General features: G+C 59.7%; 57 protein-coding genes (1 of these 57 running past the window's edge). 27 read left to right on the top strand and 30 right to left on the bottom strand.

The window, feature by feature from the left end; all coding sequences use genetic code 11:
* The first annotated feature begins 250 nt into the window (after positions 1 to 250).
* Positions 251 to 373: a hypothetical protein gene (locus FSY45_RS28120; protein WP_255443151.1), complete on the top strand. Its 123-nt coding sequence runs from the start codon at positions 251 to 253 to the stop codon at positions 371 to 373.
* A 107-nt stretch (positions 374 to 480) separates the two neighbouring features.
* A complete protein-coding gene (locus FSY45_RS00005; RefSeq protein WP_148747869.1) occupies positions 481 to 837 on the top strand; it encodes a hypothetical protein in 357 nt (118 codons plus the stop codon).
* A 577-nt stretch (positions 838 to 1,414) separates the two neighbouring features.
* Here FSY45_RS00005 and FSY45_RS00010 read toward each other — a convergent pair.
* The 11 genes from FSY45_RS00010 to FSY45_RS00055 form a co-directional block, all read right to left on the bottom strand.
* The gene (locus FSY45_RS00010) at positions 1,415 to 1,870 is read right to left on the bottom strand and encodes a hypothetical protein (RefSeq protein ID WP_148747870.1); all 456 of its coding nucleotides are present in this window, start codon (positions 1,868 to 1,870) and stop codon (positions 1,415 to 1,417) included.
* A gap of 56 nt (positions 1,871 to 1,926) precedes the next feature.
* Complete coding sequence (locus FSY45_RS00015) at positions 1,927 to 2,235, bottom strand: hypothetical protein (RefSeq protein WP_148747871.1); 309 nt, start codon at positions 2,233 to 2,235, stop codon at positions 1,927 to 1,929.
* 97 nt (positions 2,236 to 2,332) lie between these two features.
* On the bottom strand, positions 2,333 to 3,205 hold the full coding sequence (locus FSY45_RS00020; RefSeq protein WP_148747872.1) for a zonular occludens toxin domain-containing protein: 873 nt from the start codon (positions 3,203 to 3,205) through the stop codon (positions 2,333 to 2,335).
* Between the two features lie 3 nt (positions 3,206 to 3,208).
* Positions 3,209 to 3,541 (bottom strand): DUF5455 family protein, encoded by a 333-nt coding sequence (locus tag FSY45_RS00025; RefSeq protein WP_148747873.1) that lies wholly within the window; start codon positions 3,539 to 3,541, stop codon positions 3,209 to 3,211.
* A complete protein-coding gene (locus FSY45_RS00030) occupies positions 3,541 to 4,995 on the bottom strand; it encodes a hypothetical protein (RefSeq protein WP_148747874.1) in 1,455 nt (484 codons plus the stop codon). Before FSY45_RS00030 ends, FSY45_RS00025 begins: the two co-directional genes overlap by 1 nt.
* 68 nt (positions 4,996 to 5,063) lie before the next feature.
* On the bottom strand, positions 5,064 to 5,300 hold the full coding sequence (locus tag FSY45_RS00035; protein WP_148747875.1) for a hypothetical protein: 237 nt from the start codon (positions 5,298 to 5,300) through the stop codon (positions 5,064 to 5,066).
* 333 nt (positions 5,301 to 5,633) lie between these two features.
* On the bottom strand, positions 5,634 to 6,704 hold the full coding sequence (locus FSY45_RS00040) for a hypothetical protein (RefSeq protein ID WP_255443152.1): 1,071 nt from the start codon (positions 6,702 to 6,704) through the stop codon (positions 5,634 to 5,636).
* The gene (locus tag FSY45_RS00045; RefSeq protein WP_148747876.1) at positions 6,701 to 6,961 is read right to left on the bottom strand and encodes a hypothetical protein; all 261 of its coding nucleotides are present in this window, start codon (positions 6,959 to 6,961) and stop codon (positions 6,701 to 6,703) included. Before FSY45_RS00045 ends, FSY45_RS00040 begins: the two co-directional genes overlap by 4 nt.
* Positions 6,961 to 7,095, bottom strand: a complete 135-nt coding sequence (locus FSY45_RS28125) for a hypothetical protein (RefSeq protein ID WP_255443153.1) — start codon at positions 7,093 to 7,095, stop codon at positions 6,961 to 6,963. Before FSY45_RS28125 ends, FSY45_RS00045 begins: the two co-directional genes overlap by 1 nt.
* Complete coding sequence (locus tag FSY45_RS00050; protein ID WP_057092279.1) at positions 7,095 to 7,289, bottom strand: hypothetical protein; 195 nt, start codon at positions 7,287 to 7,289, stop codon at positions 7,095 to 7,097. Before FSY45_RS00050 ends, FSY45_RS28125 begins: the two co-directional genes overlap by 1 nt.
* Before the next feature lie 11 nt (positions 7,290 to 7,300).
* Entirely contained in the window at positions 7,301 to 7,609 is a 309-nt protein-coding gene (locus FSY45_RS00055) for a single-stranded DNA-binding protein (RefSeq protein ID WP_148747877.1), read from the bottom strand.
* Between the two features lie 126 nt (positions 7,610 to 7,735).
* Here FSY45_RS00055 and FSY45_RS00060 point away from each other — a divergent pair, with 126 nt between their 5' ends.
* Complete coding sequence (locus tag FSY45_RS00060) at positions 7,736 to 8,098, top strand: hypothetical protein (RefSeq protein ID WP_187427510.1); 363 nt, start codon at positions 7,736 to 7,738, stop codon at positions 8,096 to 8,098.
* A 1,304-nt stretch (positions 8,099 to 9,402) separates the two neighbouring features.
* On the opposite strand, the gene FSY45_RS00070 is transcribed toward FSY45_RS00060, so the two are convergent.
* On the bottom strand, positions 9,403 to 10,458 hold the full coding sequence (locus FSY45_RS00070) for a GNAT family N-acetyltransferase (RefSeq protein WP_255443154.1): 1,056 nt from the start codon (positions 10,456 to 10,458) through the stop codon (positions 9,403 to 9,405).
* 320 nt (positions 10,459 to 10,778) lie between these two features.
* Here FSY45_RS00070 and FSY45_RS00080 point away from each other — a divergent pair, with 320 nt between their 5' ends.
* Positions 10,779 to 11,276 (top strand): fimbrial protein, encoded by a 498-nt coding sequence (locus FSY45_RS00080; protein WP_187427511.1) that lies wholly within the window; start codon positions 10,779 to 10,781, stop codon positions 11,274 to 11,276.
* A gap of 467 nt (positions 11,277 to 11,743) precedes the next feature.
* On the opposite strand, the gene FSY45_RS00085 is transcribed toward FSY45_RS00080, so the two are convergent.
* A complete protein-coding gene (locus FSY45_RS00085) occupies positions 11,744 to 12,205 on the bottom strand; it encodes a hypothetical protein (protein WP_148747879.1) in 462 nt (153 codons plus the stop codon).
* 589 nt (positions 12,206 to 12,794) lie between these two features.
* Between FSY45_RS00085 and gloA the strand changes: the two genes are divergently transcribed.
* Together gloA and FSY45_RS00095 are read left to right on the top strand one after the other, a co-directional pair.
* Positions 12,795 to 13,211 (top strand): lactoylglutathione lyase, encoded by a 417-nt coding sequence (gene gloA / locus FSY45_RS00090; protein WP_046462496.1) that lies wholly within the window; start codon positions 12,795 to 12,797, stop codon positions 13,209 to 13,211.
* 145 nt (positions 13,212 to 13,356) lie between these two features.
* Positions 13,357 to 13,884 carry a nuclear transport factor 2 family protein gene (locus FSY45_RS00095; protein ID WP_046462423.1) on the top strand — a complete coding sequence of 176 codons (528 nt, stop codon included), beginning with the start codon at positions 13,357 to 13,359 and terminating at the stop codon, positions 13,882 to 13,884.
* Between the two features lie 78 nt (positions 13,885 to 13,962).
* On the opposite strand, the gene FSY45_RS00100 is transcribed toward FSY45_RS00095, so the two are convergent.
* Entirely contained in the window at positions 13,963 to 14,487 is a 525-nt protein-coding gene (locus FSY45_RS00100; RefSeq protein ID WP_046462424.1) for an OmpA family protein, read from the bottom strand.
* 300 nt (positions 14,488 to 14,787) lie between these two features.
* On the opposite strand from FSY45_RS00100, the gene FSY45_RS00105 reads away from it, so the two are divergent.
* Together FSY45_RS00105 and FSY45_RS00110 are read left to right on the top strand one after the other, a co-directional pair.
* Positions 14,788 to 15,417 carry a gamma-glutamylcyclotransferase gene (locus tag FSY45_RS00105; protein ID WP_046462425.1) on the top strand — a complete coding sequence of 210 codons (630 nt, stop codon included), beginning with the start codon at positions 14,788 to 14,790 and terminating at the stop codon, positions 15,415 to 15,417.
* Between the two features lie 102 nt (positions 15,418 to 15,519).
* Positions 15,520 to 16,131 carry a superoxide dismutase family protein gene (locus FSY45_RS00110; protein WP_003070831.1) on the top strand — a complete coding sequence of 204 codons (612 nt, stop codon included), beginning with the start codon at positions 15,520 to 15,522 and terminating at the stop codon, positions 16,129 to 16,131.
* 142 nt (positions 16,132 to 16,273) lie between these two features.
* Here the strand turns inward: FSY45_RS00110 and FSY45_RS00115 are convergent, their stop codons facing one another.
* On the bottom strand, positions 16,274 to 16,906 hold the full coding sequence (locus FSY45_RS00115) for an NTP transferase domain-containing protein (protein ID WP_046462497.1): 633 nt from the start codon (positions 16,904 to 16,906) through the stop codon (positions 16,274 to 16,276).
* A gap of 34 nt (positions 16,907 to 16,940) precedes the next feature.
* Between FSY45_RS00115 and pdxH the strand changes: the two genes are divergently transcribed.
* Positions 16,941 to 17,588 (top strand): pyridoxamine 5'-phosphate oxidase, encoded by a 648-nt coding sequence (gene pdxH / locus FSY45_RS00120; protein ID WP_046462426.1) that lies wholly within the window; start codon positions 16,941 to 16,943, stop codon positions 17,586 to 17,588.
* Between the two features lie 143 nt (positions 17,589 to 17,731).
* Complete coding sequence (locus FSY45_RS00125; RefSeq protein WP_148747880.1) at positions 17,732 to 18,811, top strand: site-specific integrase; 1,080 nt, start codon at positions 17,732 to 17,734, stop codon at positions 18,809 to 18,811.
* 62 nt (positions 18,812 to 18,873) lie between these two features.
* Here FSY45_RS00125 and FSY45_RS00130 read toward each other — a convergent pair whose 3' ends face one another.
* From FSY45_RS00130 to msrA, 3 genes are all read right to left on the bottom strand, one after another.
* The gene (locus tag FSY45_RS00130; protein WP_046462428.1) at positions 18,874 to 21,015 is read right to left on the bottom strand and encodes a TonB-dependent receptor domain-containing protein; all 2,142 of its coding nucleotides are present in this window, start codon (positions 21,013 to 21,015) and stop codon (positions 18,874 to 18,876) included.
* Positions 21,016 to 21,174: 159 nt separating this feature from the next.
* On the bottom strand, positions 21,175 to 21,600 hold the full coding sequence (locus FSY45_RS00135; protein ID WP_046462429.1) for a hypothetical protein: 426 nt from the start codon (positions 21,598 to 21,600) through the stop codon (positions 21,175 to 21,177).
* A gap of 172 nt (positions 21,601 to 21,772) precedes the next feature.
* Complete coding sequence (gene msrA, locus FSY45_RS00140; protein ID WP_046462430.1) at positions 21,773 to 22,309, bottom strand: peptide-methionine (S)-S-oxide reductase MsrA; 537 nt, start codon at positions 22,307 to 22,309, stop codon at positions 21,773 to 21,775.
* A 188-nt stretch (positions 22,310 to 22,497) separates the two neighbouring features.
* Here msrA and FSY45_RS00145 point away from each other — a divergent pair, with 188 nt between their 5' ends.
* From FSY45_RS00145 to FSY45_RS00165, 5 genes are all read left to right on the top strand, one after another.
* The gene (locus tag FSY45_RS00145; protein WP_046462431.1) at positions 22,498 to 23,748 is read left to right on the top strand and encodes an efflux RND transporter periplasmic adaptor subunit; all 1,251 of its coding nucleotides are present in this window, start codon (positions 22,498 to 22,500) and stop codon (positions 23,746 to 23,748) included.
* Positions 23,749 to 27,003: an efflux RND transporter permease subunit gene (locus tag FSY45_RS00150; RefSeq protein WP_148747881.1), complete on the top strand. Its 3,255-nt coding sequence runs from the start codon at positions 23,749 to 23,751 to the stop codon at positions 27,001 to 27,003.
* Between the two features lie 22 nt (positions 27,004 to 27,025).
* Positions 27,026 to 27,736 carry a protein-L-isoaspartate O-methyltransferase gene (locus tag FSY45_RS00155; RefSeq protein ID WP_004340917.1) on the top strand — a complete coding sequence of 237 codons (711 nt, stop codon included), beginning with the start codon at positions 27,026 to 27,028 and terminating at the stop codon, positions 27,734 to 27,736.
* A 117-nt stretch (positions 27,737 to 27,853) separates the two neighbouring features.
* Positions 27,854 to 28,201: a rhodanese-like domain-containing protein gene (locus FSY45_RS00160; RefSeq protein WP_003079187.1), complete on the top strand. Its 348-nt coding sequence runs from the start codon at positions 27,854 to 27,856 to the stop codon at positions 28,199 to 28,201.
* Between the two features lie 82 nt (positions 28,202 to 28,283).
* Positions 28,284 to 29,750, top strand: coding sequence for a TolC family outer membrane protein (locus tag FSY45_RS00165; protein WP_004340912.1), 1,467 nt, complete (start codon positions 28,284 to 28,286; stop codon positions 29,748 to 29,750).
* A gap of 80 nt (positions 29,751 to 29,830) precedes the next feature.
* Here the strand turns inward: FSY45_RS00165 and FSY45_RS00170 are convergent, their stop codons facing one another.
* The 4 genes from FSY45_RS00170 to FSY45_RS00185 all read right to left on the bottom strand — a co-directional run bounded on the left by FSY45_RS00170 (position 29,831) and on the right by FSY45_RS00185 (position 35,645).
* Positions 29,831 to 31,135, bottom strand: coding sequence for a 3-deoxy-D-manno-octulosonic acid transferase (locus FSY45_RS00170; RefSeq protein ID WP_148747882.1), 1,305 nt, complete (start codon positions 31,133 to 31,135; stop codon positions 29,831 to 29,833).
* An 18-nt stretch (positions 31,136 to 31,153) separates the two neighbouring features.
* Positions 31,154 to 32,542 (bottom strand): phosphomannomutase/phosphoglucomutase, encoded by a 1,389-nt coding sequence (locus FSY45_RS00175; protein WP_148747883.1) that lies wholly within the window; start codon positions 32,540 to 32,542, stop codon positions 31,154 to 31,156.
* Between the two features lie 244 nt (positions 32,543 to 32,786).
* Positions 32,787 to 34,679 carry a propionate--CoA ligase gene (locus FSY45_RS00180; RefSeq protein WP_004340905.1) on the bottom strand — a complete coding sequence of 631 codons (1,893 nt, stop codon included), beginning with the start codon at positions 34,677 to 34,679 and terminating at the stop codon, positions 32,787 to 32,789.
* Positions 34,680 to 35,042: 363 nt separating this feature from the next.
* Positions 35,043 to 35,645 (bottom strand): isochorismatase family protein, encoded by a 603-nt coding sequence (locus FSY45_RS00185; RefSeq protein ID WP_004340903.1) that lies wholly within the window; start codon positions 35,643 to 35,645, stop codon positions 35,043 to 35,045.
* A gap of 374 nt (positions 35,646 to 36,019) precedes the next feature.
* Here FSY45_RS00185 and FSY45_RS00190 point away from each other — a divergent pair, with 374 nt between their 5' ends.
* From FSY45_RS00190 to FSY45_RS00215, 6 genes are all read left to right on the top strand, one after another.
* Positions 36,020 to 36,646 (top strand): C40 family peptidase, encoded by a 627-nt coding sequence (locus FSY45_RS00190; protein ID WP_034349623.1) that lies wholly within the window; start codon positions 36,020 to 36,022, stop codon positions 36,644 to 36,646.
* Between the two features lie 197 nt (positions 36,647 to 36,843).
* Entirely contained in the window at positions 36,844 to 37,095 is a 252-nt protein-coding gene (locus FSY45_RS00195; RefSeq protein WP_003079200.1) for a GlsB/YeaQ/YmgE family stress response membrane protein, read from the top strand.
* Positions 37,096 to 37,374: 279 nt separating this feature from the next.
* Complete coding sequence (locus FSY45_RS28475; RefSeq protein WP_004340899.1) at positions 37,375 to 37,767, top strand: hypothetical protein; 393 nt, start codon at positions 37,375 to 37,377, stop codon at positions 37,765 to 37,767.
* A gap of 30 nt (positions 37,768 to 37,797) precedes the next feature.
* Entirely contained in the window at positions 37,798 to 38,286 is a 489-nt protein-coding gene (locus tag FSY45_RS00205) for an EVE domain-containing protein (RefSeq protein ID WP_046462433.1), read from the top strand.
* Positions 38,287 to 38,575: 289 nt separating this feature from the next.
* Positions 38,576 to 39,988 (top strand): APC family permease, encoded by a 1,413-nt coding sequence (locus FSY45_RS00210; protein ID WP_046462434.1) that lies wholly within the window; start codon positions 38,576 to 38,578, stop codon positions 39,986 to 39,988.
* A gap of 115 nt (positions 39,989 to 40,103) precedes the next feature.
* The gene (locus tag FSY45_RS00215) at positions 40,104 to 41,174 is read left to right on the top strand and encodes an aromatic acid exporter family protein (protein WP_004340894.1); all 1,071 of its coding nucleotides are present in this window, start codon (positions 40,104 to 40,106) and stop codon (positions 41,172 to 41,174) included.
* 48 nt (positions 41,175 to 41,222) lie between these two features.
* Here the strand turns inward: FSY45_RS00215 and FSY45_RS00220 are convergent, their stop codons facing one another.
* The gene (locus FSY45_RS00220; RefSeq protein WP_046462498.1) at positions 41,223 to 42,977 is read right to left on the bottom strand and encodes an amidohydrolase; all 1,755 of its coding nucleotides are present in this window, start codon (positions 42,975 to 42,977) and stop codon (positions 41,223 to 41,225) included.
* A 166-nt stretch (positions 42,978 to 43,143) separates the two neighbouring features.
* Positions 43,144 to 44,364 (bottom strand): CynX/NimT family MFS transporter, encoded by a 1,221-nt coding sequence (locus FSY45_RS00225; RefSeq protein ID WP_046462499.1) that lies wholly within the window; start codon positions 44,362 to 44,364, stop codon positions 43,144 to 43,146.
* Positions 44,365 to 44,541: 177 nt separating this feature from the next.
* On the opposite strand from FSY45_RS00225, the gene FSY45_RS00230 reads away from it, so the two are divergent.
* Complete coding sequence (locus tag FSY45_RS00230) at positions 44,542 to 45,249, top strand: hypothetical protein (RefSeq protein ID WP_046462435.1); 708 nt, start codon at positions 44,542 to 44,544, stop codon at positions 45,247 to 45,249.
* Positions 45,250 to 45,282: 33 nt separating this feature from the next.
* Here the strand turns inward: FSY45_RS00230 and FSY45_RS00235 are convergent, their stop codons facing one another.
* Positions 45,283 to 46,137 (bottom strand): aldo/keto reductase, encoded by an 855-nt coding sequence (locus FSY45_RS00235; protein WP_004340887.1) that lies wholly within the window; start codon positions 46,135 to 46,137, stop codon positions 45,283 to 45,285.
* Between the two features lie 200 nt (positions 46,138 to 46,337).
* On the opposite strand from FSY45_RS00235, the gene FSY45_RS00240 reads away from it, so the two are divergent.
* The 3 genes from FSY45_RS00240 to FSY45_RS00250 all read left to right on the top strand — a co-directional run bounded on the left by FSY45_RS00240 (position 46,338) and on the right by FSY45_RS00250 (position 48,406).
* Positions 46,338 to 47,189, top strand: coding sequence for a DUF2167 domain-containing protein (locus FSY45_RS00240; protein WP_004340885.1), 852 nt, complete (start codon positions 46,338 to 46,340; stop codon positions 47,187 to 47,189).
* A gap of 88 nt (positions 47,190 to 47,277) precedes the next feature.
* Complete coding sequence (locus FSY45_RS00245; RefSeq protein ID WP_004340882.1) at positions 47,278 to 48,030, top strand: hypothetical protein; 753 nt, start codon at positions 47,278 to 47,280, stop codon at positions 48,028 to 48,030.
* Between the two features lie 61 nt (positions 48,031 to 48,091).
* On the top strand, positions 48,092 to 48,406 hold the full coding sequence (locus FSY45_RS00250; RefSeq protein WP_004340880.1) for a DUF2322 family protein: 315 nt from the start codon (positions 48,092 to 48,094) through the stop codon (positions 48,404 to 48,406).
* 6 nt (positions 48,407 to 48,412) lie between these two features.
* On the opposite strand, the gene FSY45_RS00255 is transcribed toward FSY45_RS00250, so the two are convergent.
* Positions 48,413 to 49,459, bottom strand: a complete 1,047-nt coding sequence (locus FSY45_RS00255; protein ID WP_231879649.1) for a GGDEF domain-containing protein — start codon at positions 49,457 to 49,459, stop codon at positions 48,413 to 48,415.
* On the opposite strand from FSY45_RS00255, the gene FSY45_RS28130 reads away from it, so the two are divergent.
* Positions 49,439 to 49,663 carry a hypothetical protein gene (locus FSY45_RS28130; RefSeq protein WP_231879648.1) on the top strand — a complete coding sequence of 75 codons (225 nt, stop codon included), beginning with the start codon at positions 49,439 to 49,441 and terminating at the stop codon, positions 49,661 to 49,663. The two genes, FSY45_RS00255 and FSY45_RS28130, sit on opposite strands and share 21 nt — an antisense overlap.
* A gap of 151 nt (positions 49,664 to 49,814) precedes the next feature.
* Here FSY45_RS28130 and FSY45_RS00260 read toward each other — a convergent pair whose 3' ends face one another.
* From FSY45_RS00260 to FSY45_RS00275, 4 genes are all read right to left on the bottom strand, one after another.
* Positions 49,815 to 50,969, bottom strand: a complete 1,155-nt coding sequence (locus FSY45_RS00260; protein WP_004340876.1) for a YbdK family carboxylate-amine ligase — start codon at positions 50,967 to 50,969, stop codon at positions 49,815 to 49,817.
* A complete protein-coding gene (locus tag FSY45_RS00265; protein ID WP_046462436.1) occupies positions 50,959 to 52,242 on the bottom strand; it encodes a cation:proton antiporter in 1,284 nt (427 codons plus the stop codon). The genes FSY45_RS00260 and FSY45_RS00265 overlap by 11 nt, the downstream gene beginning before the upstream one ends.
* Positions 52,243 to 52,642: 400 nt before the next feature.
* Entirely contained in the window at positions 52,643 to 53,818 is a 1,176-nt protein-coding gene (locus FSY45_RS00270; protein WP_046462437.1) for a M20 aminoacylase family protein, read from the bottom strand.
* A gap of 15 nt (positions 53,819 to 53,833) precedes the next feature.
* Positions 53,834 to 55,177, bottom strand: coding sequence for a DUF3100 domain-containing protein (locus FSY45_RS00275; protein WP_004340870.1), 1,344 nt, complete (start codon positions 55,175 to 55,177; stop codon positions 53,834 to 53,836).
* A 177-nt stretch (positions 55,178 to 55,354) separates the two neighbouring features.
* On the opposite strand from FSY45_RS00275, the gene FSY45_RS00280 reads away from it, so the two are divergent.
* Positions 55,355 to 55,823, top strand: partial view of a LysR family transcriptional regulator gene (locus FSY45_RS00280; protein WP_004340866.1) — the 5' end (the start) only. It continues 470 nt past the right edge of the window; only the first 469 of its 939 coding nucleotides appear in the window; it begins with the start codon at positions 55,355 to 55,357; its stop codon lies beyond the right edge, outside the window.

A 55,823-nucleotide genomic window follows, 5' to 3' on the forward strand; every position in this document is an offset into this window, starting at 1 on the left:
GCGGCGCTTCTGCGGCCCCAGCACCTCTACGTTCGTTAGATTTTTAGGACTAGGCATAAATACAGTCACAAGACTACCTCTTAGGTTAAGAGGGTTTACCTGTCCTCAGATCAATGGGGCCGCTCCAGGCAGTGCGACAGCCCAACATCCTGGCCGCTATAACGCGCCAACCGCTTCATACGAGTGAGCAAGTGCAGCAGTCTGTACGTTGAGATGTCGCGTCCCAGCTATGTACAGTCCTGGCTGACACATGCAGAAACTGCTCGCAAGCAGGCAGATCCATGCCGAGGCTTCGGTACATGGTGCGGAAGTTTTGAGCAAGCTGGGCGCGGGTATCACGGTCATGACGCTGCAGTTCGAACTTCCTTTTTGATAGATACGATGTATATTATGTTTAATAGCTTGGCCGTCAGGCTCAGGGCCAAGCTGCTTAAACGTAGATCGCTCCAGTTTGTATAACGATCGCTCGAACGTCATGTGATGTTTCGTGCACCATCTCAAGCCAACCTCCCCCATCTCCACACGCTGCTAAACGACATCCATGGCGATATCGACCAGATAGCCCGTCACATCGGAGTCAGCGCCTCAACGCTTCGCAAGTACCGTGCCCAAGGGCAAGCGCCACGCTCCGTGATGCTTGCCCTTTTTTGGGAGTCCACATGGGGCCGCATGACAGCAGACGCCGTAGCCTTCAATCACGCCGCAGCACACGCAGCACTGGCTGAAAGCTTGAAGCGTCAAAACAAGCGCCTCATAGAGCAAATCGAGCTGCTAGAGGCCGAGCTAGCCCAAACCATTGGCCATGCGGCCAATGCGCCGATATTCCGCGTTGGCTAAAGAGTCTCCGGCAGGAGCGCTTACGCGCAACAGCCTTGTTTATCAGGCGAGTGATCCACCCACATCTGTCCTCTAAGTGCACGCCTTCCGTCTATGCGCTTCGCCTTGCGTGTGCTGCGGCAGCCGGCACCGGCCATTGAAACGGCATTACCTCATGGCGTTTACCGGCGCGCTGGCTTTGGCAATGCATCTTGACGTCCGGACTGTCGCGCGACAACGGGCGAACTTCGAACGGCAGGCCCCAAATGAGGCATGCGCAGGCAAGAAACTGCGCGCTAAACAAGGACAGGACTTTTAGGCGGAAATGAGTAACGGGGCAAACACGCTCCAAGCTCAAAATCTGCCCGAGTGCCTTGCACTCGGACAGATTTCAAGCTCTACGCTAACTGCACGATCAACCAATGGACGATGACACTGGATGGACAGGCTCAGAACTGGTCAGAGAACTACGTTCTCCAACCACTTCCGACCCCGACCATGGTGGTCAATCCTGTGGAAGCGATGGCAAGGGATGGACAGGCTCAAAACCGGTCAGAGAACTACGTTCTCCAACCGATTCCGATCCAGCCCATACTGCCTAGTCCTGGTACTGCTCAAGAAAGCGTTTTTTGGCAGCCATAAAAGCATTGGCGCAGGTCATGGTTGACGAGTCAGCCTTACATGCCGCGGAAGGCTGGTAATAACGCTCCCATGCCAACTGGCGACGCGCATCGCGCTCGGCTTCCTGCTGCTGGGCGATCTCTCGCTGCCGCGCCTGCTCGGCAACACGGTCTTTTTCAATCTGCGCTGCAGCTACACGCCGCTGGGCATCGTCCCTACTACGCTGGATGGACTGGTTTGTCTCAGACCAAACGCGCTGAGTGTCTTTGCTCAATGCTGTATTGAACTCACCAAGCGCGCGATTCATTTCCCATGCCATGTATTTCGTGTAAACGACTGCTGCAAGCAGGCTACCGATGAACACGCCCAAGGCGATTTTGACAACATCAGCGAAGAAATTGCTCTCTGACTGTTCTGCCATGTATCTGGCCATATTTACTTCCTCCCCTCAGAGAGTTTAGCCAGTACCGGCGACGGCGCAAAAAACGATCAATGCTCAATCAGCCACTGTATCGGCAGCTTTTTGAATGGCTCGTTATCTGGCACAGGATGCTTCACGCGAACCGGCGTGACCAGTGCTGAAATGTCGCCGCCTTCAAACGTCATCACGGTGCGCGGTGCGAATTTCGATTCGCAGAAGTCTTTTTCAGCTTCAACAGGCCGGCCGGAATGGCTGTAGCAGGTACAGGCCTTGGCAGTCTTTGTGCAGCCTGCCACCCTACTCGGCCCGGCTGCATTGGCGAGCATGGCCATGCTCACGACGGACATGGCCAGAGCAAGTTTCAGTGCTTTTCCCATGGCTTATCCATCTCTCCGCCGCCCTCGTCCCATAGCTTGCCAGCCACCACGAGGCAGACGCATACGCCTATCAACCACGAAAGGATTGGCCACCACATCACGCACCCCCTTGCACATAGCGCCGCGCAAGTGACCAGGCTTCATCTGGCGGCAGTTTTGAACACAAAGCGACGGCAGGCAGGCGCGGCTTAGGTGCTGGCTTTTCATGCTGCTTACCGAACAGGCGCTGAAACAGGGTTTTCCGGGCCTGTGGCACTTCAAAACGCCCCTTGAGATGCCATGCACTGAGGAAGCTGTACGGGCCGCCGTATACCTCAGTCTTAAAGCGCTCATCTGCCGGATTGCGCACCCAGTCACGGAAGATCTGCAGGGTGTCATAGCCCTGATACAGGTAGTCCGCCTTGAACCATTCCCGGTCGATATTTACGCCTGGCACGTCGGTCAAGCTAATGTTCCCAATATGGAACTTTGGCAGACGGCCACGCTTGCCCAAGAATGTGCCAACAACCGGAATCTTGATCTTGTCCGCGCGGATCATGCGCACCTGATATTCGGCCAATCCGACGCGCACCTGCTTGTCGATCATGTCGATGTTCTGCACTACCAAATAGACGTCCCAGCCCTTCTTACGAGCATGAATGAGCCAGTCAAGCAGAGCCGCGCGCTCAGGCGAATTGAAGCCGCGCGAGTTGAGCCAGCTACCGAGCTCGTCCAGCACCAGAACGCCGTTGCGTTCCTCGTTGAAACGGTCATCAGGATTACCCGAGCCGATATCGTCCAAGTCCTGCGCCGTTGGCTTGTCCGGCACCCGGATGGCCGAAACCTTGCTCTGGGCCGGCAGCAGATGCTCCAAGAACAGATCGAAGTTTGTCGCGACCCGACGCCCGTCGCGTAGCGCCTCGTCCATCTTGAGCATGCAGTACAGGCCCTTGCCTGTGCCCAACTTGCCTTGCACCACATAGACAGGCATGGCTTACCCCGCCTTAGCAAAGAGGTGGATTAGATCGCGTTGCCATGTGTAGGCAGTTGCAGCACTCCAAACCACAAAATAGGTACTCAAGCAGCCTGGAGCCACAGGAGGAATGACGATCTGCATGGCCTCCATGAACATGCCTGTCATGGTGCCGTCGAGCTGCGAAATCAGAGGGCCAACGATGCCCCGCATAAAAACGAACAGCGCCACAGTGAGTCCCGTCATTGCAGTGACCGTCGCTGCGCCAAAAGCGACTTTGCGCCCGAAGTATTGAGCGAACCAGTTAACCAGTCCGACCAGAAGATTTGAAAGTAACCCACCGATTAATGGCATTAGTCCACCTTAGCCCCCATGACGCTGGCAACACGAGCAAACGTCATCCAAATGGTTGCGAGAATCCACAAGAAATTCATAACCGGCACTACATAAGGCTCAATCGCGCAGATATTAATTTCTAACCTAAATGTCTCTGTGAGTATTTTCATTTCACCGAGATTCCACGGGGAACAGGTCTTATGCGTTAACCATTGAAACCCGCCATTAGTTCCCATCGACGTATCTTTGTCGCCAGTGTTTTTAATTCCGGACAAGGTATCCATGCGCTGCTGATGATCCTGAGCCTGCTTATCCAATGCCGAATCGAATTTACCTTCGCCATCAGGCGTTCCTGTCTCGTCGATCTTGCATGGTGGCTGACCTTTACCTCCGCAGCGGCCACCCTTTTCATCACCATCTCCATCTCCATCGCCCCCGCTGCCATTACCACCGCCACCCGATGAAACACCTGTTTCTTGCCCGGAATATGCAGGCTTACCATTTTTCGCGCACTTGTCCTTATTCTCAGCTTTGGCGCACCAAGCCCTATCGACTTCTGTTGTTGAGCTACTTGTCGTAGTGCTCTGACCTGTCGCTTTATCAGTTACTTTTACCGTATCAGTTGTAGTGCACTTTCCTTCGGCGCATTCGGTCTTTGTTGTCGTCTCAGTACGAGTCTTGGCATCCTCAGTGAACTTTGTTGTTGGTGCAAAGTTGACACCGTTATAGCCATAGCTTGGAATACATCGAGTCTGACCACCGACCTCACCCTGATAGCCGTTAGGGCATGTAGGGTCTTGCTTCTTCGGTAGCTCTGGCGGCTTCTCAGGATCAGGAGGTGCTCCGCTTCCATCAATTCCAGGGACACAAGGCTGAAAATTGCTACCGATCATTCTTGGTTGCAGCGTACCCCTTGAATGCCACTTTCCATCATCAGTTTTCCAGCTAATCTCCTGTTCAAAACTCATTGCGCAAGCAAGACCGGGCCTTACAGAATCACCTTGCGGCTGGCAATAAAGACCATCGGCAATATAGCCATCCAATGTAACCGGAGTCCGGTTAATTGCCCCACTGTTAAACAAGGCAATACCGCATGCAGCCTCTGCCGTCAATTCTTTACAAGAATTTCCACTCTCCGAATATCCATCTTTACATGTGCAGTCTGAGCCGTTATTCACAGAGTTTGCAGGGCAGACAAGGCCACCTGACGGAAAAACATTCATAGATGCATAAGGATTTCCATTGCTGTCAGTTAATCGACAATATCCACCACGAGAATTTCCATCATATTTTGAACCCGGCTGATTTCCATTTGCCTTAATAGCCTGCTGACACAGTTCAGCCGGATCAGTGCCCGTGTACCAGTAAAAATCAATTGTGAAATTTTGCTGCAATGGAAGCACGGCATAGGCATTTATCGATATCAATATAGACGCGATAAATATGGATAAATGTCTGATGATTTTTATCATGTTGGCTTGATGCAATTTGCGGCACCCTGCCGCCCCCGCTACGCAGGGGCAGCAGAGCACCGCAACGCTTAACCTGCGCGACCCAGCTTCTTTACGAAACGAGCACCCACCACCCAACCCACACCGAGCAGGGCCAGCGAGACAAGAGCAGCGCCACCTGCCAAGATGATCAGACTGATATCAGTCTTGGCCTGGCCGATGGCAGCAACGGGGTCAGCCGGGTCAGCAGCCATTGCCAAAGCCGGGCCAGCAGACAGAGCCAGAACCATTGCGCGTGCACGCAGAGTCTTCAGTTTTTCCTTCATAGAACACCTCACAAACGCCGGTAGTGCGACCGGCAAACGCTTAGGCACCATTGCCCAATTGGTTGATGAACTTGACGACGTAGCCCACCTTGTAGCCAGCGAAATAGGCGAAGACGAGCAGGCCTAGATATGCAGAAATCAGCACTAGCCGACCCTCCCCTGTCTGTAGCCAATCACGAATGCAAAGAAGGCTGTGGCAGCGACGAAAAGCTCTATAAGGTTTTGGCTGTCCATCAGCGGAACCTCCCACTCATTGCCTGCACCCAGTCAGGCTCTGGCGCCAGAGCAGCGCAACCAGTCACGACAACGCAAAGTGCAAGCCACAGCAACAAATCACGCATGAATCACCCCCGGCCTGTCCGATAGCCAGCTAAATGGGCCACCGGTGTTTTCAATGCTTCTGGGCGTTGTTCGCACGCGCACAAATCGCGTAAAACCGCCGCCCGTTGGCACGAACTCAGACCGTAGGAGTTCGCCTGTCTCAGCATTGAGATAGCCGCCTCCCGGCGCAGGTCTGAACTTGTCTTTGATCGAAGCATTGCCCTGCACATATGCAGGCCAAAGAACCCAGCGACGGCAACCGCGGCCAACTTCATCAAGCCCACCAACACCACTGATCCGAGCGCCATGCGGAAACTTCCCTTCTGATGTGCCTTTGCTGGCGTACTTCATGAGGTACGCAACGGGATGCGTTGCGCGTACCCGGTTAGACATGCCATGCGTCCACATGGGCGCTTGAAATGCGCCCTTCTTTTTCCAGGCGCTATCTGGCTTTGGAGGGGTCAGGCCGTTGTCCAGCCAGACGCACACGTGGTAATGGATGACGCCGCGCTTTTGCAGCTCAGCGACCCAGACATAGCGAACCTTCTTGCAGCCGGTGCGGCTGTAGTGCCACTTGCGCAGGCCGTCGAGATAGCGGCTGATGTGCTCTGCTCTCCAGTCGCGGTTTGTGCCACGATAGGTCAGCGTGAGCATCCAGACGCGCTGATTTTTCTTGCCCAGGTTATGCAGGGCTTTAGCCGAGATACCCACGCTCTTTTGCATGCGGGTGATGCGGGCCTTTTGGTGGTCAATTTCGATGGTGTTTTCAGCCACGAAATCAACTACCGAAAGACCAGAAATTCCACTCTTGCAAGTTGTTGATAGTGAGACAAGCCCGCGCGCTTCGCGCGCTGCCTGCGCCTCGCCCAGCAACGCGGCCATGCGTGCATGCTGGACACGCGCATTGGCCTCAGAACGGGCCACGTAGCGCGCACGAGCAGCCTTCATGCGTGGACTGACATGCTGATTGCCAATCGTTGCCCAAGGCCTATCCCGATCCGGATCAAAACGGAATTCAGACTGCGGCATTGCCACAATCTTTTTCAGATGATCTTTGAAGCCTTGACCGAATTCGGGCTTCATACACGCACCCCCACACCGATCAGGTACGCCGCATGACGACGCAAAGCCCAGTGCGCTTGGTAGCACTGCTGGTCGTAGTCGGGGGGGAGCTTTTTCCACGCTGGAGGAGCGTCCAGCTCCTCAGCACGCAAGCGCAGATAGTCGAGGTACTGCGCCCCATTGCTGGGGGCAAACTTGAGCCGGTCAGGCACTGGTGCCAAACGGCCAATATCCAGCGTCATGCCGGATCCGGGAGCGGCCTGAATGAGCGTGATCATCAGAAGCCCTCCCCCAACGCTTCCAGACGAGCCACCAGCACGCTGATGGTCTCCTCACGAGCACGCATGACACGCTGGTCTTGCGAAGGCGGCAGAGCCAGGAGCGCCTTGAGGTTTGATGCGAGCAGAGACATCAGAAGCCCTCCCCGCCAATTTCATGGTCACCGGCCCAGTACGAAACCTGGCTGTAGGTAACACCGTCATCAATGTGCAAAGTGACCGTCACGCGGTCTGCTTTGCCGCCTGCTGGCTGATGCTCATTCCATGCAAAAAGGAGCGCCAGAAGCGCCCCCTGTGCCATGGCTTCGCGTACTGCGGTTTCGACCATGGTGCGACCCCTTACGCAGCGGATTGCGGCTTTGGAGTCAGCTTGACGAGCTTTGGCTGCAAAGCCAGATCGCCATTGCGCGAGACGTAGAACGACTCGGGTGCGAGGGTGTAATCGCCCTCGGGATAGAACAGAGCTGCGCCCTGCTCGTTCTTTTCGAGAATGATTTCCGTCTTCTCGGGGTATGGGCTGGGCTTTCCGGAACGGTCATAGGTGTGAATCCAGACGGTCTGGAAGTTGAGGTCGTAATCCTTGCCAGAGACTTTTGCCTTGCCGCGCTGATTGCGGACCTCGGTCGACTTCACCGAAATTTTGATCATTTGTTGCTCCAAGTAATGACTGCAACATGCAGTCACGGAGCGAACGATAACCATGACTGCACATTGCAGTCAACGTTATTTGCATAATGACTGCACTTTGTAGTCAACAAAGCAACAGGAGCACACATGCAGACAACGCTTGATTTATTGGAAAAGGCACTGGCGCAGCAACCAGCGCCTTACTGGACTGAGCGTTTGAACCTTGCAAGAACCACCCTGGCCACCGCAAAAGTGCGAGCGCACCTAAGCCCTGCGATTGCCGGCGCACTAGCCGAGGAAATGGGCGAGGACCCGCAAAAATGGATGGTGATTGCAGCTCTGGAAGGCGAGCGAGATAGCGCGTGCAAATCGCGCATGGTGCGCAAGTTTCTAACCGGCGCTGCCCTCGCCGGAACGCTGATGGGCGCTAGTGGTGCTGCTACTGCTGCCGTAGCAAACATGACTCATGCCGCCGACGGTTTGTATATTATGTTAAATCTCAAATGCTAGGCTAGTTCCAGCGGTACGCCCTTTCACTGCTTGCCTATCAAGGCTCTGCATGCCGAAACCTAGGTAATGTTTAGAGCACCTTACCCTGCACATTTGCCGCATCTGCAATACATCCTGGATGATCTGCGCTACAGCGATGCACAGCTCGCAAGGCTCCTAGACCTCAAGCATGCGGCAGGCCACTACGCCAGAGCTGAATCTCTAGAGCGCACTAACGACAGGCTTGTCAAGCGAGGCATAAAACCGCGTCTGCAAACGTTCCAATTTTCCAGATTGGCTAGCAACCGATACGAAATTGGCGGTCTCGGGCTTCTTTACGAGCTGCTCTAATGTCATCGAGCCTCTTCATACCGCATGCATTGACGCGGCATTCAGCATCTAGCGCTCGAATGTGCTGCTCAATCATTTGGCATTCGCTTGGAGTCGAAGAAACAGACCTGGAAGCCACGGGAACGACTTGCTCAGCAGCTATGGCGTGGGCTTTATCTCTTTGCTGTCTGGCGATTGCCACCTGCTCTTCCCAAGATACATGGGCAGGAACACGTGCAATCCGATCCATAAAACGACCGTTTGCTGAGCAGGGCACGCTCTCCCATGTGAGCCGATCTTGAAAGTCTTTGCAGAGGTAGATTTCCTTTGTCTCCGACCTGTCTACTGGCCGACTGCTCTGTTGCGCTATCTGTTGACCGCCCTCGCAGGGTGCATTGCTATAAGTATTTCCGCATCGATAAATCTGGCCCGTAGATTCCGAACGTGCCTTCTCAGGCGCCAAGACTCTTGGCGCAACGACTGCTGGTTCCGGTGACTGAATAGCAGTTCGTTGAGGAGCAGCTGCAGGAGGCCCCTTTAAAAATCGCAGAATGTCAGACTGATATCTGTATACAAGTGCGGCAACTAGAAGCACCACAATCGTGAGAATGAGCTTTCCAAGAAAGCTCATTTCGCTCTGCCCGCTCGTGAATGGATTGTCACGAGGGTCTCTTCTCGCATTTAGGTTCTCGTCGTAGCGCTCTCTCCAGTAATCCCTATCCTGTATGCCCATACCCCCTCCTCTCAGGCGCGATCATAGGACAGAGCGCCTACAGGGGGTGTCTTTCGATACACGGAGCAAAGGCCTGATATTGCGATCGCCGGTCTTAATGGAGCATCATTCCGATACGAGATGTCCAGTCTGCTGGTACCGACCACTGGCAGCAATCGACCGGTTGAATCCACAACCCATGGCTGTCTTTCATAAGGTGTAGCAAACGGTCAGTAGCTTTCCAGCAGCCAAACGACCTGTACTCGTTCTTCTTCAATGAGACCTAGTCAATGAGCATCCACTTAAGTATCGGCAGATGCCGGTGCTCGCCACATACTGGGCGCGCTACATCGCACACATGTTTTGCACCGAGTCGCTCGTAGAAGCCCATAGCCGACGGATCCGACTCCACCGTTAGAGTGTTCGCGCCCAGTCCCCGCACTACAGCCAGAGCATGCTCCACCAGGCGTCGTCCGTGACCACTCCCCATGGACTGTGGGTCGACCCAGCAATGCTCCAACTGCCAGCCGCCCTCGCCGCTCTCAAGCCCATAAAAGCCCAGTAGTTGGCCATCCGCTGCGACCAGCACCGCGTACTGGCTGGTCATTTGCCCGAGGTGGAAAGTCAGCGCGGCCTGCCATGCTTCCATCCAGGCCTCGGGGTATCCCCAATGGCCCTTGCTGCGCTGGGCCAAGGCAGTGAGCGCCTTCGCATCCGTCCCACGGGCTGGGCGAAAGGTCGGTGTGTCGTCCTCCAGCAAAGCTCGCCCTGTCGGGTCAGTGGCCAGCAGGCTGTATTGGTGCAGGTTGAGGAAGCGCCCGCCCTTACATTCCACATCCCGCAGGGTTCCCTCTAACACGAAGCCGAGCCGCTCCAGCAAACGAGTGCTGGCGGAGTTTTCAGGTTCAACATCTGCGTGGATACGGTGTACACCGAGGGTGCCTAGGGCGAAGCGGAGGATTGTGGGCAGGCAGTCTTGCATCAGCCCCCGTCCCCAGTGTTCCGGCATCAGCCAATAGCCGATATCCAAGCTGCGATCGAAGTGAGACCAATCATTGAAACCACAGGCACCTACCAGTTCGTCCCGTCCTGGCAAGGTGACGCCCCACCAGATGCCCCGGTGCTCTTCCAGCAGCGTGTCATACCAGCGCATCTGCTCATCCGTCGCTTCGAGGCTGTCGTAAGACACGCCGTAATGGGCAACTACCTGCGGATGGGAAAGCCCGGCAAAAATCGCCTCGACATCATTGCGTTGAATCCGCCGCAGCCTGCAGTTGGGCAGGAAGAACTCGGGAAACTCGACAGCAAGGTTCATCATATTCAAGATCATCAATTTCATGATGCTAATTGGAATGAGGGCTACATGCAGTGCATTGTTTTCATTGCGTACTGCATGTCATGCACTCTGCTTTGCGCTGTCTCGATCTCAATCCTCCTCATGTGCGCCTGCGAGCGGTCCACTCGCGTCACCGGGATGCCTGCAGCGACCTCCCATTTCGTCATGGGTCTTTCAGACAAGTTCAGCACCGTGCAAGAAGGCATGGAGGTCTTGCGAGGGCATACCGATCAAGCTTTTGAGAATATTCCTAGAAATTGCCATCTGAACCACACATACCATCTCAGAAAGAGTATCTGTTAAATCTAAATAGGAGAATAAAATTGGAAAATTGGAAAATTGGAAAATTGGAAAATTGGAAAATTGGAAAATTGGAAAATTGGAAAATTGGAAAATTGGAAAATTGGAAAATTGGAAAATTGGAAGATAGCACCAGTGCCTCCGACCTGATGGATAACGGAAAAGGGCCGTGGAAGGATTTCAGCCTGAACCTTACATGCGCTGGGGGCGATACCGGGACAAGCACAAGAATGTTCGTTGTATTTTCGGATGCGCAAAATCCGGCGAATCGATCGACGACACTGTCCCTTTCCAAGGATTCGGTGGCCAAAAACGTGGGTATCGAGATTCAACGAGAAAATGAGCGGCTCGTGAACTTCGGGCCCGAGTCAGGGGAGGTCAATCAATGGATGGTTGGCGAATTTGCTAATGAGCCGGTGAATATCAAACTGAAGGCCCGTTATATCTCAACGTCGCTCGTACAGGAGCCGACGCCCGGCAGTGCGAATGCAGATGCTACCTTTGTCATCAGCTACAAATAAAGAGCGGCTGGCACGGCCCAGCAAACAGACAGTTTGCGGTTGAGCAGCGACAGTGCCAAGCGAGATCAGTGTCTCGCGGGTGGCCGATTGCCGCAGTCGCACTCAAGATGTTGTGAATGGACGAGTGTGGCCGATCTCGTGCAAGGTATCGCCAGCTTTCCAGCGATCCCACATCAGGGCCTTCTGAGTAAATCTCTTTTGATGTTGACCTGCAATAATGCGTTCCACGCCATATGGTTGGATCCTCCGACCCAATTTTTCACTCTATCGGATGCATAACGGCACCGTTATCCCGGGCCTAGTGGCCTGACGTTTTCGCCCGTTTAGCCGGGATGTTGAGCATCTGCTTTCATCTACCGGGACCGACTGTTATTGGCCGAACTCCGTCAGTCACGACCAGCAGACTGGTCAGCAACAACCGGCACAGGTGGTCAACTCAGCCGGGATCCGCAGATATTCCCCGTTGGCTAAAAGCGCGGGGGGAACTCACCAAATCTATTCAAAAAAATCTTGTGCGCAGCTGCATATGCATTGACGCAATTCATGGTGGTTGAATCCTGCTGACACGCCGCCGAAGGCTGATAGATTTTTTTCCATTCCTGACGCATAAAAGCTTCATGCTCTTGCTTGGCTTGACGCTCGCGCTCCGCGTTAGCACGACGCTGGCCCTCCTCAACTTCGCGCTGAAAACGTTGGTGCTCAGCCTGTAAGCGAGCCATTTCCGCCTGCTTACGTGCCTTTTCTGCCTGCTCCCTCATACTCAGTTCAATAGATTCGACAACCCTCTGTGCTGCATATTCCGCAGCAATTGCCATTATCTTTGTATAGGCAAGCGCAGCAAGAAGCCCACCAATAAAAACGCCAAGCGATATCTTGAGAACGTCTGAAAAGAACGAACTTTCTTTTTCATCAGCCATATAACGAGCCATATCCACTCCCCCCTTCTTTCGGGAATCATAGGACAGGAATGCTCCCGCACGATTCCCAAAGACTGAGCACTATTCGGTGCTCCATGTGCTCGCCGCACGGCGTCAGTTGCCCGTGATAAGTCGCGCCCAGCAGCATTCCCCGAAGTTTTCACCTCTTCGGCCATGCTAAATCAGGAGCGGCCTTCGGCCTTTTCCTTTCTCCGGGGGGATTCATAAAGCGCCGCTTTACAAAGCTTCCCCCTCCGAAACGCCATCCTGATACCGCTAAAGGCACGGTGAAGAACTCAGGGGGAACGGTGCAAGCAAGGGACAGTTAAACGGGCTGCAGACAAATGACGACCCGGCTCAGAATCTAGGAGCCCTGTACACCAGAAAGGCGGCACATCATGGCAAAAGCAGCAAGTTTCAGGAAGCATGCAGAAGCAATGGCGCTGCAGCTGGCGCTGCCTTTTGGCCGTCCTGCCTGGAATGCATCGCACCCCACAACGCGCATCGGCTGCTAGATCCGCTCGTATATCACAAAGACCATGAAGGCGCGCGGCCTGGTCAAATCATATGCAGCTCCGAACCTGCTGGCAAAATGGTGCCCATGCGATTCCTCCACACGATGTTGCGCGTTGGCAATCTCCAGCGCTCTATTGATTTCTACACCAACGTCATCGGCATGCAACTGCTGCGCACGTCCGAGAACACCGAGTACAAGTACTCGTTGGCCTTTCTTGGCTTCGAAGGTGGTAACCCGGGTCAGGCGGAAATTGAGCTGACTTACAACTGGGGAACCGAGAGCTACGAGATGGGTACGGCTTACGGTCATATTGCTCTGGGTGTGCCCGATGCTTATGCAGCCTGCGAGAAGATCAAGGCGGCCGGCGGCAATGTGACCCGTGAAGCAGGTCCCGTCAAAGGCGGCAGTACCGTGATTGCTTTTGTGACGGATCCCGACGGCTATAAGATTGAACTGATTCAACGCAAAGACGATCTGGGCACCGGCACCGGTCTGCGGTGATTCTTTTTCTTCAGATTCCTGGACCGAGCGGCACATGAGTGCCGCTTTTTTTGCCTGAACGGCCTACCTATCGTCCAAACATGGGTTTTCAGTTATTGGCCTGCACTCAAGACTCAGTACTCCAACACCAATCAGGAGACAGGCAATGAGTGACTCGGTTCTGGAGCAACTCCAGCAGCGTTTGCAGCATCTTGAGGATATTCAGTCGATACAGACTTTAAAGGCCCGGTACTTGCGAGCCTGCGATCAGAAGCAGCCGAATGCCATGCGTGAGTGCTTTGTGGAGCATGGCGCAGTCATCGAGGCTGATGGTTTTCCGGCTTTTACGGATCGAGAAGAATGGGTGGAAACCTTCACCAGACTGGCAGTTGCCAATCCGTCCATCCAGGACATGCACCACGGCCACAACCCTCAGATCAGCTTTACGGGCGCCGATAGTGCAAAAGGCTTGTGGGATCTGGAGTTCTGCCAGGTCAATGTCAAGGAACGCACCATCGTCAATCTTTCAGGTCAGTACAGCGACGAGTACGAGCGCATCAACGGGTGCTGGCAGATCCGTTCCATGCGCTTTGCGCGGGGATCGTTTGTCATGCGCCAGGTCGATGCCGGCGGTATTGAAAGAGTCATTGCCCTGGGCAAGCCTCCGGCAGCAGGATTCATTGAAAACAACTGATCCTTGCTCTGCTGCAAATACCAAAAAGCCCGATACAGCGAATGCCATATCGGGCTTTGCGCAAGAGAGCCGGGTTTATCAGTCGGCCAGAATCACTTCCACACGACGAGCTTCGGCATTGGAGCCGTTGGCCTGAGATTGCTCAGGCTTCTTCAGCTCGACCTTGTCTTCTGTCACGCCCAGTGCCACCAGAGCGGCCTGGACGGCTTGCGCACGTTGCTTGGCCAGCTCCGCGTTGATTTCAGCACTGCCGGTTGCATCATGGAAGCCGGAGATCACAGCGCGCTTGCCTTCAGCCACGCCCTTGACCACGTTGCTCAGCGCTTCGTTGGCGCCAGCGGCTACTTCCGCCTTGCCCGAGACAAAGTAGAACTTGACCACACCGTTTTCCACGATCACGCGGGCAGTTTCTTCAACCACCACCACAGGCACGTTGGTCGCGCTGGGTGCGGACACGGCGGCTTCAGCCTTGGGAGCATGGGAAATGCCGCGCTTGTAGACGACGGTGCCGACGACGGTGGAGACAACCAGAGCGATCAGGGCAAACAGAAAACCCAGGGCAAAGCGTTGTTGGCTATCGTCGTCAGAGCTGTTGAAGGACATGAATGAAATCTCCGTATTTGCGGGTGATTATGAAAGTACGAAACCTGTATTCATGACGCTTTGCAGCCGGCTACATGCTTCAGGCTGACAAAGCGACAAAACCACGCATTCTAGAGGTTTGCCGTGAAACGCCCTAACGACTACCTTCACGGCAATCGCAAAAAAGATTCAAGTTTCAGCCGTTTCACAGCGGCAAAGCGTTGCTTTTACGCCTTCGTGTGTGCACAGGTGCACCGACGGCGCGTCCGCGCGTTATATATCAAAGTCAATTCAGCTCTGAATCCGGTTTGAGGAGTTTCCATGTCCGCCCTGCCCTTGTTGAACCATTCCATGCGTGATGCCGACCAGATGCTGGAGCGGGCTCTGGCGCAGTGGGGAGGCGATGAGGATTTGTGGATTTTTGGCTATGGCTCCCTGATCTGGCGTCCCGAATTCGACTTCAGCGAACGCCGATCGGCCCATGTACATGGCTGGCATCGTGCTCTCAAAATGTGGAGCACCATCAACCGTGGCACACCCCAGGTACCAGGCCTGGTGTTCGGCATGCTCTCGGGCGGCAGCTGCCAGGGCATGGCCTTCCGTATTCCACGCAACCAAGGCGATACCGTCATGCGCAAGCTTTGGCTGCGTGAGATGCCCAATGCCGTCTATGACCCGCGCTGGCTGCCTTGCCGCACGCCGCACGGAGCCGTGAAGGCCCTGGCATTCACGCTCTCGCGCCAAAGTCCGCACCATACCGGCGAGTTGGCGCCGGATGAATACCGGCGCATCTTCTCTCAGGCCCAGGGCATATATGGCACAACGCTGGACTACGCCCAGGCCACTTTTGACGAGTTGCAACGGCTGGGCATTGACGACAAAGCGCTCAAGCGCCTGCTGGCCTATGCAGATTTCCAGCAAGCCAGGTGCTCAGCTGTTGCTGCTATTTGAAACGTAGCTAACATCGCTCTACTGTATTGGGATACAAGGCAAAAAAGCTTGAAATTCTGGCGATCCGGGGCACAATGGCCTTTTGATTTCGGAAAGACTGCCATGCTCCCTAACCGTGTTGCCGCCCTCTTTTCACGCCCAGCCTGGACAGGTCTGGCGCTTGCCGCAAGCCTGGCCGTGACGGCCTGTTCCACGACCAGCAACACGGCCGCGCCCTCTTCTTCGGAGACGGCGTCTGCAGCAACTCCCAGCAAAGGCGTGCAATCGATTGCACGTCTGGAAGCCACCAAGGGCAGCCAGGTAACGGGCACGGTGCAGTTCTTCCCGCAGCCTGACGGTAGCGTGCGAGTAAAAGGCCGCGTGGAAGGGCTGGCGCCGAATAGCGAGCACGGCTTTCACGTCCATGAAAAAGGCGACTGCTCCAGCGGCGACGGCTTGAGCGCCGGCGGCCATTTCAATCCTGGACAGCAGGCGCATGGCAAATTCGGCGACACCAAGGCCCATCACATCGGTGACCTGCCCAGCCTTGACGCCGATACCCAGGGCGTGGCGACTATCGATTTTTTGAGCAAGGAGTTCAAACTGGACAGAGGCAGCAACGGCATTCTGGGTCGGTCGCTGATCGTGCACAACGATCCGGATGACTACACGACCCAGCCTACCGGCAATTCAGGCGCGCGCCTGGCTTGTGCCGTGATCGAGCGCGGCGCGTAAAGCCGTCGCTCTCTCATGGAAAGAGCCGCGAACGCGCGCCAGCAAGACAAGGTCTGATGGTCGACCAAGCCTTGACCGAGACACAGCGACAAACCTAGACGAACTCGGCAAAATCAATGGTTGTCGAGTCCTAGCCCCTCCTTCAGGGGCTTTTTGACGACCGTGAATTGCGATCCTGCCAGATCATGCGCGCTTCCTCCAAGGCCTGCACGGTGTCCACATCGAGCACGCAGCCTATGTCATCACAGTCCCAGCGTTGCAGACGCTGATTCTCCGCCGCATTACGCACGATGGAGGCCGCGCCCTGATCGCCACTCAGCAGGGCGAGTGCCTGAGCTGCCGCCCGGCTAAAAGCTACTGGATGACCCTTCCGCCCCTGGTAGAAGGGTTGAATCACATGCAGCTCACGGCTATCCAGCCGCGTTAGCTGCAAGGCCAACTCGTGTAGCGTAGCGGCTTGAACCAAAGGCAAATCTGCAGGCAGGATCAGCCAGCCTTTGGCACCAGCTGTGGCCTTGACGGCCGCCGCAATGCTGTCGCCCATGCCGGGATGAGGCCCGCACTCCAGATGCCAGGGAAGGCCAGAGGCCTGCACTGCAGACAGAGTGGTCTGTAAAACGGTTTGCTGGCCCAGCACGGCCTGGAGCTTGTGGCTGGAGCCGCCCGATGCGAGAAAGCGCTCTCCCCTGCCCGCAGCGAGAACCAGCACACAAGGCCGGTCCGGATCAACCATGGGAGCGGGCAAAACTTCTTGATTCATATTGCTGTCGAGCATAACGCCGGCTTTGGCTGCGCGGCACAATGTGAACATGAGCAGCCTATCTTCATCCATTGCCGATCTGCGCAAAAGCTATGAACGCGCAGAGCTGAGCGAATCCGCTTCCAACCAGAATCCCCTGCAGCAGTTCGACCAATGGCTGCAGGAAGCTGTGAGAGCCCAGGTGCCCGAGCCCAATGCCATGACTGTGGCGACCGTGGGCGGCGACCTGCGACCCAGCACGCGCATCGTGCTGATCAAAGGCTATGACGAGCGTGGCATTGTCTGGTACACCAACTACGACAGCCGAAAGGGTCAGCAACTGGCGGGCAATCCATTCGCCGCCCTGCAATTTCACTGGGTGGAGCTGGAGCGTGTGGTGCGCATCGAAGGCCGTGTGGAAAAAGTCAGCGCCGAGGAAAGCGATGCCTACTTTGCCAGCCGCCCGCTTGACTCCAGGATCGGGGCCTGGGCCAGTCCACAAAGCCAGGTCATCAGCGGTCGCGGCGTGCTGGTGGCCAATGCCGCCAAATACAGCGCGCAGTTTTTACTCAATCCTCCCCGGCCTCCTCATTGGGGTGGTTTCCGTCTTGTGCCCGAGCGTTGGGAGTTCTGGCAGGGGCGCAAGAGCCGGCTGCATGACCGCCTGAGCTACCGCCAGGAAGGTCAGGACTGGATTCGCGAACGGCTGGCGCCCTGAGTTTTGATGGATCCGTCATGAAAATATGAGGGCGCTGCGACAGAAAGCGCCCTCTTCGCTGATTACTTCGGGCTTGTGATTGAGTGAATGTATTTTTGTTGGTAGTGATAGATATTTCATGTAAGTTACATTAAACTCTTCATATGCAAGACAAACCCATTCCGGATCAGCAGTCTCCAGATCCATCCACACTGCCAACTGGAAGCCAGCTGTTTCGCGACTGGCTCGAGCATGAGGGCAGCAAGAGCTGGGATGCGCTGGACACATCTCCAGACGGCAATTATGAAAAGGTCTGGCAGGCCTGGTTGATGCATCTGTCCGGGCAAGCACCGATCGCAGACAAGGTGCGCCCTGCCCGCAGGCCGCGTTCTTCAAAGTCCTGGCATCAGGCAAGCGAGCTGGATGTACAGAGCTTCTTGCAGATACGCGATGGACAACGAGCGCACCACCACCCCGAGCGCAAGATCAGTCCGGTCACCCGCCGCCGCTACTGGCGGCTGTTGGAGCGCATCTACGACCATGCGATGGAGCACGGCTGGATCAGCGCCAACCCTGCAACCGGTCTCGAGCCGACTGAACGCCCTCCCTCCGAGGACGGCAAGGGCCATTGCCTGCCTCCCCTGCTCTGGCAGTCACTGCCAAGGCACTTTCCTGGCGCCGACGGTTATCAGGACGCACGCGACCGCGCCATTGTGCTGCTGCTCTACGAGATGGCTCTGGCCCCCGAAGAGGTGCGCAGCCTGCTATGGAAGAACCTGCTTTCAAGCACAAATCAAGTCTGGGTTGGCAGCTCGGAAAGCATTGCGAACGGAGAGTCGCCCCTGCCCCGCTACCTGCAGATAGAAGGCGGCAGAAATGCTCAGCAAAGGCTGCTTGAGCTGCCCGACTCCGTGGCTCAGGCCCTGCAAAGCTGGAGAAGATTCAGCGCCGCACAGCGCGGGCCGTCAGTGATTGACGGCAACCATATCGTCTTCTATTCGCGCCGTGGCGGCGAGTTGTCGGTACGCATGCTGTTCCATGTGGCCTCGCAGATCATTCAGCGCGCTCACAGTGCCCAGCCCGAGGACAGCCAGAAATTTCCGTTGCAGCGCGTGGGGCCGCAGGTCTTGCGCAACACGGCCATCGTGCAGTGGCTGCGCGCCGGCGTGCCCGAATCGGAAGTGATTGCCAGGATAGGCGTGGACAGCACTCGTTCCCTGCGCCATCTGCAGCACTATCTATAGCCATGGCGTCCGGCCCAGGCCCAAACCCGGGCCGGATGTAGCTTGGCTCATCAAGAGCCGGATCAGAAGTCCATTCTCAGACCGACCACCAGATTGCGACCCGTCAACGGGGCTGCACTCTTGATGAACGAGGTTGCAGCGTAGGCCAGACGGTTGGTGAGGTTCTGGCCCTTGACATAGAACTGCCACTGGTTGCCGCCACTCTTCCAGAGGTAGCTCGCGCCCAGGTTCAGCATGCCGTAGCCCGGCGTCTGGGTTTCATACTGAGCCGTGCGGTTCTGGCGCAGTACCTGAGTCCATTCGGCCATGGTGTCCCAGCCGGCCAGACGCGCGTTCACCCGCAAGCCGGCACGTAATGCCGGAATGCGTGGCAGCGCAGAGCCATCTTCCAGACGCGCACGCACGCCGTCGCCAAACAGGCTCAGGCTCAACTCGCGACTCAGGCGCTGGCTCAGCTGAGCCTCCCAGCCCGTAAAGCGCGCATTGCCCTGGGTGTATTGCAGCAGCTGCAACCCTTCGTGAGCATCCAGCGTGGCGCCGTAGATATAGCCCTTGATGCGGTAGTGATAGGCATTGAGCTTCCAGGTCGTATCACCGGCCGTCTTGGCCAGGCCCAGGTCCAGCGCCTGCGAGCGCTCGCGCGACAGATTGGGATTGCCGATTTCGTAGGTTGCCGTGGCCATGTGCAGGCCGTTGGCAAACAGCTCTTCGGCCGTGGGCATGCGGCTGCCGCTGGTGAACGAGGCCGATGCGCTATAGCCGGGCTGGAACTTCCAGGCCGTGCCCAGCGACGCCGAAGTGGCGCTGTGGCTGCGACGCTCGTTGCTCAGCTCGGCCTCCACGCGTTGGCGGTCGTGGCGCAAGGCTCCCTGAAAGCTCCAATCCTGCCAGCGGTATTCTTCCAGCAGATAGAGGCTGTGGCGCTGGGTATCCGTGGGCTGCACATAGGCCTCTTCGCCCGTGGCGCTGAAGCGGCGCTTGAGGGTTTGCAGACCCAGCGTGCCACGCCAGCCGGCGATGGGTTCATGCTCCATCTCCAGGCGCAGGTCATGGGCCTTGTTTCTGAACTGAGTGGCCACGCTGCCATCCTCGATCTCGTCGTGGCGGTAATTGGTCAGGCCCCCGCGCAGACGCAGTGCGGCGATGCCGGCTGTAGGCTTGCGCCATTCGCCGCGCAGATCCCAGCGCTCGCTGGTCAGATCGACCACGGGCACACTGCCGCCTTCCTCATGATCATGATCATGGTCGTGGTCATGCCCATCATGCGAGCCGCAATGCAGATGATCGCCATGTGCGTGGCAGCCTTCGAAGCTGTGCTGATGGCCTGGCAACCCGTACCTGGCCTGCTGCCGCGTGTAGGCCAGGCCCAGATAGCCCTGATTGCCTACCCAGGACAGGCCCACGCTGCCCGTGTTGCCGCGGCTGAAGCTGCCCGGAACCTTGCTCTGGCCCCAGCCGCTGCCCACGCGATAGTCTCCCGCGTTGCGGGCCACGCCTTCGGCATGCAGCACCAGCTGGCCGTTATCGTTCTTGAGCGGCGTGGCCGTGGTCAGGGAGAAGGCCCCGGCCGACATGCCTGCCGCCGTGCCGGCCTGCACCTCGGCCGAACCTTCCAGGCCCTTCTCAGGCACCCGGGTCGGAATCTTGCCGTCCAGCACATTCACCACGCCCCCCATGGCGCCGGGGCTGTAGAGCAAAGCTGAAGGGCCGCGCAGCACTTCGATCTGATTGGCCAGCAGCGGCTCGGTGGTCACCGCATGGTCGGGGCTGACCGTCGAGGCATCGAGCAACTCCGAGCCATCGCTGAGCACGGAGACCCGCGCACCATCCATGCCTCGAATCACGGGGCGGCTGGCTCCCGCACCGAAATGGCTGGCATTGATGCCCGGCTCGGCCGCCAGGGTCTCGCCCAGGGTCGCGGCACGGCGCAGGCGCAGTTCCTCTTCACCGAGCACCTGGACGGGCGTGGCCATATCGCCGGCGGCCATGCCGGTCGCCGATACGGTCACCTCCGCCAGGCTGGACTCTTGCTTGGCCGCATCGGACTGCGCAAAGACCAGGGGCGAGCAGGCCAGCAGGCCCAGGCCTGTACCCAGAGCCAGCCCGCGCCCTGCCGGCTGCAGCGCTTCGATGGCGCGGGCCAGAGCCGACTTGGAAGAACGGCGCAAGGAATGGGCGGAAGAATTCAAAAAACGTTGAGACATCTCAGTTCCACAAGCGACCGTGCGCACGCAGACCATCAAAGAAAGTACGCACGGAAATTCAATAAAATAGCCTTAATCGCTTATGTACAAAGCGCTTACAGCTATCAATTCTGAAGTTTCTGGTGTAGGCAACAAACCATGCCGCAGCATGGCTTCAACCTAGGCCAGGGAGCTGAGAGACAGAGGGGGCGCGCGTGCAGCCAGCGGCGCTGCAATAAAGACGGCTCTGGGCGCGGGAGCAAAAGGCCGGGGGATGAAGCTGTCAGGTGGCGGCGCACTGAAAGCGAGTACGGCCACAGGCCCGGCATAGCCATGATTGGCCTGGTCCAGCAGCTGGCATTCTGCCGGTCCATGACCGGCAAACAGCGCATGCACCCAGGACAGGTCCGAGGCGCAGTTGCTGCGGTCGGCCTGGCAATCTCCCGCCACTTCGCCAGAGGCTGCCGATAGCGCGGGTGCCGCATGGCTGTGCGCCGCATAGATCTTGCCCCCGGGCGAGCTGCCCAGGTGAACAGCACGGTGCATCTGGCCCAGCGTCGGCCCCAGCACCATGGCCAGGGCCAGCAGGCCCATCAGCCAGCGCATCACCCAGATTTCGCGCAGACACAGACGACCGTCAGCACGGGCTGAGCGGGTGGGTCGACGCAGATGGGAGTGAAGTGACACGTTATGGAGCTAGTTCTGCCTCGGACGGTGCGAAAGCGGCCAAGGGTTGCAGAGTGTATCTGCACTCCGGGCCATACGCTGACAGACTGGCTTAATCCTTGAGCCAGCGCGAAAACGCTTTCTGGAATTTCTGCACCTTGGGTCCCACCACAAAAGCGCAATAGCCCTGGCCCGGGTGCTGCAGGAAATAGTCCTGGTGATAGTCTTCGGCAGGCCAGTAGTTGGTCAAGGGCTCGATCTGAGTGACCATAGGTGCATCAAACGCTTTTTCGTTCTGCATTTCCTGCATCAATGCCTGTGCCTCGGCCGTTTGCTTCGCATCGGTGGTGAAGATCGCGCTGCGGTACTGCGTGCCCACATCGTTGCCCTGGCGGTTCAGCGTGGTCGGATCATGGGTGCCGAAGAAGATCAGCAGCACATCGCGCAGGCTGATGACGGCGGGATCGAAGTCAAGTTTCACTACCTCGGCATGACCGGTCTGTCCGGTACAGATATCGTCGTAGCTGGGATGGTCCAGGTGGCCATTGGCATAGCCGCTCTCCACATCGACTATTCCGCGTACACGGTCGAAGACGGCTTCGGTACACCAAAAGCAACCTCCGCCCAGATAAATGGTTTCCGCTGCCATCACCGGCTCCTTGGTTTTTTAAGACGCGTCAAGCGTAGCTCAAATCAACTACCCATTTTCACCAATGACAGCGATTGCGGCGCCGCTATGCTGCAGGGCGCCCACTACACTTGCAATACAAGCCGTGCCTGGCGCACCTACCATGTGGCGCATAGAACAGAAAAACCTGCCTCAGAGGGATACACACCATGAAGCGTTCCGGCCGCTGGGCCTTGAGTCTGGCCCTGATCGGCTTGCTGGTCGTCATAGGCTGGCGCGCAGTCGTCAATCTGCAGCATAAAAAACAGGCCCCGAACCATGCTGCGGTTCCGCAGGAGCTGCCCATACAACTGGCTGCCCAGGAGGTTCTGACGGTCCAGCCCCTTCAGCTTGCCTTGAGCGTTCCGCTCAACGGTGTGGTGCAGGCGGTGAACTCGGCCGTGGTCAAGGCCTATGTCGCGGGCGAACTGCGCGGCCTGACGGTGCGTGAAGGCGATAGCGTCAGCAAGGGCCAGCAGTTGGCTCGCGTTGATGCCACGGAGGCCGAGGCACGCTGGCGCCAGGCGACGCAGCAGGCCGATGCCTCCAGAGCCCAGTTGGTGATTGCCCAGCGCAACCAGGACAACAATGCGGCCCTGGTGCAAAAAGGCTTTATCTCCACCACGGCACTGCTGACCTCGCAGGCCAACCTGGATTCGGCCCGCGCCAATCTGGCTGCCGCCCAGGCCGCCGCCGATGCGGCCCGCAAGTCCGTCACCGACGCCGTCATCACCAGCCCCATGAGCGGGCAGATCGCCCAGCGCTTTGTCCAGAACGGCGAGCGCGTTGGTGTGGAAGCGCGCATCGTCGAAGTCGTCGATCCAGACAAGCTGGAAATCATGGCCCAGCTCGCTCCCGCAGATTCGGTACAGGTTCAGGTCGGCCAGATGGCCGAGCTGCAAGTGCCCGGTGCCCCCCAGGACATGACGTCCATCAGAGCCAAGGTGGTGCGCATCAATCCCAGTGCACAGACCGGCTCGCGCACCGTGGCCGCCTATCTGGCAGTACAAGCGGACGAAGCCGCCAAAAACAATAGCAGTCAACGCATTCCACAGTTACGCCCCGGGCTGTTCCTGCAGGGAAGCATACTGACCGGCAACGCCAGCCAGCTAGCCGTTCCTCTGGCCTCCGTGCGCACCGACAAGCCCCTGCCCTATGTGCAAGTGCTGCAAGCGGGCAAGCCGGCCGTGGCCGCAATCGCACCGGAGCGTGCACAGGAAATCTCCAACCGCACAGAGCTTCGCGTGATCCACAAGACCGTGGAGCTGGGACGCCAGTCCGCCCATGAAGGCGCAACCTGGGTTCAGGTCCTCAAGGGCCTGAATGCGGGCGACCGGATACTGGCTGGCAGCACCGGCGGCCTGCGCGAAGGCACGCTGGTCGAAGAATCGGCCGAGCCAGTCAGCAGCGGGAGCCGATAAATGTGGTTCACGCGCATCAGCCTGAAAAACCCGGTGCTGGCCACCATGCTCATGCTGGCCTTTGTGGTGCTGGGCGTTTTTTCCTACCAGCGGCTCAAGGTCGACCAGTTCCCGAACATCGAATTTCCCGTGGTGGTGGTCACGGTCGAGTATCCAGGAGCCTCGCCGGAGATCGTTGAGAGCGAGGTCACCAAGAAGATCGAGGAAGCCGTCAACTCGGTCGCGGGCATCAATGCCCTGACCTCGCGCAGCTACGAAGGCACCAGCGTCGTCATCATCGAGTTCCAGCTGCATATAGACGGCCGCCGCGCTGCCGACGATGTGCGCGAGAAGGTCGCCTCGGTGCGCCCCACTCTGCGTGACGAGGTCAAGGAACCGCGTGTCATCCGTTTCGACCCGGCCAGCACGGCGGTGTGGTCGCTGGCCGTGCTGCCAGACCCCCATGCCCTGCACGGCGAGACCGCAGCCAATGGCCAGAGCGTGACGCCGCCCGACGCGATTGCGCTGACGAGCTGGGCCGACCAGGTGCTGAAAAAGCGGCTGGAGAACGTGCGCGGCGTGGGCGCAGTGAACATGGTCGGAGCCACCAAGCGCGAGATCAATGTCTATCTGGACCCACGGGCGCTTGAGGCCTATGCCATCACCCCCGAGCAGGTTGCCCAGGCGGTGCGTGCCGAGAACCAGGATCTGCCTGTGGGGGCGATCCGCTCCAAGGCCCAGGAACGCGTGGTGCAGATCGATGCCCGCATCCAGCGCCCCGAGGAATTCGCCCGCATCATCGTGGCCTACCGCAATGGCGCTCCGATCCGCGTCGGCCAGTTGGCCCGCGTGCAGGACGATGCGCAGGAGCTGCAGACCCTGGCGCTGTACAACGGCAGCCGCACTCTGCTGATGTCCGTGCAAAAGGCCCAGGACGAGAACACCATCGAGGTGGTCAACGGCCTGAACGCGGCGATCAAGGCCATCGCCCCCGAGCTGCCGCCCGGCGTGCGCCTGCAGGCGATTGCCGACAACTCGCGCGCCATCCGCGTGGGTGTGGACAATGTGCGCCAGACGCTGATCGAGGGTGCCTTGCTCACGGTGCTCATCGTTTTTCTGTTTCTGAACTCCTGGCGCTCCACGGTAATCACGGGGTTGACGCTGCCGATTGCCTTGATCGGTACCTTCCTCTTCATGTACTGGTTCGGCTTTTCCATCAATATGGTCACGCTGATGGCACTCTCGCTGTGTGTGGGTTTGCTGATCGACGATGCCATCGTGGTGCGCGAGAACATCGTGCGCCATGTGCAGATGGGCAAGAACGCCTATCAGGCAGCCATGGAAGGCACGCAGGAGATCGGGCTGGCCGTGCTCGCCACCACGCTTTCCATCGTCGCCGTATTTCTGCCCATAGGCTTTATGGGCGGCATCATCGGCAAGTTCTTCCATGAGTTCGGCATCACCATCGTGGCGGCCGTGCTGATCTCCATGTTCGTCAGCTTCACGCTGGACCCCATGCTCTCCAGCGTCTGGCATGACCCGGCAATCCACGCCCATGGCGAACATGGCAGCAAAAGCCTGTACGACCGCACGCTGGGGCGCGTGACGGCCTGGGTGGAGCGTATGAGCGATCGGCTCTCGGACTTCTATCAGGGCATACTGCGCTGGTCACTGGCTCACAAGCTGCTCACCCTGGCGCTGGCCTTCATTATTTTCATAGCAAGCATCGCTCTTGTACCCTTGCTCGGCACCGAATTTGTGCCAAAGGCGGACTTCTCGGAAACTTCGATCAGCTTCAACACCCCCGAGGGCTCCTCGATCGAAGCCACCGAAATCAAGGCCAGGCAGGTGACGGACATATTGCGCGCCTTGCCCGAGGTGCGCTACACGCTGACCACCATCAACACCGGCAATGCCAACGGCAAGAACTACGCCAATATCTATGTGCGCCTGGTTGACCGCCACCAGCGCAGCCGCAATGTGGACGAGATTTCGGCCTATCTGCGCCCCAGGCTGCAGGCGATTGCAGGCATCAAGCTCACCCATGTAGGCCTGCGCGAGGCCGTGGGCGGGCAAAAGCAGGTCGAGTTCTCGCTCATGGGCCCGGATCTGGACGAACTGGGCCGCCTGAGCCAGATCGTGCAGGAGCGCATAGCCGACATCCCGGGCCTGGTCGATCTGGACTCCAGCCTCAAGCCCAACAAGCCCATGGTCAATATCGAGGTCCATCGCGATGCCGCGGCCGATCTGGGCCTGTCGATAGGCAATATGGCCGGCGCGCTGCGCACCTGGGTGGCCGGCCAGACCGTGGGCAACTGGCGGGCCAGCGACGACCAGACCTATGACGTGAACGTGCGGCTCGAGCCCGAGGCCCGCACCACGCCGCAGGACCTGGAGCGCCTGCCGTTTGCACTGGCGACCGGAGATGGCGGCATGCGCATCGTGCGCCTCAACCAGGTTGCCAGCGTGGTGGACAGCACCGGCCCCAGCCAGATCAACCGCCGCAACCTCAACCGCGAAGTCGCCATCAACGCCAATGTCTATCTGCGCAGCACGGGCGAGGTCACAGCCGATATCAAGCAGGCGCTGGCCACCACTCCCATGCCGCCCGGCTACAGCTACCAGTTCAGCGGCGCGGCCAAGAACATGGCCGAATCCTTTGGCTACGCGATTTCCGCGCTGATGCTGGCCATCATCTTCATCTACATGATTCTGGCCAGCCAGTTCAAGAGCTTTCTCCAGCCCCTGGCACTCATGACCTCGCTGCCCCTGACGCTGATCGGTGTGGTGCTGGCCCTGATGATGTTCGGCTCGGCCCTGTCCATGTTTTCCATCATCGGCGTGGTCATGCTCATGGGTCTGGTGACAAAGAACGCCATTTTGCTGGTGGACTTTGCCATCCGCGCCCGCGAGCCCCGTACCAACGAGGCCAGCGGCCAGACCGAGCCGGGCCTGCCGCGCAACGAAGCGCTGCTGCTGGCGGCCCGGGTGCGCCTGCGCCCGATCCTGATGACCACGCTGGCCATGATCTTCGGCATGGTGCCGCTGGCCTTTGCGGTCACCGAGGGCTCCGAGCAGCGCGCCCCCATGGGTCAGGCCGTGATCGGTGGCGTCATCACTTCCTCGCTGCTGACCCTGGTCGTGGTGCCTGTGGTGTACTGCTATCTCGATGATTTTGCCAACTGGATGCGCCGTAAATGGTCCGGCGCGCACTCAAAAAGCGCTGAGCCGCCGCACGAAGCCTCCGAGGCTCGTAGAATCGATGGTTTGTCCTGATAAGTCTTTCCCCGGAGATACCATGGCCCTGCCAATGAATGCCCAAGTGGACCCGCGCGATGTGCACGCGCAGGCTCGTTTCAACATGATCGAACAGCAAATCCGCCCCTGGAACGTGCTGGACGAGTCCGTGCTGGAGCTGATGGGCAAGGTCCACCGTGAAGACTATGTGTCGCCTGAATACGCGAACATGGCCTATATGGACATTGAAGTCCCCCTGAAGGGCACGGCCGAAGAAGCTGCCGCCAAAGGCTGGCACATGCTGGCACCCAAGATCGAAGCGCGCATGCTGCAAGATGTGAAGATCAAGCCCACCGACCGCGTGCTCGAGATCGGCACCGGCTCAGGCTATATGGCAGCCCTGCTGGCCGCCCAGGCCAAGGAAGTCGTGACGCTGGAGATCGACCCCGAGTTGGCCGAAATGGCCCGTGAGAATCTGCTCAGCGCCGGCGTCAAGAATGTCGAAGTCAAGCTGGCCAACGGTGCCACCGCGTCCCTGGCTCAGGGCGCGTTCGACGTGATCGTGCTCAGCGGCTCGGTGGCCCAGGTTCCCGATGCCCTTTACGCCCAGCTCAACGAAGGCGGCCGCATTGCCGCCATCGTCGGTCACATGCCCGTGATGCGCTTCACGCTGGTGACCAAGAACGGCAACAATTTCGAAGTCCAGCAACCCTGGGATACCGCTGCCACCCGCCTCGTGGGTTTTGAAGAGCCTTCGCGCTTCTCGTTCTAAACGCTTGTTGCGTTCGCCCTGCTTGCTGCGCTGCGACTCGGCGGTGCAGCAATCAGGGCCTGTCTTTCAGTGTCAGGGCCGGCCCGCAGATTCGACGGCCGGCCACCAGGAGTTTTTATGTTGACCCAGGTCTTGCCCGCCCAGTTCCAGCAATGGCTGGCTTCTCATGCCGCGAATGGCGTCAAGCCCGTTGTGCTGGATGTGCGCGAACCCTGGGAAGTCACCCTGGCCAGCATTCAGCCCGGTGAAGGCTTCGAGTTGCGCTGCATTCCCATGCACGACATCCCCGGCCGTCTGCAGGAGCTGGACCCAGACCACCCCGTCGCCTGCCTGTGCCACCATGGCGCACGCAGCATGAGCGTGGCTGCGTTTTTGCTCAACAACGGCTTTGAGGACGTCAGCAATATCACCGGCGGCATTGACGCCTGGTCGCTCAGCGCCGACCCGGGCGTTCCCCGTTATTGAAAGATTGCCGGGCCTATTGCTCGGACAATCCAGAACTTTGTTGAGTTTCCGTTGTGATCGAGATCGCCCAACCCTGACATCTATGACCAAGCTGCCCAGGCCCCTGCAAGCCCCCTCCGCCCACGCGCTGCGTGCCATTTCCTTGGGAGTTTTGCTGGCATGGGCCGGCGCTCAGACACAGGCCCAGACCTTGTCGGAGCTAGTGGCTCAGGCCCGCGGCTATGACGCTTCATGGCAGGCTCAGCAAGCCGATGCGAGAGCTGCGGCCAGCCGCGCCGATCAGGCCCTGTCCGGGCTGCTGCCCAACGTGGGTCTGACGGCGGGAGCCAACCGCACCCATGTCGACATTCACACCTCGGTGCCCGTGCCCGGCATGGCCAGCAGCTTCAACAACACGCAGCAGAACGTGCAGCTCAGCGCCCAGCAGCCGCTGTATCGCCCCGCCAACAAGATTGCCTACGAGCAGGGGCAGCGCGGCGTGGATGTGGCCCAGGCTCAGCTGGATGCAGCCGCACAAAACCTGATCGTGCGTGTGGCCCAGGCCTATTTCGATGTGCTGGCAGCCCAGGACAGCGTTCAGGTCGCCCAGTCGCAAAAGCAGGCCATCAGCACCCAGCTCGAGATGGCCAAGCGCAATTTCGAAGTCGGCACGGCCACCATCACCGACTCGCGCGAAGCCCAGTCCCGCTTTGACCTAGTCACAGCCCAGGAAATCGCCGCGCAAAACGATCTGCAGGTCAAGCGCGTGGCCCTGGATCAGCTCGTGGGCCGCGTCGGCATTCAGCCCACGCCGCTGGCCGCGCCGCTGACCCTGCCCAGGGTGGAGCCCGTCAATATGCAAGACTGGGTGGACAAGGCCCTGGCCGCCCAGCCCCAGTTACGCCAGGCCCAGCTGGCCCTGGACATTGCCAGGCTGGACACGCAGAAGGCCGAGGCCGGCCACAAGCCCACCGTGGACCTGCAGGCCGGTTATGTGGTCAACCGCTATCCCAACGGCTCCATGACTCCATCCATTCCCCTGAGCTATCGCACCAACGCTGCCCAGATCGGCGTGGTCATGAACATGCCGCTGTTTGCGGGCTTTGCGGTGCAGAACCGCATCCGGGAGACCGTGGCGCTGGAGGAAAAAGCCAGCGCCCAGCTCGACGATGCCCGCCGCAACGTGGAGCAGGCCACGCGCACCGCCTTCCTCGGCGTGCAGTCCGGCCAGGCTCAGGTCAAGGCGCTGGAAGCGGCTCTCGCCTCCAGCCAGAGTGCGCTGGAGGCCAACAAAATGGGTTATGAGGTGGGCGTGCGCATCAATATCGATGTGCTCAATGCCCAGAGTCAGGTCTACCAGACCGAGCGCGATCTGGCCAATGCGCGCTATCAGGTGCTGCTAGGCCAGCTCAAGCTGCGCCAGGCTGCAGGCGTGCTCAGCGACGATGATCTGCGCATGATCGACGCACTGACACGCACGCCCGGCATTGCCCCGGCTGCGGCAACAAGGCCAGCCGTTACAGGCAGCATGGCTGCTGCACGGCCTGCGGCCAGAACGCTCAAGCGCTAAGACCGGTCGAGAGACAGATTTCAGGGTTCGACATCATATCGACCTAAAACCCTTGCCCACAGGGCGCTATATGCTCCTGATCAAGGAGCATTCATCAACGCTTGAATCGCCTCGGCCGTGGCCGCGGCCGCACCGCGATTGCCCTGCACCATCTGTCTGCAGCTTTGTACGGCGGCCTGCAGACGGTCGGGCCTGGCCACCAGATCCAGGGCCTGGCCCAAGCCTGCACCCATATCCTGCACGCCCAGGGCTGCGCCGGCATGCAGCGCCTGCTCGGAAGCTTGGCTGAAATTGAAGGTATGCGGCCCCAGTATCACGGGACAATCACAGGCCAGCGCCTCGATGAGGTTCTGCCCGCCCAGCGGCGCAAAGCTCCCTCCCATCAGGGCTGCTGCTGCCAGGCAGTAATACAGGGGCATCTCGCCCAGCGAATCGCCAAGCCAGATCGCACCGGACTGCAGGGGAGGCATCTGCCCCCACTGGCTGCGCCGAGAAACAGCAAAGCCTGCTTTGCCCAGCAAGCTTTCCACCTCGTCAAAGCGCTGAGGATGACGCGGAACGAGCAGCCATTGCACCGCCGTTGCAGCATCGCCCAGGGCCTTGAGCGCATCGATGAACATCGCTTCCTCGCCCTCGCGGCTGCTGGCAAACAGCAGCACGGGGCGCGCCAACGCAGTGCGCCATTGCCCGGCCCGGGCGATCTGGGCGGCATCAGGCTGCACATCGAATTTGAGATTGCCCAGCACCGCATCCACGTGGGCGCCTACATTGCGCAGGCGCTTGGCATCGGACTCGGTCTGCGCCCAGACGGCAGCCAGTGCGCCGTATGCCGGGCGAGACAGGGGCCTGACTCTCAGAGCACCGGCTTCGGATTTCTCGTTGAGACGTGCATTGGCCAGGGCCAGAGGAATGCCCCTGTTGGCACAAGCCGCAATCAGATTCGGCCAGATCTCGGTTTCCATCAGCACGCCCACGGCAGGCTGGAACTGTGCGACAAAACGCCTGGTGGCGCCCAGGGAGTCCCAGGGCAGCCAGACCTGCACATCGCCCGGGCGCAACAGCTTTGCGCCCTCTTCTCGCCCAGTCGCAGTGCTGTGCGTCAGCAGCAGACGCATAGCCGGCATGCGCTCGCGCAAGGCCTTGATCAGAATGGCGGCAGCCCGGGTCTCGCCCAGCGACACCGAATGAATCCACACCCATCGGCCGCGTCCATCGCGCCCCAGATCTGCAGGCTGGTAATGGCCGAAGCGTTCAGGCACGGCCACGCCGTAGCCCGGCTCAGCCAGCGCTCTGCGACGCAGCTTGCGCCGCAGCAGCGGCTGCACCGCCCAGGCCAGCGCACTGAACAGCGCACGGGCAAAGCTCATGGGAGCCGGTTTGGCCATGCTTGAGCGCTGCTTCGCTCAGTGCGCAGAAGCGCCCACCTGGGCGTCAGGCTTGACGCGCTTGAGCAAGGCCAGCATCTGCGCTTCTATGCGCTGCAAGGCTTGCTGTGTATGGCCTTCAAAGCGCAGCACCAGCACCGGCGTGGTGTTGCTGGCACGGATCAGGCCGAAGCCGTCGGCCCAGTCCACGCGCAGGCCGTCAATGGTGCTGACCTGGGCAGGTTCGGCAAACTCCGTGGCAGCGAGCGCCTGCAGCTCGGCCGCCAGACGATGGGGCTCGCCTTCGGCACAGGCCACATTGAGTTCGGGCGTGGAGAAGCTGGTGGGCAATGCGTTGAGCACTGCGCTGGGGTCGGTTTCGCGGCTGACGATTTCGAGCAGACGGCAGCCGGCATAGGTGCCATCGTCAAAGCCGAACCAGCGCTCCTTGAAGAAGATATGGCCACTCATCTCGCCACCCAGCGGCGCGCCCAGCTCCTTCATGCGAGCCTTGACCAGCGAATGGCCGGTCTTGTACATCACGGCCTTGCCGCCGGCAGCTTCGATCTCGGGGGCCAGACGCTGGGTGCACTTGACGTCGAACACGATGGAGCCGCCAGGCACGCGCGAAAGCACATCCTTGGCGAACAACATCATCTGACGGTCGGGGAAGATGTTCTGGCCGTCCTTGGTCACAATGCCCAGACGGTCGCCGTCACCGTCAAAGGCCAGACCCAGCTCGGCATCGCTGGTCTGCAGGGCCTGGATCACATCGCGCAGGTTCTCGGGCTTGCTGGGATCGGGATGGTGATTGGGGAAGTTGCCGTCGACTTCAGAGAACAGCTCAATCACCTCGCAGCCCAGCTGACGGAAGATGGCGGGCGCCGACGCACCGGCCACGCCGTTACCGCAGTCCACCACGATCTTCATGGGCCGCGCCAGCTTCACGTCGCCCACGATGCGGGCGGTGTAATCGGCCAGCACATCGGCGCGGCTGATCTGTCCGGCACCGGTAATCGTCCAGTCCTCGGTTTCCATGCGTGCGCGCAGGGCCTGGATTTCCTCGCCATAAATGGCGCGGCCTGCCAGCACCATCTTGAAGCCGTTGTAATCCTTGGGGTTGTGGCTGCCCGTCACCTGAATGCCGCTGGTGCACAAGGTCGCGGCCGCAAAGTACAGCATGGGCGTGGTGGCCAGGCCGATGTCGATCACATTCACGCCCACATCGGTCAGGCCCTGCATCAATGCCTCCGACAGCGCGGGACCCGACAGACGTCCATCACGGCCCACCGCTACGGTTTTTTCGCCGGCTACCAGCGCTGCCATACCGAATGCGCGGCCTATGCCACGGGCGACTTCTTCAGTCAGTGTCGACGGCACGATGCCGCGAATGTCATAGGCCTTGAAGATGGAGGATGCAATTTGCACAACAGCTCTTTCTCGAAGTTTTTCAATTCCATAGCGCCAGGCAGCGGACTGCGCGACGCGATCGGGCGATTTTAGGCTGCAAACAGCAAGGCCTGCGCCTTGATGGTCGCAGGCCTTGTATTCAAATGTCCCCTGAGTCGCTTCGAGTCTTCCCTGAGGGGACGACCGACTTTGCTGCGGGGCGGGCCTTGCCTGGACTGTGTTGATTTTGAGGGCCATCACCGCAGGCTACGGCTTGCTGAAGTTACAAGCGTTGCTGAACCTGAGCCAGGGCCGCAGGATCCTCCATGGTGCTCAGATCACCAGGGTCACGACCTTCGGCCACGGCCTGCAGGGCCCGGCGCAGCAGCTTGCCGCTGCGCGTCTTGGGCAGAGCCGTGACGAAAATCACGCGAGACGGACGCGCAACCGCACCCAGACGCGAGTCGACCAGCTTCATCACATCGGCCTCCAGGGCCTTGCTGGACACCTCATCTGCCACCAAGGCCGCATCGCGCACCACGGCAAAGGCCAGCGCAGCCTGGCCCTTGAGATTGTCGGCAACGCCAACCACCGCCACTTCGGCAATCTGGGCATGGGCAGAGATGCTCTCCTCGATCTCGCGCGTGCCCAGGCGATGGCCCGCCACATTGATCACATCGTCGGTACGGCCAAGAATGAAGTAGTAGCCGTCCTCGTCACGGATGCCCCAGTCGAAGGTGCTGTAGATCAGCCGACCCGGAATGCTCTTCCAGTAAGTGTTGACAAAGCGGTTGTCGTCACGCCAGACCGTCTGCATGCAACCGGGCGGCAGCGGACCTTCAATCGCCAGCACGCCCTTCTGATTCGCCTGAGTCAACTCCTCGCCGCTGGCGTCATCGATGAGCTTGACGTTGTAACCGTAGACCGCCCGGCCCGGACTGCCAAAACGCGTGGCCTGCTTTTGCACGCCGTTGCACAGCGTCATGATGGGCCAGCCGGTCTCAGTCTGCCAGTAGTTGTCGATGATGGGCTTGTTGATGGCCTGGCTGATCCAGGCCGCAGTGGGCTCGTCAAGCGGCTCGCCAGCCAGCCACAGGGCCTTGAGGCTGGAGATGTCGTAGCGCTTGAGGTAATCCGCATCATGCTTTTTGAGCACGCGAATCGCCGTCGGCGCCGAGAACATGTGCGTGACCTTGTATTTCTCGACAATGCTCCACCAGATGCCGGCATCGGGGTTGACTGGCAGGCCCTCATACATCACCGTAGCCATGCCCGCAATCAACGGCGCATAGATGATGTAGCTATGACCCACGACCCAGCCGATGTCGCTGGTGCAGAAGAAGGTCTGTCCGGCCTGGGCATCGAAGATATGCGGCATGCTGGCCGCCAGCGCCACGGTATAGCCGCCCGTATCGCGCTGCACGCCCTTGGGCTTGCCTGTGGTGCCGCTGGTATAGAGGGTGTAGCTGGGATGGGTTGACTCCACCCAGACGCAATCCACCCGTGCATTCATGTGCCGGGCCCGCAAGGCCGACCAGTCATGGTCGCGACCTGCCTTCATGGGCATTTCGGCCAGCCCGCGGTTGACCATCAGCACGGCAGCGGGCTGGTGGCTGGATTGCCTGAGCGCTTCATCCAGCAAAGGCTTGTAAGCCACGACACGGCCGCCACGCGAGCCCGCATCGGCGCTGATGATGACCTTGGGTTCGGCATCATCGATGCGCGACGCCAGCGCGCCCGAGGCAAAGCCGCCGAACACCACGGAGTGAATGGCGCCCAGACGCACGCAGGCCAGCATGGCAAAGCAGGCCTCGGCAACCATGGGCATATAGATCTGCACGCGGTCGCCTTTTTGCACACCCAGCGACTGCAACACGGCGGCCATGCGGTTGACTTCCGCATGCAGCTCACGGTAGCTGTAGACCTTCTCGGTCTGGGTTTCGGTGGAAATGGCGATCAACGCGTTCTGATCGCCGCGCTCTGCCAGATGGCGGTCAATGGCGTTATGACAAAGATTCGTTGTGCCGCCCACAAACCATTTGGCGAATGGCGGGTTGCTGTAGTCACAGATCTGCTGCGGCTTCTGCTGCCAATCGATCAGGCCGGCCTGCTCCGCCCAGAAGCCGTCGCGGTCATGAATGGAACGCTGATAAAAATCTTCGAAACGCGTGGTCATGAATATGTCTCCTTGACTCTCCGTCTTCTGCAGAGAGTTTTCTGAATTCATAATTATTCATAACGCGCTTGCCAAAAACTGACAGCACTTGACTATCGCATCAACGCCGCATCAGAGCACCGGCCCAAGCACGTTCAGTTCCTGGGTCCTCCTTGAAACCATCTTCTAGGAATTCGTGTCCGCCGTGCCATGAGGTATGACATAGTGCTCCTGACTCCTCGGTGGACACCCCATGGAGAACATCTGCAAGCTAGGCAGCGATTCCTGGGATCTGAGCGCCACTGGATGGGAATGTGGCGATCAGCGCGCAGCCAAAAGAAAAAGCGCCCAGAAGGCGCTTATTTCCTGAATAGCTGCAAGCGATTACTTGACCAGAGCCAGCATCTCCTTGAAGGCAGGGTCTTCGCAGGTGCGCAGCCACTCGAACATCACCATCTCGGTGGTCACCAGTTCGGCGCCGGCGCCCGCCAAACGGTCAAACGCTGCATCGCGGTTACGCTCGGTGCGCGAACCGCAAGCATCCGTCACCACCCACACATCGAACTCGTCTTCCAGCAGCTCCAGCGCCGTCTGCAACAGACAGACATGGGTTTCGCAGCCGGCAATCACCACCATATTGCGCTCGGGCGCCTGCTGCTGGGGCTTTTGCAGATGCTTGGGCAGGCTGCGCGCATTGCCGCCCTGCGGCTTGGCAGGAGGACGCAGCCATTCACCCAGCCCCTCCGGCACGGCGCTGAAATACATTTTCTCCAGCGTCTTCTGGCACAGCGCCTTCAGTTCCGCATTATTGGCGCCAAGGCGCGAGGGGTTCTGCTCAGTTCCCCAGACAGGCACATCCAGCAGCTGCGCCATCTTGGCCAGCTTGACGGCATTGGCCAGCGCTTGCGCGCCTTCGTGAATGACGGGCATCAGCTTGTCCTGGTAGTCCACCAGAACCAGTTGCGACTCGGAAGCTTCTAACAACATGGCAAATCTTTCTTAAAACCGTGTCAAGCCACTGCTAAAAAGCGCAGCGCTCGCGCAGGACAGACGCACGGCGCGCTGAGGAAGCGTGTCGCATCGGCTGCAATCGATGGCGCTATTGTCGCTGCAAGCGCATGCCGGGGTAGAAAGTCCGTCAATGCAACGCCTCTCGCATGTCAATACCATGAATTGGTGCATTCCCGACCCGCATTCACCAGAATGGGGAAATCACTTACTGCAATACGCTGCAAATTTGAGAGCAGCTCAGGCAATAAGCTTATGCCTGCAGCTCACTTGCTGTACTGCATCAAAAACCAAGAGAAAAAATTGGAAATAGAGCCCCCATCCTACAAATGAACGTGTTACCCTCACGCCCCATGTCCCGATGGCTTATTGCACTTCTATTTGTCGGCGTTACCTCAGCGCACGCAGCGCCTAGCGAGCAGCGTGACGACGACATGGCCCAGTTGCTGGTCAACCGCGGCCTCATCACCCAGTTGCGTGAAGCTCGACACTCCGTGGCCGAGAAGACGACTGATTTCGTGCGCGAAGCACGTCAGAACGTGGCCGAAAAAACCTCCGATCTGGTGGTGACGGCCATGGGCTTCCTTGGGGTTCCCTATCGCCTGGGCGGCACCAATGCAGAAACCGGCTTCGACTGCAGCGGTTTTGTGCGGGCCATCTACTCCCAGACCATGGGCAAGGTTCTGCCTCGCGTCTCTGCCGAACAGGCCAATGCCACTCAGCAAATTGACCGCAGCGACCTCAAGCCCGGTGATCTGGTGTTCTTCAACACCATGCGCCGCACATTCAGCCATGTGGGTATCTACGTGGGTGATGGCAAATTCATCCACGCACCGCGCACCGGTGCCAGCGTACGTGTGGAAAGCATGCAGACCTCCTACTGGGCTCGCCGCTTTGACGGCGCCCGCCGCGTCGAAGGTGCTGACGCTTCGGCAACCACGGCTGCTGCATATAGCGCCCTGGGTCCGTTGCAGCCTTGATTTTGAATCAGAGCTCGACCAAAACGCCTGCTTTCTGCAGGCGTTTTGGTTTTTTCCTTGAGCTCTGATGTAGCCCATGCCGCCGCATGTTTTCATGCAAGAACCACGCTCGCGCCGACATTCAGAATCGTCCGACAGAGTCGACCTGCCGGGCCGCGTAGAGTCACTTTCGTCAAAGCACCAACAGGGAACAAAATATGTCCATCATCGGAACCATCATCGTCGGTCTTATCGTCGGTTTGATTGCGCGGGCCATCAAGCCCGGCAATGACAGCATGGGCTGGATCATGACGATTCTTCTCGGTATCGTCGGCTCGTTTGTAGCAACCTATCTGGGCTCGGCCATGGGCTGGTACCAGCCCGGGCAAACCGCAGGCTGGATCGCATCGGTCATTGGGGCCGTGATTCTTTTGTTTATTTATGGCATGGTGCGCGGTAAGGCCAACTGAATCTGAATTCCGACCAAAAGGGGCCGACAAGCCCCTTTTTCTATTTCCGTCATCTCCTTATCGAATATGTGGAAAAAAGACCCGAGCTTCAGAAACCTTAGTGCGACCAGAGCGGAGCGCAAAGACATTGCCCAAGCCGCTGAAAGGGCCCGCAAACTACTGAGAAGACGGGCACTCGTCAGCGCTGCCGCCAGTGCCATTCCTATACCCGGTCTGGACTGGGCTGCAGATGCAGCCCTGCTCGCACAGCTCTATCCACGCATCAACCAGGAGTTCGGATTGACGCCAGAGCAACTCGACCAACTCACGCCAGGAAAGCGCGAGCAAGTCCAGAAAGCCATCGCCATGGTTGGCTCCGTGCTGATCGGCAAGTTCATCACCCGCGACATGGTGCTGCGCCTCGGCAAAGCCATGGGTTTGCGCATGAGCACCAAGCAGGCCGCCAGATATGTGCCGCTACTGGGCCAGCTCGCAGCTGCATCCATAGGCTACGCGACTCTGCGCTATCTGGGCGAGCGCCATATTCAGGACTGTATGCGGGTTGTGGAAGAAGCCGAGCTGGACATTCCGGGCCGCTGGCTGGACACCCGAAATCTGCTGCAACGCAATAGCGATCTGGTGCGCAATTGGCAGCAGGATCGCGGTCCCTGGCAGCGAGATCGTGATGACTGAGACAGCAACCTCCTCGCCGACAATGCACCTATGAACGACAGCAGCCTCCAAGCCCATCGTTACTGGCTCATGAAGAACGAGCCCGACGAGTACTCCATCGACCATGCTCTGGCGTCCCCCCAGCAGACCATTGCCTGGAATGGCGTACGCAATTACCAGGCACGCAATTTCATGCGTGACGATATGCAGGCGGGTGACGGCGTGCTGTACTGGCATTCCAGTTGCGCCGAACCTGGGATTTACGGCATTGCCCGCATTGCCGGCAATCTGCGTGTGGACCCTTCACAGTTCGACCCAGCAGACCCCTATTACGACCCCAAGTCCCAGAACGACAAACCGCGCTGGCTTATGCTGGATGTGCAGGCCTTGAAAAAGATCCGCCCCCTGCTGATGCCAGAGCTACGCGAGCAACCTCAACTGGCGCAGATGCGCGTGCTGCAAAAAGGCAATCGTCTCTCCATTACCCCAGTGACCGAAGCCGAGTGGCAATGCATTCAGTCTCTACTGCAAGGGAGTTGAGGCTGAGCAGGTGTATGCTCTTCTAGTCATAGCAAGCTGTGCCGATACCGCCTTGAACTTAATGCGATTTTCATCATAAGCAACCTCGGCAGTAACAAAAGCCGATAATGCCGGCTTTTCGCTGTTGCCCGACCCGAGGTTCAGCGAAACCCAAGAACGGCGCCCTGCTTCGGGGTGTGCCCAAACCATTGATAACACAGTGGCAACCAAGCTGGGACTCATCTCTGCGGTGCATTGCCACGAGCAGGCCAGTGCAAGTTTTGCGTCGGCTCTCTTGTTCTTGTAGAAGATGACTGCACTGACCGATCACCCAGCCCAGGCTGCCTCGCCCCCTGCTTCTGCCGGCCTGCAAAAGACTCTGCTGCTATGGCATGTGGTCATCATCGGCCTGGCCTATATCCAGCCGATGACATTGCTGGACACTTTCGGCATGGTCTCGCGCGATTCGCTGCAGCATGTGCCCACCTCCTACTTTGTTGCCTTGCTGGCCGTGCTGCTGACCTCGCTGAGTTACGGCCACATGATCCGCCGCTACCCCTCCTCGGGCTCGGCTTATACCTATGCGCAAAAGGCCATTCACCCCAATGTGGGCTTCATGGTGGGCTGGTCCTCGTTGCTGGACTATCTGCTCTCGCCCATGGTCAATATCCTTCTGGCCAAGATCTACCTGACATCCATGTTCCCCGAGGTCAACCACTGGGTCTGGATCGTCGGCCTGACCGCGCTGATGGTTTGCGTGAACCTGCGCGGCATCCGCTTCGTCGCCCATTTCAATGGCTTGATCGTCTTCTTCCAGTTGCTCGTCATCGCCGTCTTCACCTGCATGGTCTGGCGCGATCTGCATGCGGGCCGCAATGCCCTGGGTGCGATTGCCGAGCATAGCGGCTTGGGCCTGTGGACACTGTCGCCCTTGTGGAGCGCCCAGGCCGAGATCGGTGCGCTGATTACGGGAGCCACCGTTCTTTGCTTTTCGTTCACGGGGTTCGACTCGCTGAGCTCACTGGCCGAAGAAACTCACGACACCCGAAACACCCTGCCCAAGGCCATTTTTCTGACGGCGCTTATTTCCGGCCTGATCTTCATCGTGGCCACGTATTTTCTGCAGCTCTATTTCCCGGGCGACCCCGGTCAGTACTTCGAGGCCGTGGACGAAACCCAGCCCGAGATCCTCTATCTGGTGGGCGGCGCGCTGTTCAAGTCAGTGGTGCTGTCCTTTGCCATCGTCACCGTCATGGCCTCGGGCATCGCGGCTCACGCTGGTGTATCGCGACTGATGTATGTCATGGGCCGCGATGGCGTGATCCACCAGCGCTTCTTCGGCCACATCAGCCCCAAGTCCTTCACGCCTTCCTACAATATTCTGCTGGTGGGCGCAGTGGCGCTGACCGCTGGCTTTCTGAGCCTGGAATATGTGGTCGCCCTGATCAGCTTCGGCGCGCTGACGGCTTTCAGTTTTGTCAATCTGTCGGTGCTGGCCGAATATATGTGGCGCCAGGGCCGCTGGCACAGCCCGGGCGACCTGCTGCGCTATCTTGTCACCCCGGTGCTGGGCTTCATCAGCGTAGGCGCCATGTGGCTGGAAGTGGAGCCCAGCTCGCTGAGCTCGGGCCTCATCTGGGGCTGCATCGGGCTTGCCTATCTGGCCATCATCACCAGTGGCTTTCGCAGGACCCCGCCCCAGTACGACGACTCGGCAGACTGATCCGCTGGACTGCATTTTCGGGTGGCGTGGCGTATTTCCCACAGGGCAATCTCATGGCGCCCTCTAACATCCCTGGATCAGAGTCTGATCGACCGCCACACCAAGGAGTTTGAGATTGCGCTGGAGCACCCCGTTCATGCTGGCCTGGCGCCGTGCCAAGACCACTTTTCCATCGCGGGCCAGGCTGGCCCTGCGTGATGCGATTGCCGCCGCACTGGCCAGCATGCTGGCCTGGGTCATCGCCCAGCAGCTTTGGGGCCACCCCAAGCCCGCCTTCGCCGTGGTCACCGCCGTGATCTGCCTCGCCCCTGGACTGCCCAGCCATCTGAAACAGGCGCGCAGTCTGCTCATCGGCTGCACACTGGGCATCGTGATCGGCGATCTGCTGTGGCAGTTGCCAGAGCAGCATCTGTTGCTGCGCATGAGTCTGGGCGCATTTCTCTCCATCCTGCTCGGCGCCATCATCGGCCCCGCACCCGTGGTGCCGATTCAAGCCGGTGTCTCGGTGATTCTGGTGCTGGTGCTCGGCCCCAGCATGGCGGGCGGAGCCCGTCTGCTGGACGTCACGGTCGGTGCGGCGGTCGGGCTTATCTTCAGCCAGGTGCTGCTGACCTCCAATCCCATCAAGGATATGGGCCGGGCCGCCTCGATCTTTCTCAAGCAGCTTGCCAACGGTCTGGATCTGATTCTCAAGGCCTGCCAGCAGCAAAAAGCCGATGCAGCCGAAACCGCTCTTGGCCAGCTATCACTGGCCCATGAATCGCTGGCCGCCCTGCGCGCCGCCGTAGGCCAGGCCCATTCCTCGCGCCGCTGGTCCCTGCGCGGACGACTCAATGCAGAGCGACTGGCTTTTGTCACCCGCCGCTATGACCGCCATGCCGTACGGGTTTATGCCACGGCTCTGCTGCTGGCCGAAAGTCTGAATCGTGCCACCGCCCACACCGGGATGCCACCGCCAGCGGCAATAGCGGACTACTGCCGCTGGCTGACGCATGCCTGTCTGGATCTGGCCAACCAGCCAACCGTGGTCGCACTCAGAGCCGATGATCCACTGGCGACCATGGATAGCAGCCCTGCATCACCTGCACCAACGGAAGTACTGCAGCCCGAATGGCTGCTGGTGCATGAGAACGCCCGGCAACTGGAGCGTGCGTTGCGTGCCCTTATCGGCTCGCGCGATGCGTGAAAGACATTCACCCAAACGCATACCCGTCAATCGCAAGCGGCTCTCAAATCAGAAGTTTGCCCCATCGCGCTTGTAAACCGTGCGCCCTTCCTTGATGGTCTCCAGCACCTGGAGACCGGCAAGCTGATGAGGCTCCACGGTCAGCGGGTTGCCCGACAGCACGGCAAGGTCGGCCAGCTTGCCGACCTCGATGGAACCCTTGCGGTCTTCCTCGAAATGCTGGTAGGCCGACCAGATGGTCTGCGCCTTGAGCGCCACCCAGGGCGAGACGCGATGCTCTGGCCCCAGCACACGGCCCGAGCGCGTGGTGCGATTGACGGTGGCATCGAGCACACGCATCGACGACGGCAGGGCCACAGGCGCATCATGGTGAGAGGTGAACACCATGCCCTCGGCCAGCACCCAGCCCGTTGGCGAGATGTTCTGCGCACGCGGATCGCCCAGCACCGAGTCATGGTGCCAATCGCCCCAGTAAAAGGTATGCATGGGAAACAGCGACGGGAAAATGCCCAGCTCCTTGAGCTGGCTCACCTGGTCGCGCCGCAGCGTCTGTCCGTGGATCAGCACCGGGCGTAAGGCACGCGCCTGCTCCACGGGACCGCTGGCGCGTACGGCTGCGATGAACTGATCGATCGCCGCATCACCGTTGCCATGCACCAGAATCTGCCAGCCGTTGTGGATGGCCTTGGCCACCTGCTCATTGGCCCTGGCATCGCTGAGCACCCCGTAGCCACGATAGCCGGGCTGCTGGCCATCGGGCGGCACTAGATAGGGCTCGGTCAGCCAGGCGGTCTTGCCCTGGGGCGAGCCATCGAGCGTGAGCTTGACACCGCCAATGCGGAAGCGATTGGTATAGCTGCGGCTGAACTTGAGCTTGTTGGCCAGCGCGCCGTCGCCCAGTTGCAGTATGTCGGGATAGGACACCACATCGATGACCAGCCGACGCGACTCGGCAGCCGCCATGGCCGAGGCAATGGCTCCTGCATCGGAGCGACCGTCCTGCACCGTGGTATAGCCGAACTCCAGATAGAGCTGCTGGGCTTTTTCCAGCCAGTCCATGGATTGCTCCAGCGTGAGCTTGGGCATGATCCTGCCCAGGCTGTGGAAGAAGGCGTTCTCCTCCAGCACCCCGTTGGGCACCGGGCTGCCGGCACGGCGGCGGATCACGCCGCCCTCTGGATTGGGAGTGCCAGGACCGATGCCGGCACGGGCCAGGGCCGCGGAATTGAGTGCACCGAAGTGCCCGGACTGGTGAATCACGGCAATCGGCAGATCACGGGAGACGGCATCGAGGTCGTCGCGTGTGGGATGACGCCGCTCCTGGAGCTGGGAATCGTCATAGCCAAAACCGAGCACGATGCCCAGTTGTTTGACCTCGGGCGAGGTCTGGATGTACTCGCGCAGCGTCTGCTGCAAGTCGGCGATAGAGGCATTGCCGCCGTCGGGCGGAGGCAGCAGATTGGCGGAAATGGCCTGCAGGCCGACGCCGCCGATATGGCTGTGCGGGTCCACAAAGCCCGGAATAAGCGTGCGCCCCTGCAAGTCCACCATGCGCGTGGCAGCACCGCGCAAGGCCTCCAGCTCCTGAGCCGAGCCAATGGCAGTAATCATCCCGGCGCCAACGGCCACGGCCTCCACCTGAGGCCGTGCGTCATTCATGGTGAGAATCGGGCCGCCGTAATAGATCAGCTCGGCAGGCTTGACCGCCGTCTTGGTACGACGCGAGGCACAGCCCGCGAGCCAGGGCGTTGAGGACAATGCCGTCAGCGAAGCTGCGGTGGCGAGAAACTGGCGCTTTTGCATCATGAACCTCCACAAGACTGCAGCGTAACCGCAGTTCAGACTCGAATCATGCTTGAGCTGGCAATTGAGTCCTGTGTGCCAACTCAAAACAATGCATCAAATCGGGCTACCGCACCTATCCGACAAGAACTGAAAGCTCATAAATACAGAGCATCATTCGCTGGTCTCAGGCCCTGAGGCGGCTCCAGCAACGCCCCACTCCCAGCGCCAGCAACCAGCCCAGCACGCACATGCTGCCCGTCACCAACCAGGTGAACTGCCAGCCGCCCATCTGCATGGCCACGGCCGCCACCAGCGGCGGACCTGCGAACTGCCCCACGCAAGACCATTGCTGCATGAAACCCACGGTGGTTGACACCGTGGCCTGGCTGGGCGCCAGATGCATGGCCGTTGTGAACAAGGTCGCTGGTATCAGGCCGCCCGTCGCCGAGAACAGTGCCACGGCCACAAAGCGCAGCCACAGAGGAGCCAGCGGCTCGCCCCCGATCTGCACATAGGCCAGCAGCGCCGTCAGCCCCATCAGCACATAGCCGGTCTGCAGGCAGCGCGCAGGACTCCAGCCGCGATGCAACAACCTGCCTGCAGCCACATTGCCCAGCATATTGCTGGCGGCGACCACGGCCGTCAGCAGGCCGGCCAGCTTGGCACTGAGTCCTGCTTCCGAATAAAGCGTGGGCAGAAAGCCGACAATGCCCATCCACTGACCCGAATACACCATAAAGCCCAGTGACACCAGCCAGGGGCCGGGGCTGCGCAATGTGAGCGCCAGACGCGGACGCCATCCCTCATCGGCAGTGGCTGCGACGGCTGCAGTTGCAGCAGCATCCGCAGGCACCATGCGCCAGACGGCATAGGCCGCCAAGGCGGAGGTACAGCCCAGTGCAAGCCACCAGGTCTGCCAACTGGTCGCCTGCAGCACCCAGGGCCCAAGCAGCAAGCCCATGGCACTGCCAATGGGCATATAAGAGCCCCACCAGCCCATGCGCGCCCCCAGTTCTGACGGCTTGACGCTGCGACGAATCAGCCCTGGAGCAGGCATGGCAACCAGCAAAAAGCCCAGACCTTCCAAAGCACGCAGCGCCAGCAGCCAGGTGAAGTCCGTGGCCGCAGCACCCACCATGCTGGACAGTGCCATCATCATCAGCCCCGTCAGCAGGCTGCGACGCAGCCCCCATTTGTCTGCCCCCAGACCCACCACCAGGCCCAGCACCATGCCCGCCACCTGGACGGTGGAAAGCAAGAATCCCGCCTGCACCAAGGACATGCCCAGTTGCTGCTGCAGCAGGGGTACGGCGGGCGGCAGCTTGCCCACATGCAGCGAGGCACTGACGCCCGCAGCGACGATGATCCATGAGGGGTTCAGACCCCGGCTAGTCACAGGCTCCACCACGTTGTCTCTTTTTCTCAGCTAGGTGATATGTCAACTATCTAGCATATGGCAAAACGCGAGACTGATTGACAAGCTTTGCTGCAAGCGCTGTCGGAACATGCCACTCTCGCCCTGATCGCGTAAAAATTGTGCAAACTCGCTTTCATGGCCGACGACTCCGTTTGAAAGAACTCCATGCGCTCTTCGCTTGATTTCAGCTCCTGGACCTCCTTGCTCTCCACCGTGCTGGGCCTGTTGCTGGTGACCTGCCTGATGATGGGCATTCGCCTGTTGTTCATGCAGACCGTGCAAAAACGACGCGAGCGTGAGAACCGGCAGATCAACGAACGACTCAAGACCTTGATCGCCGCCTACAAAACGCTGGGCAGCTCGTTTACCGGCACGCTGAGCGTGAGCCCTCTGCATCTGCGCGAGCTCAGGCAAAACGATGAGACGCCGCCGCAACCGCCAGCCGGAGCTAGCCTGAACGAGCGCCGGCGTCGTATCCGGGATGCCGTGGAAGCCGCTCTGTCCGACATCATCCTGCTGGGTACCGAGGAGCAGGTGGAACTGGCCGCCCGGGCCGCCCAGGATATGGTGGCCGGTCGACCTATCGAGACCGCCGCGCTGGTCACCTCGCTGCGCGGCTTTATCCGCGACGCCCTGGATCTTGAACCCATTCCCTCGCATCTCCAGATACCGTCCCAGGGCCCGGCAAGGCCGAGTACCGGGGGCGCCGGAGGGAATCGCAAGGCCGGTGAAGCTCAGGGTTCGGGCGGTCGCAGTGGCGCAGGCGCTCAGGGTGCAAGCATGGGAGCGGGAGGCCTGGGACTGGGCGCCGGACTGGGCTCAGGTCTGAGTGCTGGTACGGGTAGCGAGGATCTCACGGACCGTCGCTCATGACACCGCCTCGCCCAAGCCTCAGGCCCTTCTTGCTCAGAGAATGTCCAGCGGCTGCTTGAAGCGCGGCGGAGGCGAAGCAGCATCGATCAGCGCCAGCTCCTCCGGGCCGAGCTTGAGCTGCAGTGCACGGGCGTTGTCTCGGACATGGTCTTCGGAGCCGCTCTCGGGAATCGCCAGCACTTTGCCGCTGCGCAGAGCCCAGGCCAGAGCCACCACACTGGCACCGACACCATGGCGATCACCTATTTCAGCCAGCAGGCTGTGCTCAATCAGCTCTCCATGTCCTAGCGGGCAATAAGCCATCACGGTCACGCCGTTCTTCTGACACCAGGGCAGCAAGTCATATTCGATGCCGCGGCTGAAAACGTTGTAGAGCACCTGATTGACCACGCAGTTGCGTCCGCCGGGAACTTGCCACAGCTCCTGCATATCGTCGATGTCGAAATTGGAAACGCCCCAATGGCGAATCTTGCCCTGCGTCTTAAGGTCCTCAAACGCGGCTACCGTCTCGGCCAGCGGCGTATTTCCGCGCCAGTGGAGTAAATAGAGGTCGATACAGCCCACTCCCAGCTTATGGGCGCTGGCCTCGAACGCACGCATCACTCCCTTGCGGCTGGCATGCATGGGTAGCACCTTGCTGACCAGAAAAGGCCGGGGCCGACTTGGCGGCCAGTCACGCAGCACATCGCCAATCAGTTCTTCGGAAAGACCGTCGCCATACATCTCGGCGGTGTCGATCACGCTCAGGCCGAGTTGCAATCCGGTGAGCAAGGCCGCTTTCTCCTCGTCCCGGCTACGCCGCCCCTGGCCAAGGTGCCAGCTGCCCATGCCCAGATTGGCATGTCCCTGCAAGAATGATATGGCACTGTGCATATGATCAATCCCCATGAAAAATCTTTAAAACATGCTTTTTGTCCGATATTACTGACGCTTTATTCCATCAATCCTGCTAATTTTGTCAGCTCAGTTTGAGCCACGTTATGCTTCGCGTGCGAATCAACGACTGATGATTCGAATGTGAATGTGAAATCAAGTTCGCTATTACCAATAGCAATCCTCAATAAATTCATAACACGGGAGTTCATTGAATGTTCAAGTCCATCGCGGCAGCCGTTCTCGGCCTGTCACTTTCTCTGGGCGTCTGGGCCAAGACCGAAGCCACTCAGGAGTTGCCGCCTGAAATCAAGGCCCTGCGCTGGCAGGAAAGCGGCAAGGGAGAAATCGCTGACAAGGCCAGCGTCAAGATTCCATCGGGCTATGCCTTTCTCGGCGAGGCCGACACATCCAAGCTGTTGCAGGCATTTGGCAACCCACCCAGCAGCGATCACTTTCTGATAGCCCCCAAATCGCTGGACTGGTTTGCCGTGTTTTCGTATGACGACACTGGCTACGTGAAGGACGACGAAAAAATCGATGCCGACGACTTGCTCAAATCCATGCAGTCAGGTGACAAGGCCGGCAACGAACAGCGCAAGAAGCTGGGTCTTGAAGCGCTGTACACCGATGGCTGGCAGGTTCCCCCACATTACGACACAGCCACCAAGCGACTGGAATGGGGTCTGCGTCTGCGCGGCGAGTCGGGCGAGAAGAATGTCAACTACACCTCGCGCATTCTGGGCCGCAGCGGCGTGATGACTGCCACCCTGGTCTCCGACACCGCCACACTGGCCCAGAACACCGATGAATTCAAGAAAGTACTCGCCGGCTTCGACTACAACAGTGGCCAGACCTATGCCGAGTTCAAGAACGGTGACAAGGTCGCCGCCATCGGCCTGGGTGCACTGGTGCTCGGCGGAGCTGCCGCAGTGGCCACAAAGAAAGGCCTTTGGGGTGCGATTGCAGGCTTTCTGGCAGCAGGCTGGAAGATCATTGCAGCCGCAGCGGTCGCGCTGTTCGCAGGCATAGGCAAATTGTTTGGCCGCAAGAAAGCCGCAGAATAAGACAGTCGGTCGGTCGCGGCTTCACCCCCTGTAACCCCGCCCCGCGCATCGCTAAGATCGCGGGGTTTGTCTTGTCTCGAAAGCCGTCTTGTACTTCACGATCTCCACGCAGCTGCAGGTAGTTCTGGCCATTGTCCTGTTCTATCTTTATGACGCGGCCTTGCTGCTCAAGCCAGAAGAGGGTTTGCTGCGCCCGCTACGCTCGGGATGGCGGGCACAGCTGGCCAGCCGGGGCTTCGAGCTGCGTCAGAATCGCCTGCTATGGCTGCCTGTTCTTGCACTACACCAGCCCGTCTACCGGCAGCGCTGGAGCACCACGCGGATTCATCTGCCCGGTGAGGCGGTATTTTCAAAGGCAGTGGAGGCACATGCCCGCAGTTTCAAAGCGTTTGCGCTGCCGCTGTATCTGCTGGCTGCGCTGCTGTTTCTCTGTCTCCCCGCTGCCTTGCTGGTGCTGCATTCCGAACTGCTGCAGCTGATCGCACTCGCGCTGATCTATCTGAGCACGGCCTGCCTGAGCTGGCTGGCCCTGCGCCACGGCAAGCAGGGCCACAGCAATCGGGCCTTCGCGCGCTCCACGGCGTTTCAGATTTTGCTGTGCCCGCCATTTGCCCTCAATGTGGTGCGCAAGCTTTCGCTGTCCTACGAGACTGAAGCCGATTTGCTGCAGACGGCGCAGGCCCTCATGAGCGCCGCACAGTGGCAGGACCTTGCAGCAGAGGCTCAGCAGCTGATGCAGCGTGAAATGGATGAAATTGCCGAGCTGCCCGAGTATGCGCCAACGCTTGCGCAGATGCAGCAGGCGCTGCGGGTGCTGGAGCAAAACAGCGCCCGCAGCTGAACACGCCATCAGACTGCCTCACAATAGCGGCTTCCATCACAGCGACCATCGCGAGCACACCATGGCCTTTGCCGACAACCTCAAGCAACTTCCCTCCATCGCCCATGTCGCCGAGCTACAGCTGATCGACTCCGACGGCAAGCTTGCCGCAAGCATTCCGAATGCGCCTGGCAAGGCCGGCTCTGTCACGGTCTACAACGCCCTCTACGCAAAACATGGCAGCATCAATGTCGCCGCCGCCGAAGAGGGTCTGCAGCTGTTTGCAGAGCACACCGAAGACGCCAAGGCACGCCCCGGCGCTCACCCCAATATCGATCGACTGCTGGAGGTGATTGCAAGCGGCAAGGGTTATGCCGTAACGGTGATTGCAGCCTGAGCGTCTTCAGGCCCTTTCCCGGTTAGAAAGGCTTGACCTTCTTGCCTTGCTTTCTAGCGCCTGAGGCAGAAGGTATTCGGGGTCCGCACGCTGAACGCGGTTGCGCCCGGCGCTCTTGCCTCGATAAAGAGCGGCATCGGCCTGCTGCAGCGTGATGTCAAATGCCTGAGAAGTGATGAACGGATTAGAAACACCAATCGTCGCCGTGCAAGTGACAGAGCCGTGCAGGCTGATGCCAGGTATCGCGATTTCCGCAATCGCCGCACGTATTCTTTCGGCCAGTTGCAGAACTTCATCCCCCTTCAGGCCAGGGCAAAGAACCAGAAACTCCTCGCCGCCCAGACGACATTTAAGATCACTCCTGCGCGTGCTTTGCTGAATCGCTTCTGCCACGCGACACAGCATGTTGTCGCCAAACTGGTGCCCATAGTTGTCGTTGATGCGCTTGAAATGGTCAATGTCCACGATCAAGAGGTGGACCGGAGCGGCTTTCCTGGCTGCGAAATGCGCCTCCAGCCCATCTAGCAAACCACGACGATTGAGCAGCTTGGTCAGCGGATCCTGCGCTGCCATGCTGCCGAGTTCGTCGGTGAGACGGCGCAACGCCAGCCAGACAGCGCCTGGCGGAATCACCGTACCGAGGAAAGACATATAGATATAGAACACCATCTGGAAACGGCTGTTCATGTCCAAAGCCTGCAGCCCACCCTTCAGGATCAGCATGAGCTTCATGGCATTGAGACCACATATGCCCGCGATCAGGATGGCAAACACCACCATCTCCACGGCCATATTCCTGGCAAAGCTGCGCGTTCCCCAAAGCAAAGTGATCGTCATGCAGAGAAACAGCAAAGTGCATGCCGCAGCCAACATGGCCTGACGCGCCTCCAGACCAAGCGTAGACTGCACCAGCACCTGAGCCGCGCTGTAGGCCAGTGCCAAAATCAGCAGCGGACGCCATACCGGCGTCGGCCGATTGAAAAACCGCATCGCACCCAGCACATACGCTACCGGCGCGCAAAGCGTCAGCGTGTGATTGACGAGGCTCATCACACTCCAGCCAGGCTTGCCGCCCAACAACTGCAATATATAGGCACAACCAAGCAGCAGATTGCCCAGCGCAAAGACCTCCATGCCCATTTTTCTGCCGGGCAGCCTGCGACTGATCAGCATGAACAGAACGCAAAAACACAACAGATGCACGCAGAGCATGCCAAGGATGACGGTCGCAACCATGAAATCGCTCATATCCAATAAAGCTAGGCGCCGCCTGGTCCAGGCAATGAGAACAGCCGGACCTGCGGATCAACAAAGCAGGTCTGGTCCAGGCTTTACTCAAGCCTTTCTCCCCACTCTTAAGTGTTGGCAACTCTAATGCCTTGCGCCGAGCCGATAATGTCAACGCCGGTCAGGGCCTGCCAGCGAATCTGAGCGACGCCTGGCGCACCACCTCCGGCAACTGCTGCACCCGGGCATAGCTTTCGCGCAGCCAGCTCGCATCGTTGCCGCCCTGCAGCACCTGGGCCAGCTCCTGCAAAGCGCTCTTGCCGGATGCCGGCGCATGGCCGGTGATACGCCCCAGCGTCTGCTCGATATGCTCGCGCAGCGGCAGTTGCTCGCTGGTGGCTGGGTCCACATAGGTGCCGTCCAGACCAAAGCGGCAGGCCTGGAAACGGTTATAGGTATAGACCAGATAGTCGTCTTCGCTGGGTTCGAAGGGCTGCTCACTGAGGAACCAGGCGCCCAGCGCCTGAACATAGGCCGCCAGTTGCGCCGCGCGATGGATGGACAGCGGCGTATCGAAGACACGAACTTCCACAGTGCCGAACTCGGGCTTGGGACGGATGTCCCAGTAAAAGTCCTTCATGCTGTGAATTACGCCCGTGGCAGCCATCTTGACAAAATAGCGCTCGAAGTCTTCCCAGTGCAAGGCAAATGGTGCACGCCCCGAGAGCGGAAATGCGAACACCGAGTTCAGGCGCGCGGAGTCAAACGCCGTGTCCTGCCCCTGCACAAAGGGACTGGATGCGGACAGCGCAATGAAATGCGGGATATAGCGCGAGAGCCGGTGCAACATCATCAGCGCATCATCGGCACTGGGACAGCCCACATGCACATGCTGGCCAAAGATGGTGAACTGCTTGGTCAGATAGCCGTACAGCGCCGTCAGCTCCTTGAAGCGCGGCTTGTCGTAGATGCGCTGCTGGTGCCATTGCTGAAACGGGTGCGTACCGCCGCCGGCCAGCGCGATATTGAGCCGGTCAGCCGCCTTGACCAGGGCATCGCGTGTGACCGCCAACTGCTCATACGCGTCCTGTGCATCGCTACAAATGCCGGTCGAGATTTCGATCATGCTGGCCGTCACCTCGGGAACGATAGAGCCCGGAACCTTGGCGTTCTTGAGCAGAGCCAGCATATCGGGCGCATAAGGCGTCATATCGTAGTGATGGGTGTTGAGCAGCTGCAGCTCCAGCTCCACGCCCAGCGTCAACGCCTGAGATGGCGCGAATTCGCCCAGACCATCAGCCGCTGCCGTTTGAATGTGTTCGACTTCATGCGTCATGACGCCTCTCCCCTCTTTGCAAGGCTGCGCGGCCCACGCCGCGATGGGCATCGCCGCTGCGCCACAGCGCCGTGGCAGCCAGCAGCACACCCAGTACCTCACACAAGGCAATCATGGGCAAGGCAATGGCCGCGAGCTGCTGGGCCACGCTGGCATTGAAAGCAGTCCACTGCGACACCAGAGCAGAGACCATAAGCAGGGCCACCCCCGAGAGCGCAAACTGTCCGCAGGCCACGGGCCACTGTCTGCGCCAGCCTATGGCCGTGCCGTGCCCCAATAGCAAAACTGCAGAAAATTTGCCGACTGCCCTTGCCAGTACGGCGCTAGCCACTACCGAAACAAGAGCGAACGACATGCCGACCTGGGCTGCCATACTGGCCACCAGTACAAACATCAGCAGATTGAGCATGGCATTGGCCGCCTGAAAAGCCTGGGGCCAGATCAATGGCATGGGACTGAGATTGCGCAGCATCAGCCCCGCAACCATAAAGCCCAGCGCGGCCGAACCACCCCATTGCTCTGCCAGCAGACAGACCGCAGTCATTGCCGCGAGCAGATAGAAGGCCGTGCTGTCGCTGCGCGATGACTGCCAACGCAACACCGGCCAAAAAGCGGCCGTGACCAGCAAGGCCCAGAACAGGGTCAGCAGCAGGCTGAGCAGCAAACGCCCCAGTCCCGCAGCCGAGAACTGCAGGCCGCCGCCCGCCGCAGCTGCGGCAGGAACAAATACTACCGTCAACACCAGCGCGCCCAGCAGCGCCAGCAAGGTGCTGATGGTTGCCAGCAGCAGACTGCGATCCGTCACTGCACCGCTGGCACGCAAATCATCGGCAATGCGCAGCAGTACGGCCGGCGATGCCGCCATGGATATCACGCCGACGGCCAGCGCCACGGCCCAGCCCCAGCCGAGCGCCAGCAAGGCGGTGGTCACCACCACCAGAGTCAACAACGACTCGCCCAGGCTTTGCAGCAGCAGCCAGGGCTGACGCAGCAGCCAGGGAAGGGAAACTTGGGATGCAGCCAGCAACAGGCTCGCGCCCACGGCCAGCTCCAGCAGCAGCGCCGAACTGCCCTGCAAAGGCCAGGGCAGGTCACCAAACCCCACCCAGCCGGCCACCAGGCCGACCATGGTGTAGCCCAGCATGCGTGGATAGCCGGTAAAGCGATGAACCAGATGACCAAGCAAGGCGGCGGCCGAAACCAGCACGCACCAGCTCAGCAGCGGTGGAAAGCCGGCAGGCCAGATGCCCGCCTCCAGATTGCCGAACGGCATATAGCGCCCTCCTGTATCAAGACCCGGACAGTGCAACAAGTCGCGTCACCAGGGTTGGTGCAGGCAGCGTTGCGAAAGAGATGCGGTCAGCGCCGCGTGAAATCCCGGCCATGCGCCGGAATGCAACACCTGCTATTGCGCAACCAACTCTTCACCCACAGGATCAAGGCGGCCGCCACGCACGCCCCAACTCCTGTTGAGATAACGACAGAAACTATCTCGGAGCGCTACAAACATCATAGAGCTCCTGCATCCAATGGCGTTACAGGGTGTCAGCCTTCCGACATTTCTGTGACCGAATGCATTGCTTGGTGCAGTTTTGCAAACCAGCGGATCATGAAAAACGCCGGGCTCAACTCTGCGTTGACCCGGCGTAGGCATGTATGGCAAAACTGCGCTGTCAGGCTGGCAGCTTGCCGTCCTTCAGCAGCGCACCCACCAGCGCCACCCAGTAACGCATGCCCAGCGGCAGATTGGCGTCATTGAAGTCGTACTTGGGATTGTGCAGCGAGGCACTGTCCTCGCCATTGCCCAGCCAAATATAGACACCCGGGCATTCCTGCGCCATGAAGGCAAAGTCTTCCGAGGCCATGCTGGGCACCATATCACGGCGCACCTTGCCCTCGCCCAGCACGCTGGTCAGCACCTCGGCGCAGACTTCGGCATGCTGGGGGTTGTTGATGGTTGCGGGGTAACTGACGCGGTAGTCGAGATGGGCTTCCAGGCCGTGCAGCGCGCAAGTCGCGGCAATCGCATCGCGAAAACGCTGTTCGATGCGCGCACGCTGAGGCATGTCAAAGCAGCGCACGGTGCCACGCAGCTTGATGACTTCGGGCATCACGTTATAGGTATCGCCGGCGTTGAAGCTGGTCACGCTAAGCACGGCCGGCTTGTGAACCTCCTGCTCGCGCGCAATCAGCGCGGGAAGATGAGTCACCAGCTGACAGGCAGCCAGCAGTGCGTCCTTGCCCAGATGGGGCATGGCGGCATGGCAACCCTTGCCGGTCAGCGTCAGGTCAAAGATGTCGAAGGCCGCCATCACGGCCGTGGAATGCACCGCTGCCGTTCCCACAGGCAGGCCCGGCCAGTTATGCATGCTGTAGACCGCGTCCATGGGGAAGCGCTTGAACAAGCCGGCTTCGATCATGGCTCGCGCGCCACCTTCGTTTTCCTCGGCGGGCTGGAAGATGAAATGCACGGTCCCCGCAAAATCGGGCGCCGAGGCCAGAGCCTGGGCCGCCCCCAGCAACATGCTGGTATGGCCGTCATGGCCGCAGGCATGCATACGGCCGGCGTGCGTGGACGCATGCTCGCACTGGTTGAGCTCCGTCACATTCAACGCGTCCATATCGGCGCGCAGGCCGATGGATGGGCCTGCGCCCATATTGCCCTTGAGCACGGCAACCACACCCGTACCGGCCAGGCCGGTGTGCACTTCCAGACCAAAGCTCTTCAGCAGTTCGGCCACGCGTGCGCTGGTGCGGTGCTCCTGAAACGCGGTTTCGGGATGACGGTGAAAGTCATGGCGCCAGGCTTGAAGTTCCTGCTGGCCGGGCCACTTGATGGTGTTCATCATGGTCGTGTTCCGGCTTTACAGCGTATGGACAAAGGTCTGGGCGATCAGGGTCGCAGCCAGGAACACACCGGCATTGGCCAGCAGCGAAACCACGACGATGCGCCAACCCAGGCGGCGGAAGGCCGGGATGTCCTTGGCCAGCGACAGGCCCGCGAACGTCAGCATGGGCGTGATCATGGCCAGGAAGTTGACCTTGCCGGTGAGCGCAGCCACTTCGGCGGCATAAGGCGTGAGCGGGAATGTCATGGCCATGGCGATGAACGAGATCCAGCACACGGCAGGCAGCATGCGGCGCGTGCCGACATAGATCAGATCACCGACAAACACTGCAGCAATGATGAGCAGCACGCCGGGCAGCGCATCCATCACCGGCACGCCATGGCCGATGCGGTTGCCGATCAGCACCATGGCGCCGACCAGAACCCAGGAAGCGAAGCGCATGCCCAGACCCAGCGCCGGAACCTGCGCCTGTTCTTCATCTTTGGCGGCAGACAGGTCTACGGCCTGCTCCACAACGGCCTGCTTGCGCTTGCGGCCCAGAATCGGCTCCAGCCATTGATAGGCACGCAAGGCCAGCGGCAGCGAGATGAACAGCGTCAGATAAGTGCCCACCGTCGTCGCAATCAGGTTGGCGGCAGCGGCAAAGGTGGCAATCTGGTCGCTCATCTCGGGATGCTGGGCGGCGATCGCGCCCACGGCGGCGGCCGTCATGCTGCCCGAGCCGACGCCGGCGCCCATGCCCAGGGCCAGCGGATGGAAGATATTGAGGCTGGAGACAAAGCCGGCCAGCAGCGAGATGAAGATGGCGCCGATCAGAGTGCCTGTGATGTACTCGGCCAGCACGCCGCGGCCTTCGGGCGAATCCATGCCGAAACGCTCGCCGATGATGGCCAGGCCCGGTTCACGGCCGATGGAGAACGTCGCGCCAATCGCTTCGCGCTTGATCCCCAGCAGCAGCGCCACGGGCATGCCCAGGGCGACGCAACCGACCAGATTGCCCAACTCCTGCAACACCAGTCCCCAGCCGACTTCCGCCAGCTTGGGCAGCGAACCACCGACCAGCAGACCGAGCTTGGCAATGAACAGGAACAGCGCGCAGGACAGCACGGCGGCGGCCAGATTCTGACTGTACAGGCTCAGTTGCAGCGGGCCGGGCATGCGCTTGCGCAGCAGACCCAGCACCAGGCCGATGAGCAGCGCCCAGATCATGGGCAGCAGCACCACCTTGCCCACGCCCAGCGCAATGGGCAGCGGCCCCAGCCACTCGGACAACGCCGCGATCACCAGCGCCAGCGCAAATACCTGCACCACACTGCCCACATTCAACGCGGCCTTGGCCGGCTGCACCTCTGTACGCATCAACTTTCCTTGCGCACGTCGGCCGCTGCCGACGCGCTGAAATAGCTTTGAACCCTGAAAATGGGCACGGCCAGCCCAAGCTGGCGCTCACCCATGCGGGCGCTGAATATAACAATGCATTTATTGCATACGCATTCTTTTTCTGTTCTAAAAAAGTGAACATACGTATGAATACAGATGCAATTTGGCGACGACAATCGCCGCATGCCCGCCTTTCAAGACTCCCGTGCCCGCTATCTGTTTGAAGCCGTCTACTGCGGCTCCGTTCGTGCCGCAGCCGAAAAACTTGGCATCGTGCCTTCGGCCGTCAGCCGCCAGATCAGCCTGCTCGAAGAGGAACTGGGCCTGACCCTGCTGGAGCGCCATCGCAGCGGCGTGGTGCCCACCGAGGCCGGCCAGTTGCTGCTGGACTATCACCGCGAACACACGGCCCACCGCCACGACATGCTGGCCAAGGTCGATGCGCTGCGTGGCCTGCACAGTGGCAGTGTCAGTGTGGTCAGTGGCGAGGGCTTTGCGCAGGAGCTGATCGACGGACCCATTCGCAATTTTCGCCAGCAATATCCGGGCGTCAGCATCTCGCTGGAAATCTACGGCACGACCGAGATCATGCGCCGCATTCGCGAGGATGCTGCCGAGATCGGCC

The organism is Comamonas sp. Z1 (assembly GCF_008121555.1).
Taxonomy (GTDB): Bacteria; Pseudomonadota; Gammaproteobacteria; order Burkholderiales; family Burkholderiaceae_C; genus Comamonas; species Comamonas thiooxydans.

Bases quoted from the DNA above. Each gene is read 5' to 3' on its own strand.
- FSY45_RS28120 (WP_255443151.1), top strand. From the start codon at position 251: ATGCAGAAACTGCTCGCAAGCAGGCAGATCCATGCCGAGGCTTCGGTA.
- FSY45_RS00005 (WP_148747869.1), top strand. From the start codon at position 481: ATGTTTCGTGCACCATCTCAAGCCAACCTCCCCCATCTCCACACGCTG.
- FSY45_RS00010 (WP_148747870.1), bottom strand. From the start codon at position 1,870: ATGGCCAGATACATGGCAGAACAGTCAGAGAGCAATTTCTTCGCTGAT.
- FSY45_RS00015 (WP_148747871.1), bottom strand. From the start codon at position 2,235: ATGGGAAAAGCACTGAAACTTGCTCTGGCCATGTCCGTCGTGAGCATG.
- FSY45_RS00020 (WP_148747872.1), bottom strand. From the start codon at position 3,205: ATGCCTGTCTATGTGGTGCAAGGCAAGTTGGGCACAGGCAAGGGCCTG.
- FSY45_RS00025 (WP_148747873.1), bottom strand. From the start codon at position 3,541: ATGCCATTAATCGGTGGGTTACTTTCAAATCTTCTGGTCGGACTGGTT.
- FSY45_RS00030 (WP_148747874.1), bottom strand. From the start codon at position 4,995: ATGATAAAAATCATCAGACATTTATCCATATTTATCGCGTCTATATTG.
- FSY45_RS00035 (WP_148747875.1), bottom strand. From the start codon at position 5,300: ATGAAGGAAAAACTGAAGACTCTGCGTGCACGCGCAATGGTTCTGGCT.
- FSY45_RS00040 (WP_255443152.1), bottom strand. From the start codon at position 6,704: ATGAAGCCCGAATTCGGTCAAGGCTTCAAAGATCATCTGAAAAAGATT.
- FSY45_RS00045 (WP_148747876.1), bottom strand. From the start codon at position 6,961: ATGATCACGCTCATTCAGGCCGCTCCCGGATCCGGCATGACGCTGGAT.
- FSY45_RS28125 (WP_255443153.1), bottom strand. From the start codon at position 7,095: ATGTCTCTGCTCGCATCAAACCTCAAGGCGCTCCTGGCTCTGCCGCCT.
- FSY45_RS00050 (WP_057092279.1), bottom strand. From the start codon at position 7,289: ATGGTCGAAACCGCAGTACGCGAAGCCATGGCACAGGGGGCGCTTCTG.
- FSY45_RS00055 (WP_148747877.1), bottom strand. From the start codon at position 7,609: ATGATCAAAATTTCGGTGAAGTCGACCGAGGTCCGCAATCAGCGCGGC.
- FSY45_RS00060 (WP_187427510.1), top strand. From the start codon at position 7,736: ATGCAGACAACGCTTGATTTATTGGAAAAGGCACTGGCGCAGCAACCA.
- FSY45_RS00070 (WP_255443154.1), bottom strand. From the start codon at position 10,458: ATGAAATTGATGATCTTGAATATGATGAACCTTGCTGTCGAGTTTCCC.
- FSY45_RS00085 (WP_148747879.1), bottom strand. From the start codon at position 12,205: ATGGCTCGTTATATGGCTGATGAAAAAGAAAGTTCGTTCTTTTCAGAC.
- gloA (WP_046462496.1), top strand. From the start codon at position 12,795: ATGCGATTCCTCCACACGATGTTGCGCGTTGGCAATCTCCAGCGCTCT.
- FSY45_RS00095 (WP_046462423.1), top strand. From the start codon at position 13,357: ATGAGTGACTCGGTTCTGGAGCAACTCCAGCAGCGTTTGCAGCATCTT.
- FSY45_RS00100 (WP_046462424.1), bottom strand. From the start codon at position 14,487: ATGTCCTTCAACAGCTCTGACGACGATAGCCAACAACGCTTTGCCCTG.
- FSY45_RS00105 (WP_046462425.1), top strand. From the start codon at position 14,788: ATGTCCGCCCTGCCCTTGTTGAACCATTCCATGCGTGATGCCGACCAG.
- FSY45_RS00110 (WP_003070831.1), top strand. From the start codon at position 15,520: ATGCTCCCTAACCGTGTTGCCGCCCTCTTTTCACGCCCAGCCTGGACA.
- FSY45_RS00115 (WP_046462497.1), bottom strand. From the start codon at position 16,906: ATGCTCGACAGCAATATGAATCAAGAAGTTTTGCCCGCTCCCATGGTT.
- pdxH (WP_046462426.1), top strand. From the start codon at position 16,941: ATGAGCAGCCTATCTTCATCCATTGCCGATCTGCGCAAAAGCTATGAA.
- FSY45_RS00125 (WP_148747880.1), top strand. From the start codon at position 17,732: ATGCAAGACAAACCCATTCCGGATCAGCAGTCTCCAGATCCATCCACA.
- FSY45_RS00130 (WP_046462428.1), bottom strand. From the start codon at position 21,015: ATGTCTCAACGTTTTTTGAATTCTTCCGCCCATTCCTTGCGCCGTTCT.
- FSY45_RS00135 (WP_046462429.1), bottom strand. From the start codon at position 21,600: ATGCGCTGGCTGATGGGCCTGCTGGCCCTGGCCATGGTGCTGGGGCCG.
- msrA (WP_046462430.1), bottom strand. From the start codon at position 22,309: ATGGCAGCGGAAACCATTTATCTGGGCGGAGGTTGCTTTTGGTGTACC.
- FSY45_RS00145 (WP_046462431.1), top strand. From the start codon at position 22,498: ATGAAGCGTTCCGGCCGCTGGGCCTTGAGTCTGGCCCTGATCGGCTTG.
- FSY45_RS00150 (WP_148747881.1), top strand. From the start codon at position 23,749: ATGTGGTTCACGCGCATCAGCCTGAAAAACCCGGTGCTGGCCACCATG.
- FSY45_RS00155 (WP_004340917.1), top strand. From the start codon at position 27,026: ATGGCCCTGCCAATGAATGCCCAAGTGGACCCGCGCGATGTGCACGCG.
- FSY45_RS00160 (WP_003079187.1), top strand. From the start codon at position 27,854: ATGTTGACCCAGGTCTTGCCCGCCCAGTTCCAGCAATGGCTGGCTTCT.
- FSY45_RS00165 (WP_004340912.1), top strand. From the start codon at position 28,284: ATGACCAAGCTGCCCAGGCCCCTGCAAGCCCCCTCCGCCCACGCGCTG.
- FSY45_RS00170 (WP_148747882.1), bottom strand. From the start codon at position 31,135: ATGGCCAAACCGGCTCCCATGAGCTTTGCCCGTGCGCTGTTCAGTGCG.
- FSY45_RS00180 (WP_004340905.1), bottom strand. From the start codon at position 34,679: ATGACCACGCGTTTCGAAGATTTTTATCAGCGTTCCATTCATGACCGC.
- FSY45_RS00185 (WP_004340903.1), bottom strand. From the start codon at position 35,645: ATGTTGTTAGAAGCTTCCGAGTCGCAACTGGTTCTGGTGGACTACCAG.
- FSY45_RS00190 (WP_034349623.1), top strand. From the start codon at position 36,020: ATGTCCCGATGGCTTATTGCACTTCTATTTGTCGGCGTTACCTCAGCG.
- FSY45_RS00195 (WP_003079200.1), top strand. From the start codon at position 36,844: ATGTCCATCATCGGAACCATCATCGTCGGTCTTATCGTCGGTTTGATT.
- FSY45_RS00205 (WP_046462433.1), top strand. From the start codon at position 37,798: ATGAACGACAGCAGCCTCCAAGCCCATCGTTACTGGCTCATGAAGAAC.
- FSY45_RS00210 (WP_046462434.1), top strand. From the start codon at position 38,576: ATGACTGCACTGACCGATCACCCAGCCCAGGCTGCCTCGCCCCCTGCT.
- FSY45_RS00220 (WP_046462498.1), bottom strand. From the start codon at position 42,977: ATGCAAAAGCGCCAGTTTCTCGCCACCGCAGCTTCGCTGACGGCATTG.
- FSY45_RS00230 (WP_046462435.1), top strand. From the start codon at position 44,542: ATGCGCTCTTCGCTTGATTTCAGCTCCTGGACCTCCTTGCTCTCCACC.
- FSY45_RS00235 (WP_004340887.1), bottom strand. From the start codon at position 46,137: ATGGGGATTGATCATATGCACAGTGCCATATCATTCTTGCAGGGACAT.
- FSY45_RS00240 (WP_004340885.1), top strand. From the start codon at position 46,338: ATGTTCAAGTCCATCGCGGCAGCCGTTCTCGGCCTGTCACTTTCTCTG.
- FSY45_RS00250 (WP_004340880.1), top strand. From the start codon at position 48,092: ATGGCCTTTGCCGACAACCTCAAGCAACTTCCCTCCATCGCCCATGTC.
- FSY45_RS00260 (WP_004340876.1), bottom strand. From the start codon at position 50,969: ATGACGCATGAAGTCGAACACATTCAAACGGCAGCGGCTGATGGTCTG.
- FSY45_RS00265 (WP_046462436.1), bottom strand. From the start codon at position 52,242: ATGCCGTTCGGCAATCTGGAGGCGGGCATCTGGCCTGCCGGCTTTCCA.
- FSY45_RS00270 (WP_046462437.1), bottom strand. From the start codon at position 53,818: ATGATGAACACCATCAAGTGGCCCGGCCAGCAGGAACTTCAAGCCTGG.
- FSY45_RS00275 (WP_004340870.1), bottom strand. From the start codon at position 55,177: ATGCGTACAGAGGTGCAGCCGGCCAAGGCCGCGTTGAATGTGGGCAGT.